Origin of the sequence: Hyalangium sp., assembly GCF_045802625.1 — a bacterium.
GTDB lineage: Bacteria > Myxococcota > Myxococcia > Myxococcales > Myxococcaceae > Hyalangium.
Genome location: NZ_JBJMQP010000057.1, coordinates 1 through 56,797, shown reverse-complemented (window position 1 = coordinate 56,797; position 56,797 = coordinate 1). Strand labels below are relative to the sequence as shown.

Here is a 56,797-nt window from a genome sequence, read left to right as displayed (position 1 = left end):
GCCTGCTGCGCTCGGATCTGCTGCTGCGAGACGGCATTGGCGTGAAGCTGGGGCTGAAGGCCTTCGGGCGCCCCCACGGCCTGAACATGAACGGCACGGACTTCATCCCCAAGATTGCCCGCGCCTACAAGGGCCGGCGCGCCGCGCTGTTCGGCACGCGCTCTCCCTGGCTCGACACAGCGCGGCAGAAGCTGGAGGCCGAGGGGCTGGTGGTGGTGGCCTGCCACGACGGCTTCTCTCCGCCCGAGGTGTATCTGGACCTGGCCGCCGAGACGAAGCCGGAGCTCATCATCCTCGCCATGGGCATGCCCAAGCAGGAGGACATCGCCGTCCGGCTGCGAGAGCGGCTCTCCCACCCCGTGCTCATCGTCAACGGGGGCGCCATCCTCGACTTTTTGGGAGGCAAAGTAACCCGGGCCCCCGAGCTGCTGCGCAACACCGGACTGGAGTGGGTGTACCGGCTCTATCTGGAGCCCAAGCGCCTGGCCCGGCGTTATCTCCTGGGCATTCCGGTGTTCTTCTCCCACGTGGCCATGACTCGCCTGGCCGGCCCCCGTGCATCCGAGGGGACTGGCCGGGCCCCGTGACATGTCCGTGTGGCGCGTGGGAAAGTGCGCGCTCCTGGTCCCTGGATGGATACCGCTCGCGCCCATGAGGAGTTCCTGCGCACCCGCATCTTCCCGGGGCTGGACGGATTGCGCTGTCTGAGCATCGTCCTGGTGGTGGCCTACCACGTCTCGGGGCTGCACTCGGGCTTCGTGGGCCGCGGCTACCTGGGCGTCTCGCTCTTCTTCGGCATCAGCGGCTTCCTCATCACCTCGCTGCTGCTGCGCGAGCATGACTCGCACGGGCAGATCTCCCTGGGGCGCTTCTACGGCCGGAGAGCGCTGCGCATCTTCCCGCTCTACTACGCGGTGCTCAGCGCGTACGTGGTGCTGACGCTCCTGTTCGAGCGGAGCACGATGGAGCGGGCCGACTTCTTCGCCAACCTCCCGGCCTTCCTCACGTACACCTCCAACTGGTTCGTCCCGCTGGAGCCGGACAAGCGCATCATCTTCTACTTCGCCTGGTCGCTGGCCACCGAGGAGCAGTTCTATCTGATGTGGCCCGGCGTGATGCGCGCGGCCCACCGGTGGGGCGCGGTGTTCTTCATGACGGGGCTGCTCGCCATCTCGCTGTGGGCGCCCTGGGCCGTGCAGACGGAGCGGCTGGATGACTCGCTGCTCTCGGTGCGCATCCTCGCCAGCTTCTCGCCCACCATCTGCATGGGGTGCCTGGCGGCCTATGCGCTGCACTCGCCTCGGGGCTTCGCGTGGGTGTACCGCGCGCTCGGCCAGCGCTGGGTCCCGGTGCTGATGATGGCGCTCGTCCTGCTCGCGGTGGGGACCAACGGCACGCCCTACTGGCTCACCTCGATGCTGATGGCGGCGCTGGTGGTCTCCAGCTGCATCCGCACGGACCACTTCCTGCTGCCCGTGCTCACGCTGCGGCCCATCCGGTACGTGGGGATGATCAGCTACGGCGTCTACCTGATGCACATGATCGCCTTGAACCTGGTGCGCCGCGCGGCGCCCGGCCAGGGCTTCGCCGTGAACTTCCCGCTGACCCTGGCCCTGAGCGTGCTGATGGCGGGCCTGAGCTACCGCTACTTCGAGAGCCGCTTCCTGCGCCTCAAGGAGAAGCTGGCCGCTGGCCCTTCTCAGCCGAAGGCTTCCCCGGCGCCTTCGCCGGCTCCAGCGTCAAGTCCAACACCGTGATGGAGTAGGGAGGCAGCTGCGCCTCCATCATCCCCGCGCTCATGCCGGGAGCCTGCTGCTCGGCGAAGCCGCTCGGCTCTCCCGCGTACGTCATCACCCGCGAGCCCTTGAGCACGCCGCAGCCCTTGAGCTCCACCCGGGCGCTGCGCGCGGTGTCCGGATCCACGTTGAGGGCAATGGCCACCAGGTGCCGGCCATCCACGCTGCGCGAGGCGAAGAGCGAGGTGCCCTCCTCCGCGCTCGAGGGCACATAGGCGTCCTGGAAGCGGCCGCCGTGCCCGTCGAAGTTGCGGTAGGCCCGGAACGCCCACCACGCGGGGCTGCGCGGCGGCGGGGTGGCGAAGTAGAAGGCCGCGGTGAGGCCCCCTTCCGCGAAGCGGCCCAGCGCCTCGGCCTGGGCGAGCCCGCCGCTCATGTGCCTCGCGGCGCCGAAGTTGTACTCGCCGATGGCGATGCCCCGGCCCGGGTAGTTGTCCTCCACCATCTTCTTCAGCCGGGGGATGAGCCGCACCGGCTCGGCGATCCAGGACTCGTCCTTGTAGCTTGGATCCCACAGCGCGCGTGTGGAGCGGATGCGCAGCGCGGCCGACTCCGGGTCGGTCTTCTCGCCCTTGTCCGGGGAGACCCCGTCCGCCTGCGGGTAGTAGTGCACGTCCACCACGTCGAGGATGCGCGTGCCCGTCTTCTTCTCCTCCTCGCGCAGCTTGCGCAGGTACCAGGGCAGCAGCGGCAGGTTGCCGTGGGCCTTGCGGTCCGCATCCGGCGTGGCGCCCTTGGCCACGTCCGCCGCCGAGCGGAAGTAGGCCGTCCAGCCCCACTCGGCCGGCCCGGCGATGACGGCGTCCGGATCCGCCTCGCGCACGGCCGTGCCGTAGGAGAGGGTGCGCTCCAGCAGCTCGTCATACGTGGCGGGCTCGGGGTGCACGTCCCGGTGCGTCGAGTTCCACAGCATCGGCTCGTTGTCGAGGAAGTACATGTGCACGCTGCGGCCGCGCTTCATGTCCTTCTGGCGCAGAGCGCGAACCCACTCGGCGATGAACTCGGGCGGAGCCGCCACGCTTGTTTGCGAGGGCGCCAGCGGCGTCAGCTCGCGGCCCGAGGAGGACCGGCCGTTGCCCGCCTCCTTCACCTCGGGGTCCATCCTCTCCTGGGGGCCGAACTTCGACAGCGGGAAGCTCACCGAGCTCGTGTCCCTGGCCACCCAGCCGAGCATCGGCAGCGTGAGCGCGGACTGCATCCCGTGCGTGCGGTTGGCCATGAGGAAGTCGTCATAGGTGAACTGCGGCCTGTCCCCGGGCGCGGTGTTGCGGAAGAACCAGTCGTTGGCCGTGTTCCAGGCGTTCAGCTTCCAGTTGTAGCGGCTGGTGGGGTTGCCGCCCCAGCGGCGCACCGTGGCGCCCAGCTCCCACTGATCCGTGCCGCTGGACTCCTTCAGCGCGTCGAACGCGATGCCGTAGATTTGCGAACTGATGTAGTGGCTGGGCGCCGTGCAGTCCACGGACAGGCTCGCGGGCCGGGGAGGCCCCACCGCCTTGCGCGCCTGGCTCATGCCCATGCCCATTCCCATTTCCATGGCCGGCGCCGCCATCCCCATCGCGGCCTCGGCGCTGGTGAAGCCGAGCGAATCCAGCTGCACCCACTCCGAGCCCACGCGCTTGTGCGCCCGCATGATCACCCGGTCGAAGGGCTGCATCTTCGGGTTCAGCTCCGGCCACGGCACCAGCACCTGAATCCAGTCATCCTGGTGGTTCACCACGTGCTGGGGCCCCACGCGCACCCGCGGGAACACCGTCTTGTCCGCGGCGTCCAGGCGGACCTCCAGGAAGTCGCCATATGCGGAGGGCGCCTTGTACCGGAACGCCAGCCCCGAGAAGCCGCTCTGCAGCGGCTGCATCCGGCGCAGCGACCAGCCGCCCAGCTCCGCCATCATCACCTTCGCCGGCCCGGGGCCCTGCACCTCGCGCTCGCTCCAGCCGCTGGCCTCCCAGCCGGGCTTCACGCCGTCCTGATAGGCCACCTCCACCAGCGCCAGCGAGGCCACGCCCTTGGGCATCTCGGACATCTGCGCCCCGGGGTGCGTGAACCCGAGCCCCTCCACCTCCACCCAGTCCGAGCCCACGCTCGTGCGCGCCCGGAGGACGAGCCGATCAAAGGCCTTCATGTCCGGGTTCAGCTCGGCCATGGGGATGAGCAGCTGCACCCAGTCCCCGTCCTGCCCGAGCACGTGCCGCGAAGTCACGCTCACGCGCGGAAACACCGTCTTGCCCTCGGAGTCCAGGCGGATCTCCAGGAACTCGCCGAAGCCGGAGGGCGCCTTGTAGCGCAGCGCCAGCCCGCCGAAGGTGCCGTGCACGGGGCTGGAGTGCTTCAGCATCCACCCGCCCCGGTCGGCCATCATCACCTTCGCGGGGCCCGGGCCCTGCACCTCGCGCTCGCTCCAGCCGGCGTCCTGCCAGCCGGGCTTCACGCCGCCCTGGTAGATGGGCTCCGCCAGCTCCACCGACATGCCCGGCTTGGGCGTGAGGGAGGACCTCTTCGAAGCGCCGGGAGTGGCGGCTTGGGCTCCACCGCTCTCACAGGCGGACAGCAGGACGGCACACGTCGCCAGCAAGGCCACCCAGGGCCCCGGACCCACCCTGCTGCTTCCGGTCAGGCGCCGTGCGCGGCTCCCTCCGGTCCCGTGTCTCATGGCGCTCCGCTCGAGTCCTTCCCCGCGTCCCGCGGGAACCCTTCTGCTCCCTGCGCGGACGCCTGCCGGTAACGCGCGATGCGCCGGGCCACTTCCCGCCACGAGCCCGCCTCCGCCCTCGCCCCGCGCAGGTACTCCATGGTGTAGGCCACCGAGGTGCTCTTGAAGGCCACCTGCTTGAGCCCCAGGCGATCCGCCAGCTTCGCCGCGCCCATGAGCGCGTTCGTCACCGGCTTGGTCGGCCCGGGCAGCGCCACCGCCGTGGCCAGCAGCGGCCGCGCCAGCGCGTTCATCTCGAAGAGCATCCGCCACGGATCCACCTGGGGCACGTCCGAGTGCCGCTCGGACAGCCGCGAGTCCATGATGCCGTAGCGGTGCGCCCGCGCCAGCCACTTCTCGAAGCTGGTGTGGTCCGAGCCGTGGAGCACGTACGAGTCGTTGCAGAAGCGCACCTGGCAGCCGGCCTTCTCCAGGCGGATGCCCAGCTCGATGTCCTCCGACTGCTTCAGGCTCGGATCAAACCCGCCCACCGCCACGTAGTCCTCGCGGCGGAACGAGACGTTGCCCGTGTAGAGGTTCCACCCGTGGGCGCCCTCCTCGTGCAGCCGGCGGGCGAGCCTGTCATGCAGGTACGCGTACCAGCGCTCGAAGAGCGGCATGTCCGAGATGGCCGGATCCGGATCAATGCGCCCCAGCACCACGTGGCGCGAGCCCTCCGGGTGCTGCTCCAGGTGCCGCTGAACGAAGTCCTCGGGCACCTGCATGTCGTCGTCGGTGATGATGACGACGTCACCACGCGCGGCCAGCACGCCCCGGTGCCGCGCCGCCGCCGCGCCCGCGTTCTTCTGCGTCTCCACGCGCAGCGTGTACGGCAGCTCCTGGGCCAGCGCCTCCAGCGGGCCCTGCGCGGGCTCCTTGGAGCCGTCATCCACCACCACGACTTCGTAATCGCTGGGAGGCAGCGTCTGACGGGCGAGCTGTTGAAGGAGCCGCGGGAGCAGGGCCAGCCGGTTGTACGTGGCCATCACCACGCTCACCCGAGGCCGCTGTGCTTCGTTCCGCGGCGGAGCATCCGAGCTCGCCGAGGGCGAGTCGCTCACTTCTTGCTCCCCACCCGTTGCTGCAGCGTCACGCTGCCCAGGAAGCGCGCCTTGCCGATCAGCTCCAGCGTCTGCCGCGCCGAGGAGAACTGCGTGGAGCCCAGCGGCACGCACAACAGCGCGCGCTCGGTGTTCAGCGCCACCTCGAGGCCCACCGGGTTGGTGAGCACCGAGTCCAGGCAGACGACGACCATGCCGCCCTGCTCCACGTGCGCCCGCATCTCCCGCACCAGCCGCGAGGCCGCCCCAGGAGGCAGCCCCTCCGCGTCGATGAAGCGGATGGGTTTGTCGCGGTACTGGCTGCCCACCTCGACGATGGCGCGCGCGGCCATGAGCCCCGAGGCCCCAGGCTGCGCCGGCACCACCGCCAGCGAGTTCCACTTCTCGCGCTGGGTGAGCAGCGTCCACAGGTGCAGCAGCTCGGTGGGAATCGGCTCCGAGGGGCTGGGGACGACTTCGTTGTGGACGGGCTCTTCGGGAGCAATGGGCACCGGCGTTGGCGTGCCCCGCACGACAGACCAGGGACGGGGACGCGCCGGTCCCGGCTTGGCGCCGTTCCCGTCGCCGCCCCGAGGAGGCCCGTTGCCCCCTGAATTGTCGTTCGGCTCGTACATAGACGGATCCAGTCTACTCATTTTCCAGCGGCTGCCCAGTGGGGCCTCATGGGCAGGATCATGCGAGTCAACAGACAGACTGCGCCGTTCTGTTCGGGCTGAACGCGCCCCTTTCCGGCTCATGTGCGCCCACCTCCCTCCTGGACCGACGATCCCAGCAAGGGTGCGCTCTCAACAGGCGTAGGAGATCTCACGGGTTGCCACGCGCCGGTGAGGATCGCCAGCTTGCCGGTGATGGTGACGGACAGGGCCATGAGGATCATCCCGTACCAGCTGGTGATGCCCATGTCTCCGAAGCACTGGTTTGTATAGGCGATGACAATCGCGATGCAGACCAGCGCTGCGGCGCGCCAGTGAGGCGGGTGGGCGCGGTGATAGGAGCGCGTGGCGAAGAACATGGTGACCGCGACGAACATCCACACCCCTGAGAAGCCCAGCGCTCCGCCGAAGGCCAGCAGGCCCAGCACCGAGTTGTGCGGGTGGTAGCGCCAGTCCTCGAAGAGGTGGGAGATGTCATCGAGCTTCATCACCACGTCGAAGCCGTGGCCATACCCCGTGCCCAGCAGCGGGTTTCGCTGCCAGGTGGAAATGAGGTTGAAGTTCTCCACGTCGCGGTAGTCCATCTCGCCGGTGTCGTTGTGCTCGCCGACGATCATCGACTTGATCGTGTTCACGGGCGAGAAAAAGCCCGTCGGATTGCTCCAGCCGATGACGATATAGGCGAGGATCAGCGGCAGCAGCGCGACGCCCACGCGCGTGGCGTAGACCTTCACGCGCGTCCACGGGCTGAGCAGGAACATGGTGACCAGCGCCTGATCAAAGCTGGCGTACGCGAGGCGGCGATCGTTGTAGTTCATGCCCATGAGGATGACGCCGCACACCAGCGCCATCCGCCGGAAGTTCTTCCAGGTGGGCTCCTCCGTCCACGAGCTGAGGGCGATGGCCAGCCCCGTCACGTACAGCACCGTGTCCGAGTGGGTGGTGGCGTACTCGCTATAGAGCCCCTGGGGCCGGACGATGAAGACGATGAAGAAGGCGCCCAGGAACGCCTTGACGAAGCAGGCCCAGACGATGATCCGCCCCAGGAGCCGGAAGTCCTCCGGCCCCTTGATGGAGATGGTGAACAGCAGCACGAACATCGGCATCAGCAGCAGCTTCTGGAGCTGCCACTTCGCCGGACGCCCGTCTCCTCCCCGCGCCACGCCCCAGACGTACATCCAGGCGATGGTCACCAGGATGAGCAGGAGCGCGTTGATCAGCGGCTTGGGTAGCGGCGTCATCGGCTTGTCGATCTTCAGCCCCACCGCCCGCCGGTAGATGTAGAGGAGGATCAACCCGAACACCGACACGTCGATCAGCGTGAAGCCGAGGCCGGGGATGTGGGTGATATTGTTGAGGGGGACGTAGAACAGCCGGCCGAGGAAGGAGACCGGCGACTGCCACAGCCCCGAGTAGGGCACCTCCACGGCGCAGTCCACCGTGAGCAGGATGGTGAGCAGGACGAGGACGGGGGAGCGCAGCGGCACCTTGGCCAGCACCCACAGCAGGATGGCCACCGCCATGGGCAGCATCGCCACGGCCGGGAAGAGGATGACCAGGACCAGCGTGGACAGCACCAGGCCGCCCACCAGCGCGAGGAAGACAGGGGTACGGGAGAGGAAAGCTTCCATCGTCGTCCTCAGGGTGCTCCGCCCGGGCGCGTGCTCAGGGCTTGCGCGCCTCGCGGGTGGTCCGCACCCACTCCCCCTTCTTGTCTCGAGGGCCCGCCACCATCAGCCACACCTTCCACACCACGTAGAAGGGCGCTCGCATCAAGTCCAACAGCCCGCGCGCCCCCATGCCCGACACCCACCAGCCGCGCAGCACGTACAGGGCCAGGCTGGCCACGCAGAACGCCGCGGCCCAGGCGGTGAGCGCCACGTGCCCCTGCCACGCAGAGAGCGCGCCCCCGGCCACCGCCACCGCCACCGCGCCCAGCACCACGTAGGTCAGCGGCGGCACCAGCAGGTCCATGGCCAGGTCCAGCAGCACGTCGTCGCGCTTGTCCAGCGCCTCGCCCAGCAGCGGCACGCCGAACTGCTTCGTCATCGCCCAGCGCCCACCCTCCCAGCGGCGGCGCTGCGAGCGGGCGGCCTTCTCCGAGGACACCATCTCGCCCAGCACCTCGGCCTCCCACGCGTAGTGCACGCGGTGGCCGGCCCGGCCCAGGCGGATGCCGTACTCCAGATCCTCCACGATGGAGAAAGCGTCATGCGGCACCTCGCCGATGACGCGGTGGCTGAAGCACATGCCGTTGCCACGCAGCCCGCACGAGACGCCCAGCCGCTCGCGGCCCAGCGAGCGCACCTTGTGGAACAGCGCCAGGGCAATCGCCATCAGCCGCGTGCGCCACGAGGCCTCCGGGTTGAGCACGCCGTAGTGCGCCTGGATGGCATGGGCGCCCGCCTCCAGCCTCAGGCCGAACGAGTGCAGCAGGTGCGGCGACACCACCGTGTCCGCGTCCACCACCACCACCGCGTCGGCGAAGCCGTCCCTCAGGCTGTGCTCGAAGGCGTGCGCCAGCGCGAAGCCCTTGCCTCGCTTCTCCGTGTCCACGCGCACCAGCACCGTGGCGCCGGCCTCGCGCGCCCGCTCCGCCGTGGCGTCCGAGCAGTTGTCCGCCACCACCAGGATGCGCCGCAGCGCCGCCGGGTAGTCCAGCGCGGACAGGTTGGCCACCGTGCGGGCGATGCCGGCCTCTTCGTTGTGCGCGGGGACGATGATGTCGAACTTCAGGCGCGGAGGCACCCGAGCCGGCGCCTCCATGTCCGCTGACAGCAGCGTCAGCAGCAGCAGATAGCCGCACGCCAGCACCACCGGCAGCGACAGCACCAGCAGCAGAACGTCCGCCCACATCACGGCTTCACCCCGACCCAGGACTCCATGGCTGTCACCCGGAATTCCGGTCCAGCTCCGCCAGCACGGGCACGCCCAGCCCCCGCTCCACCTGCCAGCTCTCCAGCACCCGGCCGCTGAGCACATCCCTGGCCAGCGCCGCGAACACGCCCAGCACCAGCCCGGCGATAATCCCGCCCAGGGCGATGATCAGCGCGTTGGGCTTCTCCGGCTTGCGCGGGAACTCGGCCGGCGAGAGCACCGTGAAGCGGTACTTGAAGGACTTCGAGGCGATGGCCAGCTCCAGCTTCGCCGAGTCGATGCGCTTGAGGATCTGCTGCTGCGCGCTCAGCCGGCTGCGCAGCTTGTCCAGCGCCACCGCCGCGCTCGGGTTCTCCGACACCGCCGGCAACAGCCCCATCAACACCCGCTCCAGGCCGTAAGGATCCGGCACCGGCTCGTCCGGGAACGGCAGCGACTTGCCGCCCAGCTCCCCGTACTCGGCCAGCATCTGCCGCTCCTCTTCCTGCAGCGCCTTCACCTGGGGCGAGCCCTGCCGCAGCGACGCCACCTTCGTCTCCAGCTCCACCACGGACGGGTGGTCCGGCGCGTACATCTCCCGCTTCTGCGCCAGCTCGTCCTGCATCTCCGTCATCCGCTGGTTGTGCTGCACCTGCGCGTCCGAGATGGCGCGGCGCTTGGCGCGGATGAGGAAGCGCAGCTGCGCCAGCTCCTGGTCCTTGTCGCTGAACTTCGGCATCAGCCGCGGGTCACCCACCACGCGCCGGCGCTCGACCATGATGGCGGAGAACGTCTTCTCGAAGTCGTCGTAGGACTCCTTCACCGCGTCGGCCGCCTCCTGCTCGTGCTCCTCGAGGATGGTGATGGCGTCCTTGATGCTGCTCAGCTCCTCATCCTTGCTCTTGTCCAGGAAGCTCTGCTGCGCCGCCTCCACCAGCTCGTAGGCCAGCTGCGGATCTCCCCACTCCACGCCGATCGCCACCTTGCCGTCATTGGTGTTCACGCTCAGGCGCTTCTCGAGCGTGCCCACCATGCCGTCCATCATCGCGTCCTCGTCCGCCGGACCGGAGATCATCCGCATCACCGAGTCCTTGGCGCGCAGCAGCGGCGGGCGCGTGGCCTCCCAGCGGTCCAAGAGGTTCAGGTCCTTGATGAGCTTGACCAGGTTGTCCTGGCGCAGCACCGCCTCGGCGGCGGCCTTCGTCGGGCCGTCCACGTCGTTGACGGGGCGCATGGGGTTGGGCGGATCCGGGTTGAGGATGTTGGCGCGCTCGGGGTTCACCAGCCCGGGGATGATGGTGTTGGCCGTGCGCCGGGGCAGCAGCCGGGCCTCCGAGTACCAGGTGCGCGGCAGCAGCTTGGCCGCCGCCAGCCCCAGCGCCGCCGTCACCAGGAAGGTGCCCAGCACCAGGAACTTGTGGCGCCGCACCGCGCTGCGCACGTAGCCCAGGTAGTCGCTGAGCTGCTCCCAGTCGAAGATGCGCGCATCATCGCGCTCGGCCCCGGGCAGCTCATGAGGTGCGGACATCGCTCTTGCCTCCCGCCGTGGCCTCGGCCGCCCTTGCCAGCAGCCGCAGCACCTGTTGCACGAACTCTTCCTGAGTGAATGGCTTGGTCAAGTACCCGTCCGCCCCGACTTCTTCCGCCTGTGCGCGGTCCAACAACGTGCCGCGCGCGCTGATCATCAACACCGGCAGCCCCGCCAGCTCCGGCTGGCCGCGGATGTACTCACACACGTCGTACCCGGACACATCCGGCAGCGTCAGATCCAGGCACACCAGATCCGGCCGGCCGTGCGCCAGCTGCTCCAGCGCGGCCCGCCCGTTGGACGCCTCCTGGACGCGCGTGACGCCCAGGGCATGCAGGAACTCGCCCACCATCTTCCGGAACAGGGGCGAGTCCTCCACGACCAGGACCGTGCGTTGCGAGACGTCCATGGGGGCGTTTCCGGGTGCTCTCAATCGTCCATCCGCGTCCAGATGACCAGTACGGCGAACGCGTAACAAAGGTTGAAGATGACCATCATCAGCATGGTCTTCTTGACGCCGCGGGCCGGATGACGCTCCCGCGCCGCCAAGCTCGGCAGCAGGTACATCGCGTACAGCACGGACAGCAGGATGAACTTCTTCATGACCTGGTGGGATTAAAGCCTACCATTCTCCTGACGGATCACCAATCCGACGCCCATGAACCACTTATAGATGGGCTCGTTCTCGATCAGAAATTCTCTCAACCTCAAGAGTCGGCCGGACGCCACCACGGCTGTGGAACGGGTAAGCGGCCACTGGAATTTCGCCGAGAGGCGCTCCTCGCCATCGCGCTGGTGAGGGCCCTGCGTCATGGCCTGGGCGGCGGTGAGCTCCAGGTTGAGCTGGGCCTTGCGCCGGCCCACCCACTCGAGGCCAAGGCTCTCCTCGAAGCGGGGGTAGACGAGGGTGCTGTAGACGTCGACGTAGGGGACGTAGCGCGCCGCCAGCTTGGCCTTGACGGGCCAGTGGTAGCCCACCGGAACCGGCGTCTCGAGCGAGGCCTCGCCGATGGGGTGGAGGATGGAGCTCGTCTCCGGGGGTTGCTCGGTGATTTGCGGGCGCCGCTCGCCCGCCGCCAGGCCGAGCTGCAGCTTGCCTTGGATGAGTGGGCTGAACTGGTACTGCACCAGGGGTGAAGTCTGGGCCAGCAGCAGGTGCGCGTCGGTGGAGAAGAACACGTCCCGCCCGTAGAAATCCAAGCCGAGGGTGAGGCGGCGGGTGAGCGAGTGGAAGCCCTGCGCGCGCACCTCCGGCCCCACCTGCGCGGGCGTTGTCCGCTGATCCAAAGGAAGCGGCCCATCCGCGGGAGTACGGGGCACGTGGGGCACGGTGGGCGCGGTGGGTGGATCCAACAGGCCGTTGATGACCACGCCGCCCTGGACGCCGATATACGTGCGCCGGATCCCGACGATGTCGATGCCCACCACGTTCTCGGAGTAGATGTACTTGCTGGCGTCCAACAGGCGCCGGCCCCCGCTGTCGGTGGGCGCGGGCACCCGGAAGTCCTCGAAGGGGAAGGTGCCGTAGGTCGTCGCCTCCATGGCCCAGACCTTGAGGCCCCGCGCCGCCTGGTACTCGCCGCGCAGGAAGGCGAAGGTGAGCACCTCCAGCGTGGGCTGGGTGAAGGCGCGGCGCAGCAGGAGCTGCGGCTCGAGGATGGCCTTTATCTCCACCCTCGGCGTGAAGAGGATGACCTGCCCCCGGGGCGTGAGGAGCACGTCCGAGATCAACAAGGCGTTCGCGGTCTCCGTGAGGTTCGGCGTACGGACCATCGACTCCAGGCGCAGCTGGGACGAGTAGTGGATGGCCGGCGAGCTCGCCAGCACCACGCTCGTCAGCAGCGCGGGCAGCAGGCTCACCATCCGCTCACTCCACCACCACGATGTCGCCGGTGCGCAGCACGAAGGCGGCGCCCTTGCCCTGGGTGCGGCTGACGGCCTCGTAGTCGAAGCGGATGCGCAGCGGCGTGGGGTTGTCCTGCTGGCGCCGCAGCACGTAGATGCCGTCCAGCTGGGCGTAGTCCGTGAAGCCGCCCGCCTGCGCCAGCGCCTGCAGCACGCCGGAGCCGGGCTCCAGGTCCTTCATGCCCGGGCCCTTCACCTCTCCCAGCACCGCGACCTGGATCATCTTGGGGATGGTCACCTTCACCGAGACGCTCGGGTTGCTCACTATCGGCTTGAGCAGCTCTTCAATGCGCCGGGAGAGCACGGGCGGAGTGAGCCCCGCCGCGTCCACGTCGTTGATCAGCGGGATGGTGATGCGGCCGTCATCGCGCACCAGCGTGTTGTCGGAGGTCAGATCGTTCTGGTTCCAGACCTTGATGAAGAGGTGGTCTCCCTTGCGGATGACGTAGCCCTCGTCCTGCATCGAGGGAGGCTCGCGGTAGTCATCGACCCAGATGAAGCGGCCCGGGGTGTAGCAGGCGGCCAGCGCCAGCAGCGCGGCCGGGAGGGCTCGGCGAAGGACACGGAAGGCAGTGGGGGTTGGACGGCACATAGGAAGTCAGCTCCAGCTCACGTGGCGGACGCCTGGACCGGCGCGCCCCGCCGGCGAATCACGCGCAGCAGGCCTTGCAGCTCATCCAGGCGCACCGCGCCAGTCACCAACACGAGGACGATGTAGAGGCCGGCGCCCACCACCAGCCGCGTGGGGCCCAGGCCCGCCAGCGCGAGGTGCACGCCCGTCACCACGCCGCAGATGATCAGCGTCTTGATCAGCCGGATGACGCTCTGCCTGTCATAGGCGCGGCGGCCCACGGCCCACACCAGCAGGGCCACGGCCACCACCTCGCAGACGAACAGCCCCAGCGCGGAGGCGCACGCGCCGCCCACCGGGCCGAACCACGCCAGGAAGGGGCGCGAGAGCGTCAGGTTGATGGTCGAGTTGAGCACCATGGACACCACCGAGGTGCGCGTCACCCACCAGCCCTTCCCCATCGCCGTGAGCACGGCGGCGCAGACGATGGCCACGTACGTGAGCGCGAGGATGGGGGCCTGCAGCCGCAGCACCGTCGCGGCCGGAGCGAAGCGGTCGCCATACACGAGGTGGACCCAGGTGTCCGCGCCCAGCGCCATGGCCAGCGTCAGCGGAAGGGAGAAGGCGGTCACCGCCTCCAGCGTGCGGCGGGTGAGGCGGAAGAACTCCTCCTGCGAGTGCGCCACGGCGCGTGCGAGCAGCGGCATCAGCACCCAGGTGAGCACCGGGGCCGCCATCAGCGTCATGCCCGCCAGGTTCCACCCGGCGCCGTACCAGCCCACCTCCGTGGTGTTGGTGAGGAAGCCCAGCAGGAAGATGCCCATGGGGCCGTTGGCCGCCAGCGCCGCCTCGTTGAGGAAGAAGGGCAGCGCCCCCATCAGCGCCTCGCGCGTGCCTCGCACGTCCACCCGGAACTGCAGGCCCGCGTGCTGGCGCGACAGCCGGTAGAGCACCGCCGCCCGCACCACCTCCGAGGCGAGGATGGGCACGCCCAGCCACGGCAGCGGCAGCCGGAACAGGAGCACCAACAGCTGGCCGCCGCCCCACACGCACTTGGTGGCGATGTTGGCCACCGAGAGCCCATCCACTTGCTCTCGCGCATGGAGCACCGCCGCCAGCGTCCCGTTGCACCGGTAGAAGAGCTGGTACACGCCCAGCAGCAGCACCAGCAGCCGCAGGTAGCCGGGCTTGCCCTCCAGGTGCATCAGCCCCTGCATCACCCCGAGCAGCACCACCGCCATCAGCCCTTGCAGCAGCAGCGTGCCGCCGAAGAACTCGCTGGCGTGGTCCGGCCGCAGCGCCACCTCCTTGCGGATGTAGACCTCCAGGCCCAGGCCGGCCAGCACGAAGAAGACGGCGGTGAAGCCCTCCGAGGCCCAGTTGAACTGGCCGAACGCCTCGGGGCCGAGCACGCGCGGCAGCAGCAGGCGCACCGCCAGGGCGATGCCGTACGTCACCATCAGCGAGCCGCCCAGCTTCACGGCGTTGCGCATGGACGTCGTCAGGTCCAGCGAGGCAGGCTGAGGAACCACAGGAGACGCCGCGGCGCTCGGATCAGGGATGGGCGTGGACATGGGCGGGCCGACGGGAGGAAACCCTCCCAGTGAACGACAGCCCCGCACTCGCGTCAATTCGCGGGCAGCTTCCCCGCCTCTGGACCAAGCCGCCGGGCTCGCACCGCCCGCGGCCCGCCGGGTGCTCCCGGCGCGCTAGCTGGCGCCGTTGCCGGTGATGACGACGGGCACCGTCTTGAGGATGAGCCCCAGGTCGGTCAGCAGGGTCCAGTTGTCGATGTACTGCATGTCCAGGTACATCCACTCCTCGAACGAGATCTGGTTGCGGCCGGAGACCTGCCAGATGCACGTGAGGCCCGGGCGCACCGACAGCCGGCGGCGCTGCCAGGCGGCGTACTTCTCCACCTCCTTGGGCAGCGGCGGGCGCGGGCCCACCACGCTCATCTCGCCGCGCAGCACGTTGAGCAGCTGCGGCAGCTCGTCGATGGAGTACTTGCGGATGAACCGCCCGATGGAGGTGATGCGCGGATCCTTCTTGATCTTGAACACCGGGCCGGTCTGCTCGTTCATCGCCTCCAGCTTGGAGAGCAGCTCCTCGGCGTTGACCACCATGGAGCGGAACTTGAGCATGTTGAACGGCTTGCCGTGCAGGCCCACCCGCTTCTGCTTGAAGAAGATGGGGCCGCGCGAGGTGAACTTGATGATCAGCGCCACCGCGATCAGCAGCGGCGAGAGCACCACCAGGCCCGCCGCCGACGCGGTGATGTCGAACAGGCGCTTGATGGCCATCTGGTGAGGCCGCGGCGCGTGCGTCACGAAGTGCAGGTAGCCATCGGCCACCGCGTGGCCGTGCTCGGGGCGCGCCCGGTCCATGCGGAACGGGTGCGCCGGCAGCGCGAACGGGATGCCGAAGCGCTCGCACAGCTTGAGGGCCGCCTGCATCTCCTGGCCGTGCTTCTGCACGTTGCCCGAGATGTAGACGACGTCCACCGGCACCCGGCACAGCACCTCCTCGAGCTGCTCCACCTTGCCCAGCAGCGGCTGCGGCGAGTTGGGGTTGGACTGCTCGTTGCCAAAGGCCAGGTACCCGGTGACGCGGCGGCGGCCGTGCTCCGCCAGGTGCTCGCCGGTGAGCCGGCCCATCGCGCCGATGCCCAGGACGAGCGCCTCGTCGATGGGCTCCTCGCGCACCGCCAGCCGGCGGAACACGAAGTGGCGCAGCCCCACCACGCTCAGCCACAGCACCAACGGGAAGAAGGTCAGCGCCACCACGGGCATGCCGCCGGCAATCAGCAGGCGCTCCAGGTAGAGCATGCCGGTGATGGACACCACGGTGATGGACACCAGCGCCAGATCATCCAGCGGCGCCCGGTCCGAGAAGCGCGGATCGTACAGGCACAGCGCGGTGCCCAGCAGCAGCCAGCCCAGCCCCGCCATGCCCAGCAGCAGCCAGAGATCCAGGTTGGTGACCTGGAGCGAGTGCCCCATCAACCGCGTGGAGCCCAGCAGCGCCACCACCACCACCATGAGATCCACCAGCAGGTTCAGCTTCGCGGCGAAGCCCGGCGCGAGCCGTCCGCGCATGGACTTCTGGGGCTGCATTGGCGGCGGTGGGGTGACCAGCCGCGGCGCCTCCGCGGTTGAAGCAGGCCCTACGGGCTCAGCCGCCGGTGAGTTCTCGGAGATGTCTTTCTGGACCGATGCGGATTGCATGCCAAGCTCCCCACGACCCAGGCAACAGCCCTGGGGTGACACCGCCCACCGGCGAAAGTGGGCAAGAAATCACGGCACCACCACGCTTTGGACCGGGCAAGATTGTACGGGTCCTCGAAAAGTGCACGCAAGCAAGCCGAGAAATCCTGGCATACGAGCACCTTCCAGGTGGGGCTGCCTCCCCGCCGCGAGAGAAATCCCTCCTTCTCCCAAGCGCTTGCGCGGGCCGTTACTGACAGTGATCACTACATGTCACTTCGCTCGAAGACGACCTGTAGGGTTGCCTGTCAGAGCCGCTCGCGGCTTTTCCCGGGAGTACCTGATCCCAATTTCACCGGCCGGGTTTGGCGCGACGTGTCGAAGAGGCTCGCTTTTCAGAAGGGCGCGAGGATGCGCTCCACGTAGCGGCCCACGGAGAAGTCCCGCTCGGCCTTCTCCCGGCCCCTCCGTCCCATGGCCTCGGCCTGCTGGGGGTTTTCCAGTAACCAGCGGATCCGCTCGCGCAGCTGGGCGGGGTTGCCAGGCTCCACGTGGAAGCCGGTGACGCCGTCCTCGAGGAAGCCCTCCACGTACGGGTTGCGCGTGAGGATGACGGGCTTGCCCATGGCCATGCCCTCGAGCGCCACGGTGATGCCGCTGATGATGGGCCGGGCCAGCGGCACCACCACCACGCGGGACTCGGCGTAGAGCTGGCGCAGGTTGGCGTAGGTGCCCCACGAGCGCATCTCCACGTTCGGCGGCAGCGCCCGGGCCTGCTCGTGCTCCTTGCCCGCCACCGAGTAGCGCCACACCGTGTCCGCGGCGATCTTCACCTCCGCGTCCAGGTCCATGGCCGCTCGGATCAATGAGTCGTAGTCGCGGTTCACCGCGCCCGCCGCGCACACCTGGCGCTTCGTGGGCTGCTCGGGCTGGGGACGGAAGTAGTCCGTGTCCACCCGCGAGTAGATGACGGAGACGCGCTCGCTGGGAAAGCCGTACTCCTCCACCAGGATGCGCTGGCTGTGCGGGGACAGGCACAGGAAGTGATCCACCCGCCGCGCCAGCCGCAGCTTCGACAGCGCCAGCCACCGCTTCTTGCTGGCCACGTTGTGCAGCAGCATCACGATGCGGCGCTTGCGGCGGCTCAGCAGCGCGTCCACCGCCAGGAACTGGATGCCGGGGAACTCCTCGGCCAGGAGGATGTTGCGCGCCTCGCGCGTCTCGCGCCACGCCTCCAGCGCGAACCGGGCGCAGTCCGCGTTGGAGGCTGGGTTCATCCCCCGCTGCGCCATGGAGACCACCTGCGAGAAGACCCCGAGGTTCATCGCCGCGAACTCGCCCATGGGGCCCTTCTTCGCCAGCGCGTCGTTCACGCGCTTGGCCGGCTCACCCACGCCGATGTATGCGGAGTCTTGCAGCATCGCGTCCCTCTGGCCGTGCGGCCGGTTGGACCCGCCCTCTATCACGTCCCCTCGGCGGAGCGCGCGGGCAGTGACACCGTGAAGACGGTGCCCACCCCCTGCTCGCTCTGCACCGCGATGTCTCCCCCGAGCCGGCGGACGATGTCCCGGCTGATGGCGAGCCCCAGCCCGGTGCCCGTCGTCATCCCCTTCGTCGTGAAGAAGGGCTGGAAGACGCGCGACAGGTGCTCGGGGGCGATGCCCGGCCCCGTGTCCGCCACCTCGATGATGGCCCGGTCTCCCGCCCGGTGCGAGGAGACGCGGATCTCCCGCTTCGAACCCTTCCACTCCGACAGCGCCTGCGCCGCGTTGATCAGCAGGTTGCTGAAGACCTGGGAGACCCGGCCGGGGCTGCCTTGGACCTGGAGCCCCTCGGCCAGCTCCACCACCAGGGTGGCCGCCGGCGTCGTCTCCGCCCGGGTGATGCGCAGCGCCGAGCGGATCGCCTCGTTCAGCTCGAACCAGCCCGTGGCCGCGTCATCCATCCGCGACAGCACCCGCATGTCCCGGACGATCTCGACGATGCGGCGCGTGCCGTCGTAGGCCTCGCTCACCGCCTCCTGGATGGACTCGAACTCCTCCTGCTGGCGAGGCCCCCAGGAGAGCCCCTCCGGCTGTCCGCCGGGCTCCGACTTGTCCAGCTTCAGGCTCCGGCTCAGCGTGGCCAGCCCCTGCTGGATGAAGCGGAGGTTGCTCAGGACGAAGGAGGCCGGGTTGTTGATCTCGTGGCTGATCCCGGCCGCCACCAGCCCCATGGAGGCCATGCGCTCGGAGGCGGAGAGCTGGCCCGCCATGCGCCCGTTCTCCAGCGCCAGCACCGCGTGCGAGGCCAGCAGCGAGGCCCGGTCCAGCTCCCCCCGGCTCAGCGGCCGCGCCTCGGAGCGGCGCAGGATGACCAGCACCCCGAGCAGCCGCTCCCCGGCGATCAAGGGCAGCAGCAGGCTCGACACCTCGGCGGGCAGCGCCAGGAAGCCCTCGAAGCGCCAGTCTCCGCCCAGCGGCCCGAGCACCGCGGGGGTCTGATCCTGCGGGAGCATGCGCGCCATCCGCTCCCCGAGCGCCAGGGCGAGCGCGCTCTCCTGCTCGTTCGCCAGCCCGTGGGAGTGCGCCGCCTGGAGCCGCCCGTCCGTGTCCGGCAGCGCGAGCATCACCGCGTCCGCGACCATGAACGAGCGCACGCTCTCCACGATGGCGCGCGGCAGCTGCTCGAGCGCGTTCTGCTCGAAGAGGGCCTGGCTCAGCCGCACCAGATCCGTGGAGACGTTGAGGCGGCGCCGCTCCAGCGCGCGCGTCACGCAGGAGAACAGCTCCTGGAGCTTGAAGGGCTTGCGCAGCAGATCGAACGCGCCGGCCCGCAGGCACTCGATGGCCGTGTCCAGCTCGGCGTAGGCGGTGGCGACGATGACCTCGGTGGAGGGCGAGGCCTCGCGCACCCGGCGCAGCAGCTCCACGCCGCCCAGGTTCGGCATCCGCACGTCCGTCAGCACCAGATCGAACGAGGCCTTGCGCAGCCGCTCCAGGGCCTCGGCCCCGTTGGCCGCCTCGTTCACCTCGTGTCCTTCGAGCGAGAGCATTTCACGCAGGAGCCGGCGGATGTCCTGCTCGTCGTCCACAATGAGGATCTGTCCACCCATGGCCGTGCGCTTCCTACTCGGCCGCCGGGAGCGCCAGCCGGAAGACACTGCCCCCCGAGGCGCCCGGGAAGACAGTGAGGTCCGCGCCCATGCGGCTCAGCAGCCGCCAGGCCATCGCGAGCCCGAAGTTCAGGCGCATGGTGTGCCCTCTCCGGGCGTCGGCCTGGATGTGCGGATCGAAGATCTCCGCGCGCCGCGCCTCGGACAGCGCGAGCAGCGGATCCTCCAGCAGCATGACGGGGCGGCCCTCATCGTAGCCGGCGCGGATCATCACCGGCACGGGCAGCGCGCCCGGCTTGGGCGGGGTGGCCTCGCACAGATAGGTGAGGATGCGCCCCAGGCTGACCTCGAGATCATCCCGCCCGACCCGGGCGAAGACGGGGACGGGGGCCTCCAGCTGGATGGGCCGGCTCAGCAGGCCCTCGCGCATCCACCGGCCCAGCAGCTGCACCACCTCCACGCGCTCGGTGGGCGAGCGGGGGCCGCCTCCGGACAGCGCGCGCAGCTCCGTGAGCAAGGTCTCCACGCGGCGCACGCCGTCCATGGCGTCATCCGCCGCGTCCTGCGCGTCCTGGAGGGACACCGCCGTGTCCTCCCCCGCGGCGTTGAGCAGCTTCCAAGCCAGCTCGGCCAGGCGCGGATCCTCCCGCTTCACCAGCTCCCCGGCCACCTCGCGAGCCGTCGACCACAGCGACTTCACGTCCCGCGAGTAAGCGGACAGCGACTGGAGGCTCGTCTTGGTGAAGGCCAGCGGGTTGCTCAGCTCGTGGGTGATTCCGGCGGCCAGCTTGCCCACCGAGGCCAGCTTCTCGGCCTTCACCAGCTCCTCGCGCGTGGCCTCCAGGTCCTTCACCCGGGCCTCGAGCTCGCCGTTGAGGCGCGCCGTCTCCAGCGCCAGCGCGAGCTGCGCCGCGAAGAGGCTGCCGCGCTGGAGCTCCGACACCGAGAACACGGGCTGCCCGACACCCCGCAGGAGGATGAGGCTGCCGGCGGGCGCGTCGCCCACTTGCAGCGAGTACGCCAGCGCCGAGCCCAGCCGGTCCACCGGAGAGAAGGGCCAGTCGCGAGACGAGTTCACCACGCACACCGGCTCCTGGCCCTGGATGGCCCGGCGGGCCAGCTCTCGGAGCGAGGCCCCGGGAATCTCCAGCCCATCCGGGGACGAGCAGATGCCCAGCGTGCTCGTGCCGGGCTCCGGCAGCAGCAGCCGGAAGGCCTGGTGCGGCACCAGGTCCAGCGTCAGCTCGCCCAGGTGGGTGAGCACCTCGCCGCGCGTGCGCAGCGAGAGCAGGGCGCAGCTCACCTCGTACAGCGGCACCAGCGAGCGCAGGCGCCGCTTCTCCACCGCCCGCAGGATGAGGTGGCGCAGCTCGTCGATGTCATACGGCTTGCGGATGTAGTCGTACGCCCCGTGCTTCATGCAGGCCAGCGCCGTCTCCAGGCTCGCGTAGCCGGTGGCGACGATGACCTCCATGTCCGGATCCAGCTCCCGCAGCGCGGACACGGTCTCCACGCCGTTCATGCCCGGCATCTTCAAGTCGGTGATGGCCACGTCGAAGCGGCGCGTGCCCAGCACCTCCACCGCCGCCCGGCCTCCGTCCGCCGTCACCACCTCGAACTCGTTGGAGGGCAGCGAGAAGGCCAGCATCTCGCGCATGTCCGGCTCGTCGTCGATGACGAGCACGGAGATGCCCCCTCCGGGCGTGAGCTCGTGCACGCTGCGCCGAGGCAGGGACGCGGACGCGCCCCGTGAGGAGGACGAGCCCCCCGCGGCGCCCGCTTCCTGGGAGGCGACCAGCCCTTCCCCAGGAGCCTCTGGCGGATGGACTCGTGGATTCACTTCCATGTGGTCGCCTCCATGCGGTGCGCCGGCGCGCCGGCCGCTGGGAGCCACAGCTGGACCGTGGTCCCCGCTCCCGGGGCCGTCTTCACGTCGATGGCACCGCCGTGGGCCTCGACGATGCTCCTTGTAATGGACAACCCGAGCCCCGTCCCCTGCCCAACGGGCTTCGTCGTGAAGAACGGATCGAAGGCCCGCTGGAGCACCTCCTCGGACATGCCGCACCCGGTGTCCTTCACGACCAGCTCCACGCCCGCGTCCTGCGCCACCGCCCGGGCGCTCACGCTCACCGAGCCCCCGCTGGGCGTGGCGTCCAGCGCGTTGGTGATGAGGTTGAGCAGCGCGGCTTCAATCTCCTGCACGCTGACCTCCAGCTCGGGCAGCTCCCGGGGCGAAGGGAGGATCTCGAAGTGGATGTCCGCGCGCCGGGCCTGGCCGCTGACCAGCGCCTGCACCCGCTCGAGCAGGGCGGGCACCGCGACGCGCTCCTGCTGGGAGACCTTCTTGCGAGAGAAGTCCAGCAGCGCCCGGACCAGCTGGGCGCAGCGCTGGGTCTGCCGCTCGATGGCGGCCACCGCCGTGCGCGCACGGTCATCCCACGTGGAGCGCTGCGCCAGCCCCTGCGCGAAGCCGAGGATGATGGCCAGCGGGTTGTTGAGCTCGTGAGAGAGCCCCGCCACGAGCGTGCCCACCGCCGCCATCTTCTCCGACTGCACGAGGGACTCGCGCAGGCGCTTCACCTCGCGCTGATCCCGCATGCTGAAAACATACCCCATGGGTTGGCCGGCCGCGTCGGCGATCCGCGTCACCAGGAGCTGCACGGGGATGGAGCCCTCGGTCTGGCTCGAGAGCCCCACCTCGGCCTCGGCGGGCTGGCCGGCGTTGGCCTGGGTGAGGAGCTGGGCGAAGTGGGCCTGCGAGCCCCCCGGCACCAGCCGCTCCAGGAAGGGGCGCTCGGAGATCTGCGCCAGGCTCCACCCGAAGAGGTGCTCGGCGGCGTGGTTCCAGACGCGCACCTGCCCCCGCAAATCGACCATGGCGATGGCCATGGGCGAGGCGGAGGTGATGTGGGCCAGCAGCGTGAGCTCCTCTCTCGCGCGCAGCAGGACTCGAACGCCCCAGGTGACCAGCACCGCCAACAACGCCGCCAGGAGCACCCCTACTCCCATGAGGAAGAAGTTCACGGCAGGCCCTGTGGCGGCGAGGAGACGCACAGCATCCACCTCAGTCGTTTCATGTACGTCCCATGGCACATCCCCCACAAGCCCGACCTGCCTGGGAGTCGTGACGGAGATAACGCTGGTGGACTCGACGCGCAGAGATCGGACGGCGACACGGACGTGGAAGTCCCCCCTGGGACACACTGACGACGGGCCCTCGCCCGCGGTTCGGTGAGACGACCCGCTTGCCGTGCGGCTCTGACCGATGGGTGACAATGTATCAGGCTCAAACCCAGGGCCTGCAAGCGGCCAGACTCCCCGCTATGGTGGCGGATGTGAGCGCACCCCGGTTCATCCCTGGCCATGAGCCCCCTGCCCGCGGCCGTGAGGACGCCTATGTCTTCGCCGCGCAGGGGTTGGAGCTTCTCGTCGAGGAGCGTGAGGGCGTCCTCTCCATTCCCAAGGGCGCGGCGGTGCCGGAGCTGGCCCAGGCGGGGCACTTCATCGGCACCCTGGATGGGGTGGACTGCTACGCCGCTCCGTACCCGAAGGGACAGGAGCCACCCGCGGGCATGCAGTTGATGGCCGCGCGGGGCCTGTTCCAGAAGGTGGACGAGGTGCTGCTCGCGGTCGCGGGCCGCTCACTGGCCATCGCCGAGTGGGACATCACCCACCGCTTCTGTGGCCGGGATGGCACGCCCACGGAGCTGGTCCCCGGCGAGCGCGCGCGCCGCTGTCCCGTGTGCCACACGCCGTTCTATCCGCGCATCTCTCCGGCGGTCATCGTGCTCATCACCCGGGGGGACACCATGCTGCTGGCGCGATCCTCCAACTTCCCCATGCCTTTCTTCAGCACCCTTGCGGGCTTCGTGGAGCCGGGCGAGTCCCTGGAGGAGGCGGTGGTGCGCGAGGTGAAGGAGGAGGTGGGCGTGGACCTTCAGAACGTGCGGTACTTCGGCAGCCAGCCATGGCCGTTCGGGCGCTCGCTCATGGTGGGCTACACCGCCGAGTACGCCAGCGGCGAGGTGAAGGTGGACGGCAAGGAGATCGTCGAGGCCCAGTGGTTCACCGTCGACAACCTCCCGCGCATCCCTCCGCGCCTGAGCATCGCTCGCCACCTCATCGACTCGTTCATCGAGCGGGTGAAGGGGCGCGCAGGTCCTTCCTCGAATTCCTAGCTCCTCGGCCGCTCTGCCAGGGAGAGGCGGAGCGGCCGCCCGGCCCCGGGCTGGAACGTCCCAAGGCGGGCGCGGGGTTGCATCCGTGCGAGGCCCGCGCTTGCGCTGCTCGTCGCTCGCGATTAAAGCGCCCCCGCTCTACGCCCATGCTCTCCGCGCGCCCTCACATCGAGCCTCGACGCTCCCCCGCCGCCGACTCCGTGGTGGTGAAGGAGATCTACCTCTCCGTCCAGGGCGAGTCCTCCCACGCCGGCCTGCTGTGCTCCTTCGTGCGCCTCACCGGCTGCCACCTGCGCTGCACCTACTGCGACAGCGAGTTCGCCTTCAAGGGCGGCAGCCGCATGAAGAACGCGGACGTGGTGGAGCAGGTGAAGGCCCTGCGCGCCCCGCTCGTCGAGGTGACTGGCGGCGAGCCCCTGCTCCAGCCCGGCGTGTACCCGCTCATGGAGGCCCTGCTCGCCGAGGGCCTCACCGTGCTGCTGGAGACCAGCGGCGCCATCGACGTGCGCCTGGTGCCGCCCGCGGTCCATAAGATCGTCGACATGAAGACGCCCTCCTCGGGCGAGAGCGATCGCAACGACTCCCGTAACTTCACCTCGATGAACGCCAACGACGAGCTCAAGCTCGTCATCGGCAGCCGCGCGGACTACGACTGGGCCAAGGCCCTGATCGCCGAGCACCGCCTGCTGGAGAAGCCCTTCGGGCTGCTGTTCTCCACCGTCTTCGGCAAGCTCCACCCGCGCGAGCTGTCCGAGTGGATCATCGAGGACCGGCTCCCCGTGCGCTTCCAGCTCCAGCTCCACAAGTACGTGTGGGATCCGAATGCGCGCGGCGTGTAGCGCTCAGCTCGGCACGCTGACCGCGACGTAGAGGAGGGCCGCGATCCCCAGCAGCGCCAGCACCAGGTTCACCGCGGCCAGCACGCGGGCCACCTGGGCCTGTCGAATCCCCCGCAGCGGCCCCTCGCCCCGGCGGATGCGCCGCAGTTCGCGCGTGGGCACCCACAGCCCGAGCACGCCCACCACGAGGTTGATGAACGGAAAGAGGAGCAGCACCCCCAACGGCAGGCAGAGGATTCCCAGGATGCTCGCGACGATGAGGGCCTGCACCGCGCGGGAGACGGGGCCGTGCTTATGCAGCCAGGCGATGCAGTCGGCGCAGTAGGCCGCCTCTCCCATCACCTCGGTGCAGGCGCCGCACAGGAAGGTGCCGCAGCGCGTGCATGGCGCCACCGCCATCACGTCCGGGTGCTTCGCGCAGCGCGCGCCGGCTGGCTCAGGCGTGACGATTCACCACCTCCTGGTCCAGGGCCCGCGCCCTGGACTCAATAGTCCGGCGGCAGGCCGACCATCAGCCGGGTCAGGCCGTGCGCTCCGAGCCCCAGGAACACGGCCGCCAGCACCGAGCAGCCGAAGAAGCCCGCGAGGATGAGGTTCTTGCGCGGGTGCTCGAACTGGCTGAAGGCGTAGAAGAGGATGTAGCAGGGGATGAGCAGCACCATCATCCCCGTGCCCACGCTGCGGCGGAATGCGTGCAGGAGCAGGAAGATGGCGCAGACGAAGGTGACGAGCCCGAAGAGGGCAGCGAGCGGCAGGAGCGGCACGATAGGCCACAGATAGCACGGTCCAGGCTTTGCGGCGGCTCCGTGCGCATATAAATGATGCTCACCCGCCACCCCTCCGAGGTACCCCGGCCATGGACAAGTTCAAGACGGTGTTCATCTTCACGCTCGCGGGCGCCCTCCTGGGCAACTGGGTGGCCTCGCTGATCGTCCCCAGCTACCTGGCCTGGAACAACTCCGCGCCGCTGGCCAGCCAGCAGATGTGCGACCTGCCCAAGGCCATCCACGACACCAGCTCCGGGCTCATCCACGGCCAGCTCGTCGGCTCGGGCATCGGCGCCGTGGCCTTCCTCGTGCTGGGCATCGTGTTCATCCAGCTCCGAGCCCGGAAGCAGAAGGCCGCTCAGCCGCCGCCCGCGGCGCCCACTCCCACCGCGAGCTGACGGCACTTCGCGCGGGAGGGAATGCGGCGCTCCGCCGGCCGCTCGGCGTCCCGCTGGCCTCTGCCTTGGAGAGCCTCTTGCCCCTACTTGGGGCGGACCAGGACCGAGGTCATGCCCAGCAGCGTGGCGTGCTCGGGATCCATGATGATCACCTTCAGCACGAAGTATTGGTCCGACGACACCGGGGGCGCCACCCAGCTCGGCTCCTTGACGTTGATGTCACTGAACGAGCCAGCGGGATCCGCCGGCTCCTGGACCCACTTGTAGCTCAACGGATCCCCGTCCTCGTCCGTCACCACCAGGTGCATCCGCACCTCGGTCCCGGAGGCGATCTCTTCCTCGGACACCGCGGGGCCCTCGGTGACCACGGGTGACTTGTTGAACCCTACCCCACAGCCCGTCCCGAGCAGCAGCAGCGACACGACACCCCAGCGAGAGCAGAACGACACCATGGACCGGCCTCCACGTTCAGACATTCAGAATGGGCCGCACGTTAGCCGCTCCCCCCCACACTCGCATCGGCCGGGCGTCGGGGGTGTCAGGCCGAGAGCAACTCCACGGTGAAGCGCGCCCCACCCTCCGGGCGGTTCTCCGCGCGCAGCGAGCCGCCGAAGCCCTCCACGTACTCGCGCGAGAGCGCCAGCCCCAGCCCCGTGCCCTTGCCCTGCGCCTTGGTGGTGAAGAAGGGGGTGAACAGCCGCTGGAGGTGCTCGGGCGCGAAGCCGGGCCCGTTGTCCTCCAGCACCAGGTACACCCGCTGCGCCTGCGCCTGGACCTTGAGCGCCACCCACGGGCCTGACACTCGCGACTCCTCCAGCGCGTCCGCCGCGTTGAGCAGCAGGTTGAGCAGCACCTGCCCCAGCCGCCGCGCATCGGCCCTCACCATGGGCGTCTCCGAGGGCACCTCCACCTCCACCGCCAGCTTCTTCAGCCGCACCGAGGCCAGCCGCATGCTCTCCTCGATCACGTTGGGCAGCGGGCAGCTCCCCACCTGGCGCGGCTCGGTGTCCGGAGCGCCACGCGCCAGCCGCGTGAGATCCTGGACGATCTGCTGGATGCGCTCCACGCCCGCTTGCGTCTCCTGGAGGGCCTCCAGACAGTCGCTCACGGAGTGGCCCTCGCGCGGCAGCTCCTCCAGCAGGAAGCGCAGGTTGGCCTGGATGAAGGCCAGCGGGTTGTTCACCTCGTGCGCCACGCCCGCCGCCAGCCGCCCCACCTGCGCCAGCCGATCCGACTCCTGGGCCCGCGTCTGCGTGGCGGCCAGCGCCTCCTGCGCCTTGCGGTGGTGGGTCTCCGCCTCCACTCGCGCCTTCTTCATCCGCGCGTAGAAGGCCGAGGCCTGCACCGCCACCATCCCCGACGCGGCGATCAGCAGCCCCCACTCCGCGACGATGGAGGCCGGGCGCTCCTCCAGCAGCAGCAGCGTGAGCCCCGTCACGAGGCTGGCCGCCGCGCTCAGCACCGAACGGTGCATCACCCCCATGGACAGGGACATGCCCATCAACGGCAGCGCGCACAGCCACGCGAACACCGGGCTCTGACTGCCGCCCAGCCGCCAGATGATGAGCGCCAGGGCGAGGTTGGGCAGCAGCACCCCGGTGACGAACCAGCCCACCGTGCCCCGGCGGCCCGGCACGAAGCGCTGCAGCAGCCCGAAGCAGGCGATCGTCAGCACCATCCAGCCGGCGCGGATGGCCAGCGTGTCCCAGGGCAGGCGCGGGTGCGCGGCCAGCACGTCAATCACCCAGAACGGCAGGCTCAAGGCGGCCATCCACAGCACCGCCTGCTGCTTCTGCCGGAGGGCTGGATCCAAGAGAAAGCTCACTTCCCGCTGATTTCAGCAATACGGTCAAAATCCAATCTCATGGATTACCGAAGACCGTCAAGTACCCGGAATCACAGTTGTATGGACGCCAAGCGGCCAACCCAGCGCAGGCCCCCAGGCTCCCAGGCAGCGGCTCACGCCCGGGGAGCGCCGCGGGCCCTTCCGCGTCCGCGCGGGGGAGGAGCGATCAGCTGCAGCTTCTCGCCGCGGGACAGGCGCTTGAGGGCGGCCTCCCGGCGCAGGGCCGCGCTTCGGTCCTCGGCGGGCTCGCTCCACACCAGCGTCACCGGCAGCCGAGCCCGGGTGTACGCGGCGCCCTTGCCTCGCCCGTGCGTGGCCAGCCGGCGCTCCAAGTCGTTGGTGGCGCCCGTATAGAGCGTCCCATCCCGGCAGCGCAGCATGTAGACGGTCCAACCGCGAGAGGCGTCCGGCACGCGCGCGACTCTAGCGCAACGCCCCAGGGCTCCAGCGCCACCGCCGCTCAGTTGCCGTAAGCCTGCTCGCCGCACTCATACGCCACCATCAGGGGCAAGCGCATTCCCTCCTCGGGCTCGTCGTCTTCCGCGGGCGGGCCGCACTCGGCCATCACCTCGCAGACGAGCCGCAGCGGATCCTCCTCCCAAGCTTCGAGAATGTGAGCCTCGCTGATCAGCCCCAGGAGCGTTCCCGTCTCTTCCACGACAGGAAGAAGCCGTACCTGGTGCTCGTTCATGACCCTGAGGACACACAAGAGCGTGTCTGTGGGCAAAACGGTGACACCCTTCGACGCTGCCGTTTCCTCGTTCATCCCCTGCTGCTGCATCTCAAAGCCTCCAAAGCCTTAGCCGAGGGGGAGTACTGCAACCGGCCTGCCGACCAAATAAGTTGCTCACTTTTCGACACGGCATCCGACGTGCCAGGCCATAAGCTCCCGGTGTGAGGCGAATCCAAGCGCCGAGGCTGGTCCGCATGGCGGACCTCTTCTCCCGGGCGGTCAACCGAGGCGGCGAAGGGCTGCTGACCCTGCCGTTCCGGCCGGACGAGCTGTACCGGGTGCCCACGGATGACGGGGCGGGCATTGCCCTGGGGCGCTACCACGCACGCGGCGAGCGCCGGTACGCCGAGCCCGTCATCCTCTGTCATGGGCTGGGCGCCAACCGCTTCCACATGGACTTCGACGAGCGCTACAGCCTGGCCCGGTACCTGGCGCGCGCCGGCTTCGAGACGTGGGTGATGGAGCTGCGCGGGCGGGGGTTGGCGGGGCCGGCCTCGGACTTCACCTTTGATGATCAGGCCGAGCACGACGTGCGCGCGGCGCTGCGCACCGTGGTGGCCTCGGGCTCCAAGGAGGTGCTCTGGGTGGGACACTCCAAGGGCGGGCTCCTGCTCTATGGCCACCTGGCCCGCAACCCGGACGCGCCGGTGCGCGCGGCGGTGACGCTGGGCAGCCCGTTCACCTTCGCGGTGCAGCCGGGCCTGCGCGTGTTCATGCGCCGGATTGAGCCGCTGCTGCGGCTCAAGAGCATCCCCACGCGGCGCATCACCAGCATCGCCCTGCTCGGCGCGCCGCCGGGGCCGATGACGCGCTACATGATGCTGGCCGACAACATGGATCCCGACGTGGTGCGAAGGGCCCTGGCCAACGTGCCGGCGGACCTGGCCGGGGGCGTGGTGCGGCAGTTCGCCCGGTGGATCGACACCCACGCCTTCACCTCCTATGACGGGAGCTTCGACTACCGGGTGCCGCTCTCGGAGATCCGCCGGCCCTTCCTGCTGATGGCGGGCAGCCGGGACTTGCTGGCCCCGCCGCTGGCGGTGGCTCGGGCCAAGGAGCACCTTGGGGGGCCGGTGAAGCTGGTCATCGCGGGCAAGGCCCACGGGTTCGCGGCGGACTACGGGCATGCGGACCTGGTGCTCGGCCGCCGCGCGCCGGACGAAATCTTCCCGCTGGTGGAGACGTTCCTCTCCGCGCACGCGAGCCGTGTCTGAGCCAGCGGCTGCCGGTTGTTCAGGCCCGCTCGCCGTGCTAGCCCGAGCGCCCGTCTCCATGTCCGCCCCCTCCCGTTCCCTGCTACTGCTCTCGCTGATGCTCGCGGCGTGCGAGCGCGCTCCGGCGCCCGGGCGCGCCGTGGTGGACGTGCGCAACACGCGGCGGGAGGGCGGCACGTGGGTGGCGCGCTGGCAGGGGGACGGGCTCACCGCCGAGGCCCTGGAGCAGCGCCTCCTGGAGATGAGCCCCGCCCTGCGCGAGCGCTACCAGACGCCCGAGGCGAAGCGCGAGTACGTGGAGAGCGTGGCCCGCTTCGAGCTGCTGGCGCGCGAGGCCATTGCCCGCGGCCTGCAGGATGACCCCGAGGTGCAGGCCAGCTTCAAGCGCGCGCTGGTGAACCGGCTGATGCGCCAGCAGCTGGAGCAGAACCCCGTCACCGTCACGGACGCCGAGGTGGCCGAGGCCTACGCCCGCCAGAAGGCGGACTTCTCACGGCCAGCCCAGGTCCGCCTCTCGCACATCTTCCTGGCGGCTCCGCGAGCAGATGCCGTGAAGGTGGCCACCGCTCGCGCCAAGGCCGAGGCGCTGATGAAGCAGCTGCGCGCCCTGCCCCCGGCGGACTTCGACACCTTCCGGAAGCTGGCGCGCGAGCAGAGCGAGGAGCCTCGGACCCAGCCGCTGGAGGGGGACATGCGCTTCCTCTCAGAGGAGGCGCTCGCCCGGACGTACGGCCCCGAGGTGCTCGAGGCCACACGCGGGCTGACGGAGCCCGGCGCCCTCGCCGGCCCCGTGCAGACGGAGCAGGGCTTCCACCTCCTCAAGCTCCAGGGGCGGCTGCCCGCGGTGAACCTCTCCCTGGACGAAGTGCGCGATTCACTCGCCGAGCGGCTGCGCAGCGAGAAGCAGACCCGGGCCTGGGCGGACTTCCTCGACACGCTGGCCCAGCGGCAACAACTTTCCATGGATGACGCGGCGATCTCCCGAGTCACCGTGGAGGTGGCGGCCCCCATGCGCGCGCCCTCAGGCCCTCTGCCCGGCACGGTGCCGGCTCCCTTTGCCTCCGGGGGAACGGTTCCATGAAGGCCACCTTGCCAGGCGCTGGGGCAGGCGGCACGGTTGCCCTTCTCTCGAGTCCTTCGTAGAGGAAAGTCTGCATGCGCCTCTTTCCCACCCGCACCGCTTCCCTCCTCCTCGCTCTGGCGCTCGGCGCCCTGGGCGCGGCGGGCTGCCACAAGCCTGATCTCCAGGAGCCCGACCCGAACGTGGTGGCCACGGTGAACGGCGAGGTGCTCAGCCGCGCCGAGTTCGAGCAGGAGCTGTCTCGCGAGCTGGCCTCCGCCGAGGCTCCAGAGCGCACGCCGGAGGAGATTGAACCCTTCAAGCGCGCCCTGGTGGACACGCTGGTGAAGCGGATGATGCTGCTCCAGGAGGCCAAGGTGCAGAACATCACCGTCACGCCGGAGGAGGTGGACCGGCAGATGCTGCGGCTGACGGGCGACTACCCCACGGACGGCTTCAGCAACGCGCTGGCGGAGGGGCAGCTCTCGCTGTCGGAGCTGCGCGCGCGCGAGTCCCAGCGCCTCATCATCGAGAAGCTCTTCTCGCAGACGGTCTACACGCGCGTGGGCGTGACGGAGGAGGACCTGCGCGCGTACTACGCGGCGCACGAGGCGGAGTTCCAGGAGCCCGAGCAGGTCCACGCCGCGCAGCTCGTCGTCAAGGGGCTGGACGAGGCCAAGCGGGTGCAGGCGCAGCTGAAGGCCGGGAAGAAGTTCGCGGACCTGGCGCGCCGCTACTCGTTGAGCGCGGACGCCAAGGTGGGCGGAGACCTGGGCTTCTTCCCGCGAGGGCAGATGCCGCCGGCGTTCGACGAGGTGGTCTTCAACATGAAGCCCGGGCAGGTGTCGGACGTGGTGTCCACGGAGTATGGCTACCACCTGTTCAAGGTCATCGAGTTCAAGCCGGCGAAGAAGCGGGACTTCGCCGAGGTGCGCGGGCAGGTGGAGGCGCGGATGGTGAAGCTCAAGCAGGCCGAGGCGCAGGAGGCCTTCGAGAAGGAGCTTCAGGGCAAGGCGAAGATCTGGGTGAACGAGTCGGCGCTGCAGGCGATCCGCGGGCGCCCCGCGCCGCCGCAGACGACGGTAGCGAAGTAGAACGGTTTCGCGCTCCGAGCCGGGCTCGGGGCCAGCGTGAGGGACGAGATGAAGACGTGGCTGGGAATCATCGCGGCGGTGGCGCTCCTGGTGGGCGGGCTGGCGCGTGCGGAGCTGGTGGACAAGGTGGCCGCGGTGGTGAACCGCGACGTCATCGCGCTGTCCGAGGTGCAGCAGCGGGCGGCGCCCGAGCTGGCGCGGCTGGCGGGCGAGCGGGATCCGCGCAAGCGCAGTGAGCAGCGCAACCAGATCCTCAAGGAGGCGCTGGACACGCTCATCGCCGAGAAGCTGGTGGAGGCGGAGGTCAAGGAGCTGGGGCTGACCGTCACGCCCGCCGAGGTGGACGAGGCGATGGCGGACGTGCAGAAGCAGAACAACATCACGGACCCCGCGCAGTTCGAGCAGCTGCTGGCGCGCGAGGGTTACACGATGAAGACCTACAAGGAGTTCCTCGGCAAGCAGATCGTCCGGGGCCGGCTGATGCAGATGAAGGTGGCGGCCAAGGTGAAGATCTCCGAGGAGGACCTGAAGGCGGCCTACGCGCAATACGCGAAGCTGGAGGGCGACGAGGCGGAGGTCCACGCGCGCCACATCCTGGTAGCGGTGGATCCAAAGGCGACGCCGGAGCAGGTGGAGGCGGCGCGCAAGAAGGCGGAGGCCATCGCCCAGGAGGCGCGCCGGCCGGGGATGGACTTCGCGTCGCTGGCGAAGGCGCGCAGCGAGGGCCCGAGCAAGGAGGATGGGGGAGACCTGGGCTTCTTCCGCCGCGGGGTGATGGTGCCGGCGTTCGAGAAGGCGGCGTTCTCTCTGAAGGTGGGCGAGGTGAGCGATCCCATCCGCACCAACTTCGGCTGGCACGTGCTGAAGGTGGAGGAGAAGCGCGCGGTGGGCGTCACGCCGTACGAGGAGATGAGGCCGAAGCTCGAGGCGCAGCTGCGGCAGCAGAAGACGGAGAAGTTCGTCGAGCAGTACGTGCAGGAGCTGAAGAAGAAGGCCTCCATCGAGGTGAAGCTCTAGGTATGCGCGCGCCCATCGTGGGCATCTCCCTGGGGGACGTGTCCGGCATCGGGCCGGAGGTGACGGCGGCGGCGCTGGCGTTGCCTCGGGTGCGCAAGGCCCTGGTGCCGGTGGTGTTCGGGGATGGGCCCACGCTGGCGCGCTTCCCGGTGTTCAAGCGGTACGCGCAAGCCACGCCGGAGACACTCGGCCGGGCCGCGGGCCCCACGGTGTGCGCGGTGACGACGCTGGCGGAGAGGGATCGCCAGCCCGGCAAGCCGACGCGTGCGGGAGGCAAGGCGCAGTACTCCTACGTGACGGCGGCCATCGAGGCGGCGCGAGCGGGGCTCGTGGACGCGCTGTGCACGGCGCCGGTGTCCAAGGAGCAGATCTCCCGCGCGGGCATTCCGTTCATGGGCCACACGGAGGTGCTGGCGGAGGCCTTCGGCGTGGAGGTGATGATGTTGATGGACGGGCCGCGGGTGCGCGTGGCGCTGGCCACCAACCACGTGCCCGTGTCCGCGCTGCCGAAGCTGCTCACGGTGGAGAAGCTCGTCGAGCAGCTCGCGCTGCTGTCCCGGGAGCTGAAGGCCGTGCTGGGGCGCCGGCCGCGCATCGCGGTGCTGAGCCTCAATCCCCACGCGGGCGAGGGCGGGCTGCTGGGCAGCGAAGAGGTGGAGATCATCTCCCCGGCCATCAAACGGGCGCGGGCGGCGCGGGTGGATGCGCACGGGCCGCTGGCGGCGGATGGGCTCTTCTCCAAGCCGGATGACATCCCCTACGACGCGGTGCTGGCGATGTACCACGACCAGGGGCTCATCCCGGCCAAGGCGCTGGACTTCGAGCGCACGGTGAACGTGACGCTGGGGCTGCCGGTGCCGCGCACCTCTCCGGATCACGGCACCGCGTACTCGCTGGCGGGCACCGGCCAGGCCAGCCCCGGGCCCATGGCCGAGGCGCTGCTCAAGGCCGCGCAGCTGGCGCGGGCCCGCGCTGCTCGCCGGTAGGGCGCCCCGTATCAGAAGATGAACGGGAAGCGGATGGGCCCCATCTGGTTCTGGTGCTTCGGGAACTTCCAGTCCTTCACCAGCCCCTCGATGCAAGTGGCCAACGCCGTGCCGCGCAGCGCCTGGGTCTCCATGGCGACTCCATACGTGGAGCCGTCCGGGGAGACGAACCACCGCATCATGAACTTGCCGCCGCTCAAGCCTGGGATGGCGTCCTTGTTCCGCCGGATGCACGAGGTGATGGCCGGCTGATTGGTGACCACCACCTTCTGGATGTCCTCCGGCGTGAGGCTCTCCTGAATGGTCTCGCCGGGAGCCGGGGGGATCCACACCGACTTCACTCCCTTCGACTCGGGCGCCTTCTGGACAGGCTTGCCCGTGAAGCCCAGCTTCCGAGCGAACTCCTTGTCGAACTCGTCGTACTCGCTCGTCTCGGGCGGAGCGGCCGGCGGCGGCTCGGCCTTCGCCACTGGCGCGGGAGCTACCGGTGGCGGCTGCATGAACGGTGTCTCTTCCTGCGTGTCCTCAAGAGGCGGATCCTCGAGATCACGACGCGCCTGACGCTCCTGGGTGGCAGGGGCTCGACGGGCCTGGGCCGTCTCGCGTGGCTTGACGGTCTCCGCCTTCGTGCTCGCCACCAGGGGCTCCGAGCTGCGAGTCACCGCAGGCGCCTTGCCGCCCGTGGCCTCCACTGGCCGCGACGGCTGCTGCGCGGCGCGAGCGATGGCCACAGGCTCTGCCACGGCCTTGGGCTCCGCACTCGCCGCGGCCTGAACGATGGTTCCAGGTGTCGGCGCTGCCTGGGGCTCCGGGTTCGCTGTGGGCGCGGCGGGAGCAGGCGGCGGCTCGCGCGAAGCGCTCAGGCGCCCGGGCACCACGGGTCCTGGCAGCGCACTCGTGGCCCCTTCCGTCGTTGCATGCCAGTCCGCCACGAGCGGCTCCGGCGGCCGCGAGCGCGGCGAGTCCTTCACGGAGAGCACAGGCTCGGGAGCTGGTGCCGACGGTGGAGGCTGCACGGCGGTGACGCTACCCGCGGGCATGTACGCAGCCGCCACCTGCGTCCGATCAGGCAGGCTGTTGCGCACCATCCAGAGCATCCCAACCACGAGGAGGCTCGCGGTGCTCACGCCCACCAGGACGCCGCTCACGACCCACAGCGTGCGATTGGGAGCGGCGGGAGCCGGAACAAGAGCCACGGGAAGGAGCTGCCCAGGCTGCGACAGGTACGGCACCGCGGCCAACCCCGGCAACGGAGCAGGCGGCGCAACCCACGAGGTCTCCGGGCGGAGCGCCTCGGCGGGCGGGGCGAGCTCCACCTCCGGAGCCGGCTTCGGCTTCAGGTGCGCGGGGATTGGACACTCCCCTGCTTCGAGCTCGATCGCGCTCTCCGCGGGAGCCTCCGGAGGCGGCAGCGTGCGTAGCCACTGCTCCTCCTCGGCGGCCATCGAGAGCACGCTCTGTAGACGCTCCGCGGACTTCTCCGCCGCTGGCGAAGGCTTCAGCGCTGGATCGGGCTGAACGGACAGCTCGCGATCCAGGTAGGCATCCAGCTCGGTGTCGAGTGCTTCTTCCATCTCCCGTTGGACGCCGCTGCCCGGCTGGGCCTTCCACTTCGCGCCCTGAACGGAGGACAAAGCTCCAGATTCCGTCTGATTCTCGACCACACCCCACCCCCACGACCTGTACTGGCCCCGACCCTGGAAAAGCCGGGCAAAAGTAAGAACGCGCGAGTGAGGCGCCACTGGAGCTTTTGGATCAGTCCTCCTGGAGCGTCCAGTGCCGCGCAGTACCGCTGGGACTACCGTTCGGCACGGACACTGCTTGCCCGGGCGCGAGCCGGCGCATGGAGGTCTTCCCCAGCACCACGTCCACCATCTTCCGCACCCGCGTCCAGACGCTCTCCTGGACGTAGGGCACTCCGTACTTCTCACACAGCGCCCGCACCTTCGGCTGGACCTCGCGGTACTTCAGCATCGGCAGGTCCGGCCACAGGTGGTGTTCGATCTGGTAGTTCAGCCACAGGTGCGCGAAGTCGTTCAGGTCTCCGCCCGTGCGGTAGTTCGCGCTCCCCACCACCTGCTGCACGTAGCGCGCACCCCGGCTCTCGGGCGGCCCGTCGAAGCGATACAGATCCTCGCCCGTGTGGTTGGGCCCCACCACGAGGAAGGTGTGCAGGCTCGTGAGCACATCCGCCAGCACCGAGTTGCACAGCACGCTGAACGCCGCCCACAGGCCCAGCGGCAGGAACACCGCCGGCAAGAGCAGGAAGTGGAACGCGGCGTAGGGCACATAGCACTTCGTCACCAACTCCCACCGCTCGGCCCGCGTGAGTGATGAGCCCTCCCGGCGGCCCTTGCGGCGCAGCGCGCTCAGCGTCTCCGGCGCGTAGTAGCTGGCCCGCCACGTCAGCGCGAGCAGCCCCAGGAGCACATAGCGCAGCGCCAGCGGACGGCGCGTGTCTCGCAGCGTGCCCTCGGCGTTGCGCTCGAGCAGATCCGGATCCGCCTCCTCGCCCGTGTGCGAGTGGTGCAGCACGTTGTGCTCGAAGATCCACGCGTCCGGCAGCATCCAGTCCAGCCAGTCCAGGAAGCGGCGCCCGCCTCGCGCGAAGCCCTTGCCCGTGCGCGACACGGGCATGCCCGGCACCCGGTCATACCCCCGGTGCCCCACGTGGTGCATGAGCAGCCACCGCGTCGAGCGCCCCAGGCTTAGCGCCGCGGCGCTCAGCGGGTTGGGAGCCAGCCAGCACGTGGCCACTCCCAGCAGCGTGGCCAGCCGCCCCCAGCGCTCGATCTTGCGCAGGTGCGCCGCGTCTGCTTCCCCGAGCGAGGCATCCATCTCCTCGCGCAGCGCCTTCAGCTCACGCTGGAAGGACTCGACATCCACGGTGGACGGCTCAAAGACGCGGTGCGCAAGAGACATGCTGGGGTGCTCGGGCCGAGGGTGCGCCGTGAAGCCTACCAGCGTTCTTCGCCTTCACGTCTGGGTGCTGTTGAAACTTCCCTACCAGCGATCCTTGTCGGACTTGGGCGCCAGCGGGGAGGGCGGGGCGGCGACACCGTTGACGGTCATGCCGCCGTGCATGAACACCGGCGCGCTCTGCATGAAAGCGGCGGGGAAGCCGAGCACCGGCTTGGAGGGCTCGTCCAGGGCCGCCACTTGCTGCGGCGTCAGCTTCACTTCCAGCGCGCCCAGGTTGTTGTCGAGCTGCTCCAGGGTGCGCGCGCCGATGATGGTGGACGTCACGCCCGGCCGGTTCTGCACCCACGCCAGCGCCACGCGGGCCACGGTGGTGTTCTGCTCCTTCGCCACCTTCTGCAGCACGTCGATGATGGAGTAGGCCTTCTCGCCCAGCACGCCCTCCACCCTGACGCCGCGGTCCGCCTTCACCTTGCCCGCGTTCTCGCGCGTGTACTTGCCGCTGAGCACTCCGCTCTTGAGCGGCGACCACGGGGTGATGCCCAGCCCCAGCTCGCGCGCCATGGGGACCAGCTCCCCCTCTACCGTGCGCTCCATCAGCGAGTATTCGATCTGCAGCGCCACCAGCGGTGACCAGCCCTTGAAGCCCGCCAGCAGCTGGGCCTGCGCCACCTTCCACGCCGGCGTGTCCGAGAAGCCGAGGTAGCGGACCTTGCCCGCCCGCACCAGATCATCCAGCGCACGCATCGTCTCCTCGATGGGCGTGTGCATGTCCATCGCATGCATCCAGTACAGATCGATGTAGTCCGTCTGCAGCCGGCGCAGGGACTCCTCGCACGCGGCCATCAGGGACTTGCGCCCCGCGCCGCCACCGTTGGGATCACCCGGGAAGAGGTTGGTGTAGAACTTGGTGGCGATGACCACGCGGTGGCGCTTGCTCGGCGTCTTGCCCAGGTGGTCGCCGATGATCTTCTCCGAGTGCCCCAGCGTGTAAGCGTTCGCGGTGTCGATGAAGTTGCCCCCGCGCTCGATGAAGCGATCCATGATGGCGTTGGAGGCCTCGACACTGCTGCCCCAACCGAGCTCCTCGCCGAACGTCATCGCCCCGAGGCAGAAGGGGCTGACACGCAGGCCGGAGCGGCCGAGGGTGACATAACTATTGAGAGACATGGGAACTCCCTGGGATGGGGTTGAGGGGCGCAGATCGCTAGCGTGCTCCAGAAGCGCCCGCCACCTTACCGAAGCCAGAAGTTGAATCGAGCGCTCCGCTTGCGTCAGATAGGTGCACAACTCATGAGGAGCCGGGATGAGGCTTGCGCTGGGAGCAGTTCTGGTCGTGTTGGGAGCGGGGTGTGCCCACTCCCCTGAGAAGGCCGAGCCGGGGCCGCGGCAGGCCGCGCGCGCGCAGGAGCTGTCGGCCCAGGCCGAGAAGTCCTATCGCGCGCTGGACTTCCCCACTTGCGCCGAACAGTTCCGCCAGGCAGCCGAGGCCAGCGCCGATGCGGACTCCCGCGCCGAGTCCTTCTATGACGCCGCGAGGTGCACCGCGCTGCGAGGCGAGGCGCCTCAGGCCATCGAGCTGCTGAAGCGCTCGGTCCAGAGCGGCTACTACGATCCGGACACCTTCCAGTTCGATCCAGATTTGTCCTCGCTCCACACGGTGACGGGCTGGGACGAGGTGCTCGCGGGCGCCAAGGCCAACCTGGCGAAGGCGCCGAACCCGCCGATGCCCGTGGGAGTGCTCTCGGGGATTGACGTGTACGGCTCACGCCGCGCCGACCCCGAGGCCGTCCGCCGCCAGCTCGGGCTCGAGCTGGGAAAGCCCCTGGTGCACAGCTTCGCCCTCTTCCACCAGAAGGAGGCGGCGCTGAAGAAGCAGTACAACCTGGCCTTCGCGCAGCTCTCGTTCATCTACTTCTTCGCGAGCGAGAATGCCGGCAAGGCCTTCCTCACCGTCGATCTCGTGGACGCCGAGGACACGCAGCGGCTGAGGTTCCTGCCCGCGCCCTCGGGGCACCCGGCGGATCCCGAGGGCCTCGTCGCCCAGTGGCGGGACTACGAAAGCCACGCCGAGCAGCTCATGCGCAAGGGGCAGATCGACATGGAGACACAGGCCACCTGCCGCGTCGCCAACTGCTTCTTCGGCTTCGGCCACCCCGCGCTGGCGCACTACGAGCCGGTGTTCGTGGAGAAGGTCCCCAAGGAGCAGGATGCGCTGGTCCAGGTGCTGCGTGAGGAGGAGGATGGCGAGAAGCGCGCCGCCGCCGCGTTCCTGCTGGCCTACGCCGCCACTCCTGAGAAGGGCGTGCAGCTGCTCGTGCCGTTCATCCGGGACCCCGACGGCGGGGTGCGCAACAACGTGCTGCGCGTGATGATCGCCACCCAGGAGAAGGCGGACCACCCGCTCGTGGACATCGCCACGGTGGTGGATGCGCTCTCGATGCCGCAGACCTCGGATCGCAACAAGGCCTGCTACCTGCTCAGCTACCTGTTGGACGACCTGAAGCCCGAGGAGCTCCAGGCCCAGAAGGCACCTCTCATCCGGCAGCTCGGCGAGCAATTGGTGACCATGGCCGGCATGCAGCAGCCCATCAACCGCGAGCCGGCAGTCGAAGTGCTCCAGAAACTGTCGGGGGAGAGCTACGAGAACCCCGAGCAGTGGAAGGCCTGGCTCGCGCGCCAGCCGAAGTGAGCCAGCGCTGGGCTCTCCCCGGAAACGGTCGTAGTCTCCAGGCTCCCAGAGCAACACGGAGCCCGTATGTCCGCGACCCCCGAGGTGGCTGATCCCCATGGCCTGATGACGCGCCAGTTCCAGGTGGACCCCTACCCCACCTATGAGCGGCTGCGGAACGAGGCGCCCGCCTACTTCAGCGAGGGTTGGGGAGGCTGGCTCCTCACGCGCTACCAGGATGTGCAGTCGGGCTTCAAGGATCCGCGGCTCTCCTCCGACCGCGCGAGCGCCTTCGGGGCCATGCTCCCCGCGGTGCTCAAGGAGCGGCTGGCGCCCGTCGTCCAGAGCCTCAGCTCCTGGGCGCTGCTCATTGATCCGCCGAGCCACACGCGCATCCGCTCGCTCGTGAACAAGGCCTTCACTCCACGGCTGGTGGAGTACCTGCGGCCTCGCATCCAGGAGCAGGTGGAGCTGCTGCTCGACCAGGCCGAGGCGGCGGGGAAGATGGACATGGTGCATGACGTGGCCAACCTGCTGCCCGTGGCGGTGATCGGCGACATGCTCGGCATCCCCCGAGAGGACGGCCTGAAGCTGCGGCCCTGGGCCAACGCGTTCGCCACCTTCTTCGGCGTCACCAAGTACACGCCGGAGGTGCTGGACCTGCTGCGCACCGGCATCGTCGAGCTGGAGGACTACTTCCGCGGCCTCATCGCCCAGCGCCGCAAGAGCAGCACCCTGGGCAGCGATCTGCTCAGCACCATGATGGCCGCCGAGGATCAGGGCCGGTTCCTCTCCGAGCAGGAGGTGCTGGCCACGTGCTCGCTGGTGCTGTTCGCCGGCCATGAGACCACCACGCACCTGCTCACCAATGGCCTGTACCTGCTGCTGAAGAACCCGGAGCAGCGCGAGGCCATGCTCAGCTCCGAGGAGCAGCTCGCCACCTCGGTGGAGGAGATCCTCCGCTACGAGAGCCCCATCCAGCGCCTCAGCCGCGTCATCACCGAGGACTTCGAGCTGCACGGGCAGCCGCTGCGCAAGGGCCAGAAGGTGTTCCTGATGATCGGCGGAGCCAACCGGGATCCTCGCCAGTTCCCCAACGCGGATCAGCTGGATCTGCGGCGCCAGGAGAACCGCCACATCGCCTTTGGCTTCGGCATCCACTACTGCCTGGGCGCGGCGCTGGGCCGGCTCGAGGGGCAGATCGCCCTGCGCACCGTGCTGCGCCGCTTCCCGAAGATGAAGCTGCTGCAGGAGCCCGAGCGGCTGGCCAACGTGGCCTTCCGCGGGTTCCAGTCCCTGCCCGTGGCCCTGGGGTGAACCCGGGCAGGGACGCTGGTGGGGCCCGCGGATGGCTCAGGACACGATGAAGGAGGCGTTGCCGCTCAGCTGCACCACGTCGTACGTCTGGAGCTGGGCGCTGACGTTCAGGCGCGGGGGCAGCCGGCTGCGCGTGAAGATGCCCACGGTGGCCAGGGCCTGCTCGACCCTCGGCGCCGCGAGGACGGCTCGCGGGATGACGAGGGTGAACAGGAGCGCGCCCGCGTCCGCATCCGGCTCGAGCGTGATGGTCACCAGCGTGCCGATCTCCGTCTTCTCCACGCGGATCTCATCCCCGCGAGCGTGCACCTCGTGGTTGCGGTCCTTGTAGTCCATCAGCGGCTGGCCCGTGATGCTGGTGGCCGAGAAGCTGACGGAGATGCGCCGGTTGTGAAGCTCGAACAGGTTGGGGGCGATGCCCTGGGGGGCAACGGCGGAAGCGGACTGTGCAATCGCTGAATCCATGGAGTTTCCTCGTCTCTGCTGGGTTTGTGCCGCGCCGGGTCAGCGCGCGGTCGGACAGAACGAGTGCGTCCCAGGAGGGTGTGATGCGCGGGGCTTGGCCCAGGGCCTGCGGCGTCAGGCCGCCTGGTCCGCGAGTGGCGAGCGAGCCCGCTGCACTCCCTCGTGGACCTGGATGCGCAGCTTCTCCATGTCGAAGGGCTTCTCGACCCGAGGGTTGCTCACCCGCTCCAGGAAGGAGCGAGCGGACGGCGTGTAGGCCCCGCCGGTGATGAAGACCATCCGCCGGGCTCGCTCGGGCGCCGCCTTCTCCAGGCGCTCGTGCAGCTCCATGCCCGTCATCTCCGGCATCATCAGATCGCAGAGGATGACGTCGAAGTCCCCCCCGGGCGAGGTGAGCAACTCCAGCGCCTGCCGCGAGTTCGCCATCACCTCCACGTGGTGCTCGCGCACCAGCATGCGGCGCAGCGCCGCCCCCACCAGCGAATCATCGTCCACCACGAGCACCCGCCCTCGCGCCGAGCCGCTGGCCTGGGCCGGATGGACCTGCGGCACCCGCTCCGTCTGGCCCCTGGCCGCGGGCAGCAGCACCCGGAATACGGTGCCCCGCCCCACCTGGCTCTCCACCTCGATGTGCCCGGTCATCGAGGAGACGAACGCATGGCACAGCGCCAGCCCCAGCCCGGTGCCCACGCCCACGGGCTTGGTGGTGAAGAACGGATCGAAGATGCGCCCGAGCACCTCGGGCGGCATGCCACAGCCCGTGTCTCGCACCTCCGCCACCACCTGCCCCTCGCCGCTGCGCCTCAAGATGAGCCGGACCTCGTTCTGCTCCGGCTTGCCCTCGGGCAGGGCCTGGGCCGCGTTGATGATCAGGTTGAGGAACACCTGCGCCAGCCGCGCCTCGTTGCCCTCCACGGGGGGCACCTCCGCGGAGTAGTCCCGAATCAACTGGGCCCGCGGGCGCAGCTCTCCGGCCGCCATCTTCGCCGCCGAGTCCATCACCGCCCTCAAGTCCACCGGCCCGCGCGTGTCCTCGTCCTGGCGCGAGAACGTCCTCAAGTCCCGGACGATCCGCCGCACCCGGTCCGCTCCCATCAGCGCCTCGCGCAGCACCTGCTGCATCTCGCGCAGCCGCTCGCGCAGCGGCTCCGGGCCCCCCGCCATTTCCGACAGCGTCTCCGACTCCTCGCAGGCATGCTCCAGGTTGGAGACGATGTACGCGAGCGGGTTGTTGATCTCATGCCCCACACCCGCGGCGAGCGTCCCCACCGCCGCCATCTTCCCCGCCTGGACGAGCTGGGCCTGGGTGGTGCGCAGCGTGCGCAGGTGGGCATCCAGCTCCTCATTGGCTCGGGCCAGCTCCCGGGTGCGCTCCTCCACGCGGTCCTGCAGCCAGCGCTCGCGCTGCTTGAGCCGGCCCACGCGCCAGACGTAGACGCCCGCCGCCACGCCGGCCACCCCCAGCGCGCACAGCACGTAGAACCAGGCCGCCTGGTAGAACCAGGGCCGCAGCGTCACCTGCAGCACGGCCCCGGGCTCTCCCCAGTTCCCCTCGCGATCCAGCGCCTCCACCTGGAACGAGTAGGTGCCCGGCGGCAGCCGCGTGTACGTGGCCACGCGCCGTCCCTCGGCATCCACCCAGCCGCTGTCATGCCCCTCCAGCCGATAGCGGAACGGCACTCGTGGGGCGCCCTCCGGCACGAAGGCGGTGAAGCGGATGTCCAGGTCTCTCTGCCCGGGCTCCAGCTCCAGCTGCTCGGCCAACGGCACCGGTTGGCCCTGGACGCGGAGCTCTTCGATGCGCGGCTGAGGCGCGCGGCGGAGCAACCTCACATCCCTCGGGTCCACCATGACGGCCCCGCGCAGGTTGGCGAACCACATCCGCCCGTCCCGCGTCTTCCACCCGGCGGGCTGAGAGCCGCCATTGCACTCGCCCACCCGCATGCCGTCTCGATCATCGAAGAAGGTGCCGTTCACCCGCTCGCGCTGGCCGTCCGCCACCTCCTCCAGCTCGCGCAGGCTCACGCGCGAGACGCCCTTGTTGCTGCTCATCCAGAAGAAGCCGTCCGCGTCCAGCAGCAGGGTGAAGACGGTCTCATCCGGCAGCCCCTGCGCGGAGGTGATGGAGGAGAAGCGCCCGTTCTTCAGGCGTGACAGGCCGGTGTTGGTGCCCACCCAGAGCGTGCCGTGCGGATCCGCGTACAGGCTCGTCACCGAGTCCCCCACCAGCCCGTCCTTGCTGGTGAAGCGGGTGACGGTGTCGTGAGCAAAGCGCAGCAGCCCCAAGTACGTGCCGAGCCAGATCGTCCCCGAGTCTTCCCGCACCATGGGCATGACGAAATTCGGGGGGACGCCGTGCTCGGGACCGTAGAGGGTGACATGGCCCCCGCTCAGCCAGGCCAGGCCCGCCGAGCTGGCGAACCACATGCCGCCGCCCGGCTCGGAGGCCATGGCCCAGACCTCGGCGCCCGCCGGCATTCCCTGCGCGGGCCCCAGGCGGGTGAAGCGCTCGCCGTCTTGATGGAAGGCGCCTGAAGCCGTGCCCACCCAGAGCGTGCCATCCGCCGCCTCCGCCAGCGTGTAGATGCGCTTGTCCTCCAGCCCTTGCGCCGGCCCCATCCGGGTGACGACGCCCTCCTTCACCCGCTCCAGTCCAACCCCTGTCGAGGCCAGCCACAGCGTGCCATCGTGGGCCTCCAGCACCAACCGGGCGGATTCCAGGGTGGAGCCCTCCGGCTCGCCGAAGGGGACGAAGGGGCCATTGCTCAGGCGATGAACGCCGTCTCGGCTGGTGCCGACCCACACGTGCCTGTCCCGATCCTCGAACAGGGTGCACACCCGCTTGCCCTCCAGCTTCTTGAAGTCCTCGAGGCGGCTGAAGCCCGCCGCGTTGCGCCGAAGCAGCCCCTGCTCGGTGCCCAGCCACAGGTTGCCATCCCGGTCCTCGAGCATCACCCGCACCGTCGCGGCGGGCATTCCCTCCTGCGTGCCGTACCGGGTGAACTGGTCCCCGCGCAGGGAGAGCAGCCCGCCGATCGTGCCAATCCACAGCGTGCCATCCCGCGTCAGCATCAGGCTGGTGACCTCGGGAGAACCACCGGGTGGCAGCGAGACTCGCGACACCGTGTCCCCAGACACCCGAGTCAGCCCCACGGCCGTGCCCACCCAGGCCCCGCCTTCACCGTCCGAGACGACGGGCCCCACGCCGTCCCTCGGCAGCCCGTCCTGGGACGTGTAGTGCCGCCAGGGAAGCTCGGGGGACAGGGGCGCTCGCACCACTCCCTGCGCCGAGCTGATCCACACGGCCTTGCTGTCCGCGGCCATGCCTTGAATGCGCAGGTCCGCCAGGGCTCCCGCCTCCGGAGGGCGGTGCAGCTGCCCTGCCTCGTAGCGCAACACGCCCTGGCTCGTGCCGACCCAGAGCACCCCCGAGGCATCCTCCACCAGCGCGTGGATCTCGCTCTCCCGCAGCTCGGGTGAGGTCCGCCGATCGAAGACGGCGAAGCGCGTGCCATCGAAGCGCGCGAGCCCCTCATAGGTGCCCAGCCACAGGTAGCCGTCGGGCGTCTGCGCGCTGGCGAGGACCGAGTTCTGTGGCAGCCCGTTCTCGCTGCGCCAGCTCTCATGGTTGTACTGGGAGATGCGCCGGTGAGGCTCGAGCGCCACCCCCGGAGTGCCCAGCCCCAGCACCGCGACGAACCAGAGCCCGAGCAGCCCCCTCGCGCTCCACCGCCCAAGTCGCCGCGATCCCATGGAGTACAGAGTGCCCGGCACGGAGGGCCTCCCTCGGCCACACGACTTCATGACAGACCCCTCTGTCACGGTATTCACGGAAGATTATGAATACATTTAATTCCAGTTTATACTCGGAGTTGGGCACGCGGGGCTAGCCTGGCTGCCGAGGAGGAGTGCCACATGAGCGAAGCCGTTCCCATCGCCAAGGGGCGAAGCACCCTCATCGGGTTCTCGACGCCGCGTCACTTCAACCCCGTCTCCTGGCTGGTGCGCCGCGTCACGGGCAGCGAGTGCAGCCACAGCTTCTTCGTGTACTGGGATCAGGACTTCCAGTGCGACATGGTGATCGAGGCGCACGAGCTGGGCTTCCGGCTGATCAGCTGGCCGCGCTTCGTGAAGAAGAACCGGATCGTCGCGCTCGTGGAGCCCACCTATTCGCTGAGCCCCGGGTTCCTCAAGCTGGGCTCGTGGGTGGGCAGTGTCTACGACTTCGGCGGGCTCATTGGCCAGTCGGTGGTCCAGCTCGGACGCTTCTTGCAGCGCAAGTGGCGCAACCCGTTCCGCTCCTCTCGCGCCATGTTCTGCAGCGAGTCCATCGCCCGCTGCATGCAGTGGGCGGGGGATCCGGACGCCAAGCACTTCTCGCCCAAGGAGACGACGCCGCAGGATCTGCTCGTCTTCTTCCGAGGGGCAGGGCGGGCGACGATCCTCGACACCCACCGCTGGAAGTGAGCCGCGGCGGGGGTTCAGCGCACGGCGAGGGTGCGGCTGCGCCAGTCGGCGGAGCTCCACCGCTTGAAGGTGCCCGAGTCGTCGGGCCGCTCGGCGGTCTTCTCGGGCAGCAGCGTCTGCCGCTTGAGCACCTGGAAGGAGGACTTGATCTTCCCCTCCATGAGGACCTCGCGTGCCACCAGCACCCGTGAGCCATCCGGAGTGAAGCCCGCGAGCTCCACGTAGCCCAAACTCGGCTCGGTGGTGGTCGGGGCGAGCATGTCCAGCAGCCACCCCTCTGCCTCCTGGTGGAAGACCCAGAGCTCCGTCCAGCCCTCCAGGAGCTGCACGGCCACGGTGACGGCCGTGCCCTGCGCGGACCTGCGGATGGAGCTGGGCCACACCAGCCCATAGGTGCAGCGCTCGGCGAGCGGTGTCCCCGGAGTCTTCTCATCCGCCAGACGCAGGCAGGTCTCCCCCGGCTTGCCTGGCGTGAGCGCGAGGCTCGGCCCGGCTCCCGGCTTCTCCGGGGCAGGCACGGAGGCCCAGCGAGAGGCCGCCACCCGGACCGCCGCCATCGCGTAGGCGGAGCGGTCCTCCTCGGCCAGCTCCGCTTTCAGCACCCGCGCCAGCTCATCCACGGAGCGCTCGCTCGCCTTCGCGCCCTTCTCGGTCTCGCCGCGGCGGGCCCACTGGAACGCCAGCGCCGCGTCCACCTCGGCCCGGCGCAGGTGGAGACGGTTGGCCTCCCACGCCGGGAGCTGCGCCGCGTCCACCTGCTCCAGCACCGAGCTGCGCCACTCGTCGACGGCCTGGCGCTCCACCGGGCTCAGCGCGGGATTGGTGCACTCGGGCCGCGTCAGCGCGAGCGCCGCCCGGAGCCGCGCCTCCGGAGTTCCTCCCAGCCCGAGCACCCGGCGGAAGGCCTCGCCGTCGTAGCAGAGGCGGGTGCGGCCCTCCTGCTCGATGCTCACCAGCTTCACGCCATAGCTGGCCGCCACGTCGAGGTGGGCCGCCAGGGTCTCGTCATTGGATCTGCGAGAGGAGGCCCGCTTCGCCAGCCGGTCCGCCAAGGTGCCCATGGCATCGAAGAGCTCCGGACCGACCTGTGAGGGGTTCGCCGCGCGCAGCAGCGCCGCCGTGTAGCCGATTCCCAACGCCTCCGAGCCCGGCGTGTCCCGGAGGAACTCCACGATGGCCTGGAGCTGGGGCGCGCTCGTCTCGTCCAGGCGGTAGACCCGGACCTGCTGCTCGCGCACGTAGCCGGGGCGCTCGCGGCGGTGGTCATAGACCTGGAGGAAGCCCTGGCGTTCCCCTCGGACCTCGAGCCACTCGCCCTGCCACAAGGTGGCCTGGCGGGGGGCGGCATCCTGCGGCGCGGCGCGCAGGGGAGCCTGGTCCTGCACCACGAGCGCGATGGTGAGAATCGTGGCGAGCATGGTCCTTACTCCTCCCGCGCCTGGGAGCTGTTGGTGTGCTCGGCTTCAGCCTCGGAGCCGTACTCGGAGGAGGTGTCCCCCGAGCCGGAGCGGTGCGAAGCGGGAGCGCTCGCGGCCTGGGGCTGGCCCAGCAGGTTGCCAGCGAAGAAGCCACCGGCCTGGGGCGGGGCGATGATGACCTGGATCTTGTCGGACAGCTTGTCCGCGAGGGTCTTCTGGATGAGCAGTGGGTTCTTGCTGATGAGGCTGGCGTCCCGAGCCAGCTGCTCGGAGGCGGCCTTGCCCGTCACCTCCACCCGGTAGGCATCGGACTCGGCGAGCTTGCGCCGGGCATTGGCCTCGCCCTCGGCTTCGATCTGGCGAGCCTCGGACTCGGCGCTGGCCTGGGTGAGGCGGCTCACCTTGGCGGCCTCGGCCTCCAGGCGGCGCTGTTCGATCTCCTTCTCCTTGAAGGGGAGGATGTGGCGCATGGCCTCGGCCTTGGCCCTGGCGGCGATGATCTCCTCGCTGGCGGAGGCCTCGGCGGCCTTCTCGCGCCGGACCTTATCGGCTTCGGCGCTCAGCTCGGTCTCCTTGATCTGCTTCTCCTTGAGCTCCAGCGTGTAGCGCATCTTCTCGGCGTGCAGCTCCTCGGCGAGCAGGGCCTCGACGCCGGTGCGGTACTGCTGGGGCAGGTCCACGTTGCCCAGGGTCACCGAGCGGAGAATCACCCCATCCTTCGCCAGCAGGGGGGCGATCTCCTCGGAGATGGCCTTCTGGATCTCCGCGCGCTGGGTGGCGAAGATCTCGCGGACGGTGTGCTGGGCGAAGTGGCGGCGCAGCACGCCATCGATGACGGGCTCGACGAGCTCCTGGCCCACGTCATCCGGCATCGCGGTGGCCAGGGCGGAGACGCGCGCCGGATCGAGCGCGTAGCGGATGCTGACCTCGACGCCGATGGACAGACCCTCGGCGGACTGGAAGGGCGCCTCGCTGTTGGCCTTGGAGCTGCGGACGGACCGGTAGGTCTGGTCCCTGAGACTATAAAGGTGGAGCCGGTGGATGGAGGGCACGAGCAGGGCCCAGCCCTCACGCAGCTCGGTGGCGTTGCCGGTGACGAGGTTCATCCGGATGCCGAGTTGCCCCGGCTCAATCAAGGCGACGGGGCGCGAGGTGGCGGCCAGGGTGACGGCGCCCGTCACCGCCAGCCCGGCCGCGAGGCGGCGACCCTTCTGGGTGAAGATGAACCACCGGATCCTGCTGACCACCGCGCCCACGGCCGCTCGGGCCAGGAAGACGCTCTGCTGCGAGACTTCACTCAACTTCTCTTTGATGTTCATGGTTGTGCTCTCTCCCGTGCGAGGAGGGCAATGCATGAGTGATACCCACCGCGTGGGCGCAGGGCCTCGAAAGTGAGGCGCTCGGTGCGCAGGTGAAACGAGCCGGCACACGCTCGAGCGCGTGGCCGCGCGGACTCACCGCGGTGTGGCCCCAGCGGCTCAGCGGCGTGAGCGGGTGCGTCCGGCGGCACACAGGCGGAGCGAGCGGTTCTGTTAGCCTGCGCCTGTGACCGAAGGGGGGTTCTCGTGCTCTGGATGACCGCAGGGCTCTGTGTGCTGTCACTCGTCGGGACGCTGGGGTGTCCTCACGCCTTCGGCCGGAGAGGCCTGCGAACCGGGCTTCACGTGTCTGCGCCGAAGCGACACGCAGCCGTGGCTGTGCCGACCCGACATGTGAGGCGCCCAACCCGGGTCAGCCCTTGTTGTCCCCGCTCGGAGCCGGGGGGGCGGCGGCGCGCACTACCGTCTCCGCGTTGAAGTCCTCCTGGCTCACCGGGCGGGCGCTCGAGGAGGAGGACAACCGAGAGGTGGCCTTCCGCCAGTACTGCCGGGGCGGGAGCGCCTCCACCTGCGGGCTCGGCAGCACCCGCGGCCAGAACTCGCACTCGTTGAGCCCCAGCTTCTTCACCAGCACCTGCCGCTCCTCATAGAGCCGGGCGGCGCCCGCCACATCTCCCAGCTCCTCCAGCGCCTCCGCGTACCGCTGGAGCGTGGGGATCTGGTTGCTCACGTTGCCCACCGCCCGCAGCCGTGCCAGCGCCTCGTCCGCCCCCGCCCGCACCTGCTCCACCGGCCCCCCCGAGAGCCCGCGCAGGTGCGCCAGCCCAATCAGGCACAGCGGCGCGGCCTGCTCGTCCTTCGTCCCGGAGTTGGCCAGCTCCAGCCCCTTCTCGTAGGCAGCCTTCGCATCAGCCTGGCGCCCAGCCACGAACTCCACATCCCCCAGATACGCATACGCCAGGGAGATGCCGTACAAGGTGCCCTGCTGCCGCGCCAGCCCCAGCGCATGCGTCAGCAGGTGCCGCGCCCTGTCCAGCCGGCCGATGTGGAACTGGTGCCGGCCCGCATAGAAGGTGCCCATGCACAGGTACAGCCCCGTAATTCCATGGGCCTCGGTGAAGGCCAGCAGCTCGGCGCTGCGCTGCACACCCTCGTCCCAGCGGAACTCCGCCTCGGCAATGACGGAGTAATAGAAGGTGGAGGCCGCCATCCGCACCGGGTTGCCCAGCCGCAGGGCGATGCGCGCCGCCGAGGACGCATACTCCCGGGCCTTCTTGAAGTCGCCGCAGTACGCCAGGGACAGCGCGAGGATGCCCTCCGAGTGCGTCTGCTCCACGTGCTCGCCCGCCTCGGCCGCCTGAGCCGCCGCCTCGGTGAGCATGGGCACCGAGGGCCTGAACCGCCCCGAGCCCGACAGCGCCCGCCCCATGATGCTCAGCGGCGCGAACAGGTAGGAGCGCAGGTGCGCCTCCGTCGCCGCGCCCAGGCACTGCTCGCTGTACTCCAGCGCCTTGGGGAAGTTGCCCTGGGCGTAGTACGCCCGCGCCCAGGAGCTGTTGAGCGCCAGCCGCTGCTCCAGCGTGGGGCGCTCGAGCATCGCCTGCCCCAGCTCCAGGTACCGGATCATCTCGGCCGCGCTGCCCAGCAGACAGCCAATGCGCACCAGCCCATGCAGCGCGCGCACCAGCAGCTCATCCCGCTTCGCCAAGGCCCCCTGGGAGCTGGCCACCGTGAACGCCTTGCGCAGGTGCTGGCCGGCGCCGATGGGATCCAACAGCCGGTCCGCCTCGAGCCCCGCCTCCAGGTACGCGTTGGCGGCCCGCAGCGGCTGGCCCGCCTTCTCCCAGTGGTAGCCCAGCGTGCCCGGCGGAGCCCCCCGCTGCTCCAGCCGCTCGCCGATGCGCCGGTGGATGTCCGCCACGTCCTCGCGCTGCTCCTCCGCCGCCAGCCGCTCACGCAGCGTGTCATGCGCGAAGGTGCACCGGTCCCCCGAGACGACACACAGCCGCTGCTGCTCCGCCGCGGCGATGGCGGCCCGCACCTCCTGCGAGGTGAACAGGCCCAGCGCCTCCAGATCGGAGATCCGGAACCGCCTGTCGAACAGCGCGGCCACCGCGAGCACGCACCGGACCTGCTTGTCCAGCCGCTCCAGCGCGCGCCCCACCACCGTGGAGACGGAGTCCGGAGGCCGGTACTCCCCGCGCAGGCGATCCGACAGGCGGATGCGTCCGTCCTGCTCGCGGGACAGATACCCGCCGACCTGCAGGTCTCGAATGATCTGCGCCGTCACCAGCGGGTTGCCGCTGGCCAGGAACGGCACCTGCTGCACCAGCGCCTTCACCACGGCCTGGCTCGCCCCACCGGCCAGCGCCGCCAGCAGCTGGTCGTTCTCCTTGGGGCCGAGCGCGTCCAGGGTGAGCATCTCCAGCTCGCCGGTGCGGGGCAGCCGGGGTGGAGGCCGGGTGGTGCACAGCAGCAGCACGCCCGGCGGCGGTGCCAGGGTGAGCCGCGAGAGCACGGCCAGCGTGCCCTCGTCCGCCCAGTGCACATCCTCCAGCACCAGCACCAGCGGCCGCGCCGCGCCCAGGGTGGTGAGCAGGTGCATCAGCGCCTTGCCCACGCGCTCGGCGCCCAGGCCCTGGACGATGACGCCCTCGTTGCCGCGCTCGGCGCCCTCGGGCAGCAGCCGGTTCAGCTCCGGCACCAGCCGCCGCAGCTCCTGGGCCTCTCCCGCCAGCGCCTGCCCCGCCAGGTAGCGCACGCGGTGCCCGGGCTCGCTGCGGATGCCCATCAGCAGCTCCACCATCTGCCCCAGCGCCTCGCGCAGCGGGGAGTACGGCACCAGCTCGCCGAGCTGCCGGCAGCGGCCGTAGCCCACCATCACCCGCGCGCTCACCTCCTGCGAGAGCAACACCTCGGAGATGAGGCGGCTCTTGCCCATGCCCGCCTCACCCACCAGCATGAGCGCGCGGCCCTGGCGATCGGCCACCGCGTCCACCGCCTCGCGCAGCAAGGCCACCTCGCGCGCGCGCCCCACGAACGGCGCGTCGTCGGTGACCATGTCCGGGGGCAGGGACACCACCCCGTCGCCCGCGTTGCCGTGCAGCAGATCGAAGTAGAGCCCCTTGAGCCGGGCGGCCAGCCGGCTGGCCCCACCGAAGCGGTGGGCCACATCCGGATCCAGCATCGAGTGCACCAGCGCCGCCACCACCGGGGGCACCAGGGGCGCCGCCTGCTCCAGCGGCGTCATCTTCCCCGCGCGCTTGAGCGAGCCCAGCGCCGCGTATGAGGCGTTGTTGGGGAACGGGAGGATGCAGGAGAGCATCTCGTAGAGCAGCGTCCCCAGCGCGTACAGGTCCGCCTTCTCGGTGAAGCGATCCACCGCCCCGAAGAAGCCCTCGGGCGCCATGTACGCCAGCGTCCCGGCGACGGGGCCTCCCTCGTGCGTACGGAAGCCGCTGGACAGCCGCGCCAGCCCGAAGTCCAGCACCTTCACCTTCGGCTCCACCGGATCCGTGATGATGATGTTGGCGGGCTTGAGATCCAGGTGGAGGACCTTGGACTCGTGGCAGTAGGCGAGCGCCTCGGCGATGCGGCGGGTGAGCTGCAGCGCCTCGAGCACCTCCAGCGGCCCCTTCTCCTGCAGGTACTGGCCCAGCACCGCGCCCTGCACCATCTCCATCACCAGGTACAGGCGCCCATCCTCCATGAAGCCGTAGCCGAGCACCTCCACCAGCGAGGGGTGCCGCAGCCGCGTGAGCGCCTCAATCTCGTTCTGCTGCCAGACGAGCTGCTGCGCGGTGATGGACTTCGCCGAGTGCTTGCTGACCTTGATGGCGACCTGCCGCTGCTCCGAGTCCCTGGCGCGATACACCACGCCGAAACCGCCGGAGCTCAGCATGTCCTCGATGACGTAGGCACCCACCAGCGTCCCCGGAGTGAGCGCTCCGGAGACACCCTTCGCGTCACTCTGTTCCGGTGGAGAGGGTGGCATCGTCCTGGAAGGGCCCAAGCATGCCAGCTTGGGGCGGGTGAAAGCGAATGCGAAGCACGGGCCCCAACACACGCGGGGTGCGAGCGACCCAGCCAATTCACTTGATGCCAGACAAACACGGCGCTCGATCTTTCATTGCCAGCCTGGAGCAAGCGGCCTAACGTCCGTTTCACCACTGGTGCGGCCCCTTCGAGACAGGCAGGAGCACGAAGCGAGGCCTGCTCGGTGGCAGCCCGCACCCCAACCCAGGAGAGCCCCGTGGCAGACACCCCCCCGCTCGAGGAGATCGGCCGGGAAGTGCGCAACATCATCGCCAGCGCGCTGAAGCGCCCCGTGGAGCAGGTCCCCCTCACCGCCAGTCTGGAGAGCGGCTTGGGCATCGACTCGCTGGCGATGATCGAGATCAACATCGCCCTGGAAGAGCGCTTCCGCTTCGCCATGCCGGACATGGCCTCGCCAGCGGACGCGAACCTGAAGACGGTGGAAGACCTGGCGCGGTTCGTCGCGGCCCAGCTCACCCGCCAGAAGGGGAGGGTCGCATGAGCTCGCTCAATCTGGAGCTGCGGCACCCGGACGAGCGCGCCGCCGCCCAGCGCACCTCCGAGCAGCAGCGCGCCCACGAGGCCCGCGAGGTGGCTCAGCACTACGAGCACAACCCGGAGATCTTCAGCCTGGTGCTGGACAAGCGCCTGGCGTACTCGACGGGCGTGTTCCTGTCGCCGGAGGAGGATCTGGAGACGGGGCAGGAGCGGAAGTTCGCGCGGGTGGCGGCCAAGCTGAACATCCAGCCCGGCGAGAAGGTGCTGGACGTGGGCTGTGGCTGGGGGAGCCTGCTGCTGTACCTGGCGCAGCACACGCAGGGCCAGTTCCAGGGCATCACCCTGAGCAGCAAGCAGCGCGAGGTGGCGCTGCAGCGCGCGAAGGACTGGGGCGTGGCGGACCGCGTGAAGGTGGACCTCAAGCACGTGGAGGAGCTGAACCCCGCCCCGGAGAGCTACGACGTGGTGCTCTTCTCCGGCAGCATCGTCCACATGCACAACCGGGAGACGATCCACCCATTGGTGGGGCGGACGCTGAAGCCGGGCGGCCGGCTGTTCATCTCGGACTGCTACTTCCCGGTGGAGTCGCGCGGAGACCGGGACAGCAACGCCACGCGCTACATCTTCGTCACCGCGCTGGGCTACTGCCGGCTGCTGAGCCTCTCCGAGGAGCTGAACCTCATCGAGCACGCGGGGCTGGATCTGCTGCACGTGGAGGACCTGACGAGCTCGTACGTGCAGACGCTGGGGTACTGGATCGACAACGTGCGCAAGAACCGCGAGCGGATTGAGGCCATGGCGCCGGGCTTCTCCAAGGTGCTGCAGGGCTACATGACGGTGGCGAAGCTGTCGTTCGCCAAGCGCACGGCCCTGGAGTACATGATCCTGGCCACCAAGGGCGCGCCCAAGGTGCACGTGGCGGGCTGGCCCATCCCGGGGAACGCGAAGTGACGGCGCCGAGGACGCTGGCAGGCCTGCTCCGAGCCCGGGCGCAGGCCCAAGGGGACACGCTCGCCATCCGCTACAAGGAGGGAGATGAGTGGCTCTCCCGCTCCTGGAGCGAGACATGGGAGGAGGCGCGAGCGGTGGCCGCGGCGCTCCACGCCCGGGGAGTACGCCCGGGGGATGGAGTGCTGCTGCTCGTCCCCGAGGTGCGCCCCTCCGTCAGCACGCTGTTGGGCGTGTGGGCGTTGGGCGCGGTGCCCAGCATCCTCGGAGTGCCGTACCGGCTGGCGGACCTGGACGCGTACCTGGAGCAGCTCCGGAGCACGGCGAAGAAGCTGGACGCGAAGGCGCTGGTGCTCTCGGGGGTGCTGGCGGGCATGGCTGGCGAGGGCGGTGGTGAGGGGCCCTCGCTGATCATCGCCGACACGCTGGTGGAGGAAGGCCGGGCGGCCTCGTTCCAGCCCGAGCCGGACGCGGCTCCAGGCCCATGCCTCGTGCAGCTCACCAGCGGCAGCACCAGCAACCCGCGGGGGGTGGTGCTCTCGCATGAGAAGGTGCTGCTGCACATGGAGAGCATGAGCCGCGCCCTGCCCTCTCCCTCGCATGCGGTGGCCGTCTCCTGGCTGCCGCTGCACCACGACATGGGGCTGCTGGGCGGGCTGCTGTTCCCGTTCTTCAACAACTTCCCGGCGCACATGATCTCGCCGCTGGACTTCCGGCAGCGGCCGTTCTGCTGGCTGGAGGCGATGAGCCAGTTCCGAGCCACCATCTGCGCCGCGCCGCCTTCCGCGTACGCCATCTGCATGGCGCTGGCGAACCGGGCTCGGGAGGCGGGGCTCGACTTGAGCGCGTGGGAGGTGGCGATGATCGGCGCCGAGCCCATCTCACCGGAGCTGCTGCGGCGCTTCTCAGCCAGGTTCGCGCCGTGCGGCTTCCGGGCCGAGGCCTTCTTCCCGGTGTACGGGCTGGCCGAGGCCACGGTGGCGGTGACGTTCCCGGAGAAGCTGGCGCCCACGGTGGTGGACCGGGTGGACCGCGCCACGCTGGAGCGCGAGGGCCGCGCGGTGCCTTGCGAAGAAGGCCCGGGCGCGCTGGAGCTGACGGGAGTGGGCCGTCCCATCCCTCACACCGAGCTCCGGCTGGTGGACGAGCGGGACCAGCCGGTGGCGGAGCGCACACAGGGGGAGATCCTCGTGCGCTCGGCGACGCTGATGGATGGCTACTACCGCGAGCCGGAGCTGACCGCGTCCTGCCTCGAGGAGAGCTGGCTGCGGACGGGGGATCTCGGCTACCAGGCGAACGGTGCGCTCTTCATCACGGGCCGGAAGAAGGAGCTCATCATCAAGGGCGGCCACAACCTCATTCCGTCCATCCTCGAGGAGCTCGCCTCCGAGGTGGAGGGAGTCCGGGCCGGGTGCGTGGCGGCGGTGGGCGTGCGCTCCGAGCAGCGGCAGACGGAGCTGGCGTACGTGCTGGCGGAGACGAAGCTGGAGACCGAGTCCCAGGGCGCGCTGGCCGAGCGCATCCGCGAGCGGCTGCGAGCCCACGGCATCACGATTGATCACGTGCTGCTGGTGGCGCCGGGCACGCTGCCGAAGACGACGAGCGGGAAGCTCAAGCGCAAGGCCATCTCCGACGCCATCGCCGCGGGCCAGCTCACCGGCACGCTGGCGTAGAGTCCACTTCCTGCCTTCGGAGGTACCATGCGTCACACGCTGATGTTGCTGCTGCTGGCTTTCTCGGCAGCCTGTGGTTCCACTCCTCCTTCGCCCCCGGACACCACCCCCGACGCGGGGACACCCGATGCGGGCCCACCGGGCGGTGGGAGCACGGATCCCATCTCCGTGCCCGAGAACAAGTGGACGTGGGTGCCCTTCTCCGAGACACATTGCGGCAACGGCACACCCGCGGGCATCGGCCTCAACCCGGCCCCCGGTGGCAGCAAGCGGATCTTCGTCTACATGGCGGGCGGCGGCGCCTGCTGGGACTTCCTCACCTGCTACTCCCTGAAGACCGCTGCCCACGTGGAGGACACCTATACCCAGGCCACGCTCGACTCCGAAGTGCCGGGGCTCACGTCGGCGGGGGTATTGGATCGGCAGGACACCACCAACCCCTTCCATGATGCGCACTTCGTTTACGTCCCCTACTGCACGGGAGACCTGTACACGGGCGACGCGGTCCGCAGCTATGACACCAACAATCCGCAGCGGCAGATGTATCACCGAGGCGCGCCCAACATGGACGCCTTCCTGGCCCACCTCAAGGCCACCTTCCCGGACGCCGAGCAGATCTGGCTGACGGGCAGCAGCGCCGGTGGCTACGGGGCCGAGCTCAACTTCGAGCGGGCCTCCCTGGCCTTCCCCGCCGCGCATGTGGACCTGCTCGCCGACAGCGCCCAGGTCGTGATGCCCGATAGCGCGCGCTGGGCGCAGATCATCAACTCGTGGAACCCCCGCTTCCCCGAGAGCTGTCCCGACTGCGCCCAGAGCTTCCCGGCGCTGATCGATGCCCTGGCAACCCGCTGGCCCGATCGGCGGCTGGGGCTGCTGGCCTACGACAACGACGCGGTCCTCAGCAACTACTTCAACTACTCCTCGGGCCAGATGACCACCGCCCTCAACGCGCTGCTGGCCAACCAGTACACGCACGCCAATACCCACTACTTCGTCCTCTCCGGCAGCAGCCACACCATGCTCGGGAGCTACAAGACGCTGGTGGGCGCGGGCGGCGTGTCCCTCAAGACCTGGGTCAATCAGTGGGCCGTGGGGGATCCAGGCTGGACCAACGTGCGCTGAACGTGAGAGAGCCGCTCCATCCAGAGATCGTGACGTACTTTGATCCGCAGCCGGCTCCGAGCGAGGTGCCGGCACGGCTCGCCAGCCCGTTCGCTCCCGGCCCGCCCCATTCCCTGGCGCGCCGGGCCGCGGAGGAGCTGCAACAGCGCTTGCGCCGCGGCGAGCTCGCGGATGGGCTCGACCTCGGAGATCTCGACAAGCCGGGCCGTGGAAAGATGTTCGGTGTGCTGGTGGTCGCGGGCCCGGATGGCCGCGTGGGCTATCTCCGTGGGTTCTCGGGGATGATCGAGGGCCGCTGGCGCGTCGGTGGATTCGCGCCACCGCTCTTCGATCTGGAGGCTCGCGACGCTTTCTGGCCCGCTGTGGAGGCGGAGCTCCACGCGCTCGATGACCGCCATGCCGAGCTGCTCCAGGGTGCCGAGCCCGTCGCGCTGCGTGCGCGCCTCTCCGAGCT

Annotated in this window: 47 protein-coding genes and 1 pseudogene (1 of these 48 cut by a window edge); 18 read left to right on the top strand and 30 right to left on the bottom strand. The window is 69.6% G+C overall.

Going from position 1 to position 56,797, the window contains the following annotated elements:
• Together ACJ8AT_RS12055 and ACJ8AT_RS12050 are read left to right on the top strand one after the other, a co-directional pair.
• Positions 1-587, top strand: partial view of a WecB/TagA/CpsF family glycosyltransferase gene (locus ACJ8AT_RS12055; protein ID WP_407737837.1) — the 3' portion only. The gene continues 226 nt to the left of window position 1, outside the view; only the last 587 of its 813 coding nucleotides appear in the window; its start codon lies off the left edge, out of view; the stop codon is at positions 585-587.
• A gap of 45 nt (positions 588-632) precedes the next feature.
• Positions 633-1,757, top strand: coding sequence for an acyltransferase family protein (locus ACJ8AT_RS12050; protein WP_407737836.1), 1,125 nt, complete (start codon positions 633-635; stop codon positions 1,755-1,757).
• On the opposite strand, the gene ACJ8AT_RS12045 is transcribed toward ACJ8AT_RS12050, so the two are convergent.
• From ACJ8AT_RS12045 to ACJ8AT_RS11970, 16 genes are all read right to left on the bottom strand, one after another.
• Positions 1,672-4,263 carry a glycoside hydrolase family 44 protein gene (locus ACJ8AT_RS12045; RefSeq protein WP_407737835.1) on the bottom strand — a complete coding sequence of 864 codons (2,592 nt, stop codon included), beginning with the start codon at positions 4,261-4,263 and terminating at the stop codon, positions 1,672-1,674. The genes ACJ8AT_RS12050 and ACJ8AT_RS12045 overlap by 86 nt on opposite strands.
• A gap of 179 nt (positions 4,264-4,442) precedes the next feature.
• On the bottom strand, positions 4,443-5,546 hold the full coding sequence (gene epsD / locus ACJ8AT_RS12040; RefSeq protein WP_407737834.1) for an exopolysaccharide biosynthesis glycosyltransferase EpsD: 1,104 nt from the start codon (positions 5,544-5,546) through the stop codon (positions 4,443-4,445).
• Positions 5,543-6,160 (bottom strand): hypothetical protein, encoded by a 618-nt coding sequence (locus ACJ8AT_RS12035; protein WP_407737833.1) that lies wholly within the window; start codon positions 6,158-6,160, stop codon positions 5,543-5,545. Before ACJ8AT_RS12035 ends, epsD begins: the two co-directional genes overlap by 4 nt.
• A 119-nt stretch (positions 6,161-6,279) precedes the next feature.
• Positions 6,280-7,830: an exopolysaccharide repeat unit polymerase gene (gene wzy, locus ACJ8AT_RS12030; RefSeq protein WP_407737832.1), complete on the bottom strand. Its 1,551-nt coding sequence runs from the start codon at positions 7,828-7,830 to the stop codon at positions 6,280-6,282.
• Positions 7,831-7,864: 34 nt separating this feature from the next.
• Positions 7,865-9,055: an exopolysaccharide biosynthesis GT2 family glycosyltransferase EpsU gene (gene epsU, locus ACJ8AT_RS12025; protein ID WP_407737831.1), complete on the bottom strand. Its 1,191-nt coding sequence runs from the start codon at positions 9,053-9,055 to the stop codon at positions 7,865-7,867.
• Positions 9,056-9,089: 34 nt separating this feature from the next.
• Complete coding sequence (locus tag ACJ8AT_RS12020; RefSeq protein ID WP_407737830.1) at positions 9,090-10,583, bottom strand: GumC family protein; 1,494 nt, start codon at positions 10,581-10,583, stop codon at positions 9,090-9,092.
• On the bottom strand, positions 10,567-10,992 hold the full coding sequence (locus ACJ8AT_RS12015; protein ID WP_407737829.1) for a response regulator: 426 nt from the start codon (positions 10,990-10,992) through the stop codon (positions 10,567-10,569). Before ACJ8AT_RS12015 ends, ACJ8AT_RS12020 begins: the two co-directional genes overlap by 17 nt.
• Positions 10,993-11,012: 20 nt before the next feature.
• Complete coding sequence (locus ACJ8AT_RS12010; protein ID WP_407737828.1) at positions 11,013-11,186, bottom strand: hypothetical protein; 174 nt, start codon at positions 11,184-11,186, stop codon at positions 11,013-11,015.
• A gap of 12 nt (positions 11,187-11,198) precedes the next feature.
• The gene (locus ACJ8AT_RS12005) at positions 11,199-12,446 is read right to left on the bottom strand and encodes a hypothetical protein (protein ID WP_407737827.1); all 1,248 of its coding nucleotides are present in this window, start codon (positions 12,444-12,446) and stop codon (positions 11,199-11,201) included.
• A 4-nt stretch (positions 12,447-12,450) separates the two neighbouring features.
• Complete coding sequence (locus ACJ8AT_RS12000) at positions 12,451-13,080, bottom strand: polysaccharide biosynthesis/export family protein (protein ID WP_407737826.1); 630 nt, start codon at positions 13,078-13,080, stop codon at positions 12,451-12,453.
• A 17-nt stretch (positions 13,081-13,097) separates the two neighbouring features.
• Positions 13,098-14,633, bottom strand: a complete 1,536-nt coding sequence (locus ACJ8AT_RS11995) for an oligosaccharide flippase family protein (protein ID WP_407737825.1) — start codon at positions 14,631-14,633, stop codon at positions 13,098-13,100.
• Between the two features lie 135 nt (positions 14,634-14,768).
• A complete protein-coding gene (gene epsZ, locus ACJ8AT_RS11990) occupies positions 14,769-16,286 on the bottom strand; it encodes an exopolysaccharide biosynthesis polyisoprenyl-phosphate hexose-1-phosphate transferase EpsZ (protein WP_407737824.1) in 1,518 nt (505 codons plus the stop codon).
• A 374-nt stretch (positions 16,287-16,660) separates the two neighbouring features.
• Positions 16,661-17,686 carry a glycosyltransferase family 4 protein gene (locus ACJ8AT_RS11985; protein WP_407737823.1) on the bottom strand — a complete coding sequence of 342 codons (1,026 nt, stop codon included), beginning with the start codon at positions 17,684-17,686 and terminating at the stop codon, positions 16,661-16,663.
• Positions 17,687-17,727: 41 nt separating this feature from the next.
• On the bottom strand, positions 17,728-19,359 hold the full coding sequence (locus ACJ8AT_RS11980) for a response regulator (RefSeq protein ID WP_407737822.1): 1,632 nt from the start codon (positions 19,357-19,359) through the stop codon (positions 17,728-17,730).
• 13 nt (positions 19,360-19,372) lie between these two features.
• Positions 19,373-21,205: a response regulator gene (locus ACJ8AT_RS11975; RefSeq protein ID WP_407737821.1), complete on the bottom strand. Its 1,833-nt coding sequence runs from the start codon at positions 21,203-21,205 to the stop codon at positions 19,373-19,375.
• Positions 21,196-22,383 carry a two-component system sensor histidine kinase NtrB gene (locus ACJ8AT_RS11970; RefSeq protein ID WP_407737820.1) on the bottom strand — a complete coding sequence of 396 codons (1,188 nt, stop codon included), beginning with the start codon at positions 22,381-22,383 and terminating at the stop codon, positions 21,196-21,198. Before ACJ8AT_RS11970 ends, ACJ8AT_RS11975 begins: the two co-directional genes overlap by 10 nt.
• Positions 22,384-22,694: 311 nt before the next feature.
• On the opposite strand from ACJ8AT_RS11970, the gene nudC reads away from it, so the two are divergent.
• Both nudC and ACJ8AT_RS11960 read left to right on the top strand, forming a co-directional pair.
• Positions 22,695-23,537, top strand: coding sequence for an NAD(+) diphosphatase (nudC, locus tag ACJ8AT_RS11965; protein WP_407737819.1), 843 nt, complete (start codon positions 22,695-22,697; stop codon positions 23,535-23,537).
• A 146-nt stretch (positions 23,538-23,683) separates the two neighbouring features.
• Positions 23,684-24,376 (top strand): radical SAM protein, encoded by a 693-nt coding sequence (locus tag ACJ8AT_RS11960; RefSeq protein WP_407737818.1) that lies wholly within the window; start codon positions 23,684-23,686, stop codon positions 24,374-24,376.
• Between the two features lie 3 nt (positions 24,377-24,379).
• Here ACJ8AT_RS11960 and ACJ8AT_RS11955 read toward each other — a convergent pair whose 3' ends face one another.
• Both ACJ8AT_RS11955 and ACJ8AT_RS11950 read right to left on the bottom strand, forming a co-directional pair.
• Positions 24,380-24,775: a hypothetical protein gene (locus ACJ8AT_RS11955; RefSeq protein WP_407737817.1), complete on the bottom strand. Its 396-nt coding sequence runs from the start codon at positions 24,773-24,775 to the stop codon at positions 24,380-24,382.
• Between the two features lie 86 nt (positions 24,776-24,861).
• On the bottom strand, positions 24,862-25,140 hold the full coding sequence (locus tag ACJ8AT_RS11950; RefSeq protein ID WP_407737816.1) for a hypothetical protein: 279 nt from the start codon (positions 25,138-25,140) through the stop codon (positions 24,862-24,864).
• A gap of 92 nt (positions 25,141-25,232) precedes the next feature.
• Between ACJ8AT_RS11950 and ACJ8AT_RS11945 the strand changes: the two genes are divergently transcribed.
• Positions 25,233-25,541, top strand: coding sequence for a hypothetical protein (locus tag ACJ8AT_RS11945; protein WP_407737815.1), 309 nt, complete (start codon positions 25,233-25,235; stop codon positions 25,539-25,541).
• A gap of 83 nt (positions 25,542-25,624) precedes the next feature.
• On the opposite strand, the gene ACJ8AT_RS11940 is transcribed toward ACJ8AT_RS11945, so the two are convergent.
• The 4 genes from ACJ8AT_RS11940 to ACJ8AT_RS11925 form a co-directional block, all read right to left on the bottom strand.
• Positions 25,625-25,993, bottom strand: a complete 369-nt coding sequence (locus tag ACJ8AT_RS11940; protein ID WP_407737814.1) for a hypothetical protein — start codon at positions 25,991-25,993, stop codon at positions 25,625-25,627.
• Between the two features lie 86 nt (positions 25,994-26,079).
• Complete coding sequence (locus tag ACJ8AT_RS11935; protein ID WP_407737813.1) at positions 26,080-27,354, bottom strand: sensor histidine kinase; 1,275 nt, start codon at positions 27,352-27,354, stop codon at positions 26,080-26,082.
• Between the two features lie 146 nt (positions 27,355-27,500).
• Entirely contained in the window at positions 27,501-27,767 is a 267-nt protein-coding gene (locus ACJ8AT_RS11930; protein ID WP_407737847.1) for a GIY-YIG nuclease family protein, read from the bottom strand.
• Between the two features lie 80 nt (positions 27,768-27,847).
• Complete coding sequence (locus ACJ8AT_RS11925; RefSeq protein ID WP_407737812.1) at positions 27,848-28,168, bottom strand: HPP family protein; 321 nt, start codon at positions 28,166-28,168, stop codon at positions 27,848-27,850.
• 146 nt (positions 28,169-28,314) lie between these two features.
• Between ACJ8AT_RS11925 and ACJ8AT_RS11920 the strand changes: the two genes are divergently transcribed.
• From ACJ8AT_RS11920 to pdxA, 5 genes are all read left to right on the top strand, one after another.
• Positions 28,315-29,334: an alpha/beta hydrolase gene (locus ACJ8AT_RS11920; protein WP_407737811.1), complete on the top strand. Its 1,020-nt coding sequence runs from the start codon at positions 28,315-28,317 to the stop codon at positions 29,332-29,334.
• 58 nt (positions 29,335-29,392) lie between these two features.
• Positions 29,393-30,415, top strand: a complete 1,023-nt coding sequence (locus ACJ8AT_RS11915) for a peptidylprolyl isomerase (RefSeq protein ID WP_407737810.1) — start codon at positions 29,393-29,395, stop codon at positions 30,413-30,415.
• Positions 30,416-30,489: 74 nt separating this feature from the next.
• Positions 30,490-31,488, top strand: a complete 999-nt coding sequence (locus tag ACJ8AT_RS11910; RefSeq protein WP_407737809.1) for a peptidyl-prolyl cis-trans isomerase — start codon at positions 30,490-30,492, stop codon at positions 31,486-31,488.
• A 48-nt stretch (positions 31,489-31,536) separates the two neighbouring features.
• On the top strand, positions 31,537-32,505 hold the full coding sequence (locus tag ACJ8AT_RS11905) for a peptidylprolyl isomerase (protein WP_407737808.1): 969 nt from the start codon (positions 31,537-31,539) through the stop codon (positions 32,503-32,505).
• A 2-nt stretch (positions 32,506-32,507) separates the two neighbouring features.
• A complete protein-coding gene (gene pdxA, locus ACJ8AT_RS11900) occupies positions 32,508-33,491 on the top strand; it encodes a 4-hydroxythreonine-4-phosphate dehydrogenase PdxA (protein WP_407737807.1) in 984 nt (327 codons plus the stop codon).
• An 11-nt stretch (positions 33,492-33,502) separates the two neighbouring features.
• Here pdxA and ACJ8AT_RS11895 read toward each other — a convergent pair whose 3' ends face one another.
• The 3 genes from ACJ8AT_RS11895 to ACJ8AT_RS11885 form a co-directional block, all read right to left on the bottom strand.
• On the bottom strand, positions 33,503-35,125 hold the full coding sequence (locus ACJ8AT_RS11895; RefSeq protein ID WP_407737806.1) for an AgmX/PglI C-terminal domain-containing protein: 1,623 nt from the start codon (positions 35,123-35,125) through the stop codon (positions 33,503-33,505).
• 121 nt (positions 35,126-35,246) lie between these two features.
• Positions 35,247-36,413, bottom strand: a complete 1,167-nt coding sequence (locus tag ACJ8AT_RS11890; protein WP_407737805.1) for a fatty acid desaturase family protein — start codon at positions 36,411-36,413, stop codon at positions 35,247-35,249.
• 81 nt (positions 36,414-36,494) lie between these two features.
• Positions 36,495-37,580: an aldo/keto reductase gene (locus ACJ8AT_RS11885; protein ID WP_407737804.1), complete on the bottom strand. Its 1,086-nt coding sequence runs from the start codon at positions 37,578-37,580 to the stop codon at positions 36,495-36,497.
• 136 nt (positions 37,581-37,716) lie between these two features.
• Between ACJ8AT_RS11885 and ACJ8AT_RS11880 the strand changes: the two genes are divergently transcribed.
• Both ACJ8AT_RS11880 and ACJ8AT_RS11875 read left to right on the top strand, forming a co-directional pair.
• A complete protein-coding gene (locus ACJ8AT_RS11880; protein ID WP_407737803.1) occupies positions 37,717-39,102 on the top strand; it encodes a HEAT repeat domain-containing protein in 1,386 nt (461 codons plus the stop codon).
• 66 nt (positions 39,103-39,168) lie between these two features.
• Positions 39,169-40,398 (top strand): cytochrome P450, encoded by a 1,230-nt coding sequence (locus ACJ8AT_RS11875; RefSeq protein WP_407737802.1) that lies wholly within the window; start codon positions 39,169-39,171, stop codon positions 40,396-40,398.
• 36 nt (positions 40,399-40,434) lie between these two features.
• On the opposite strand, the gene ACJ8AT_RS11870 is transcribed toward ACJ8AT_RS11875, so the two are convergent.
• Both ACJ8AT_RS11870 and ACJ8AT_RS11865 read right to left on the bottom strand, forming a co-directional pair.
• A complete protein-coding gene (locus ACJ8AT_RS11870) occupies positions 40,435-40,863 on the bottom strand; it encodes a hypothetical protein (protein WP_407737801.1) in 429 nt (142 codons plus the stop codon).
• A 114-nt stretch (positions 40,864-40,977) separates the two neighbouring features.
• On the bottom strand, positions 40,978-44,616 hold the full coding sequence (locus tag ACJ8AT_RS11865; RefSeq protein ID WP_407737800.1) for a two-component regulator propeller domain-containing protein: 3,639 nt from the start codon (positions 44,614-44,616) through the stop codon (positions 40,978-40,980).
• Positions 44,617-44,778: 162 nt separating this feature from the next.
• On the opposite strand from ACJ8AT_RS11865, the gene ACJ8AT_RS11860 reads away from it, so the two are divergent.
• Complete coding sequence (locus tag ACJ8AT_RS11860) at positions 44,779-45,330, top strand: hypothetical protein (protein ID WP_407737799.1); 552 nt, start codon at positions 44,779-44,781, stop codon at positions 45,328-45,330.
• Between the two features lie 14 nt (positions 45,331-45,344).
• Here ACJ8AT_RS11860 and ACJ8AT_RS11855 read toward each other — a convergent pair whose 3' ends face one another.
• From ACJ8AT_RS11855 to ACJ8AT_RS11845, 3 genes are all read right to left on the bottom strand, one after another.
• Entirely contained in the window at positions 45,345-46,748 is a 1,404-nt protein-coding gene (locus tag ACJ8AT_RS11855) for a hypothetical protein (RefSeq protein WP_407737798.1), read from the bottom strand.
• Between the two features lie 5 nt (positions 46,749-46,753).
• Positions 46,754-48,067 (bottom strand): SPFH domain-containing protein, encoded by a 1,314-nt coding sequence (locus ACJ8AT_RS11850; RefSeq protein WP_407737797.1) that lies wholly within the window; start codon positions 48,065-48,067, stop codon positions 46,754-46,756.
• Positions 48,068-48,479: 412 nt separating this feature from the next.
• Positions 48,480-52,061, bottom strand: a complete 3,582-nt coding sequence (locus ACJ8AT_RS11845) for a serine/threonine-protein kinase PknK (protein WP_407737796.1) — start codon at positions 52,059-52,061, stop codon at positions 48,480-48,482.
• A 258-nt stretch (positions 52,062-52,319) separates the two neighbouring features.
• Between ACJ8AT_RS11845 and ACJ8AT_RS11840 the strand changes: the two genes are divergently transcribed.
• The 5 genes and pseudogenes from ACJ8AT_RS11840 to ACJ8AT_RS11820 all read left to right on the top strand — a co-directional run.
• Entirely contained in the window at positions 52,320-52,604 is a 285-nt protein-coding gene (locus tag ACJ8AT_RS11840; protein ID WP_407737795.1) for an acyl carrier protein, read from the top strand.
• Positions 52,601-53,551 carry an SAM-dependent methyltransferase gene (locus ACJ8AT_RS11835; protein ID WP_407737794.1) on the top strand — a complete coding sequence of 317 codons (951 nt, stop codon included), beginning with the start codon at positions 52,601-52,603 and terminating at the stop codon, positions 53,549-53,551. Before ACJ8AT_RS11840 ends, ACJ8AT_RS11835 begins: the two co-directional genes overlap by 4 nt.
• A complete protein-coding gene (locus ACJ8AT_RS11830; RefSeq protein ID WP_407737793.1) occupies positions 53,548-55,221 on the top strand; it encodes an AMP-binding protein in 1,674 nt (557 codons plus the stop codon). The genes ACJ8AT_RS11835 and ACJ8AT_RS11830 overlap by 4 nt, the downstream gene beginning before the upstream one ends.
• A 27-nt stretch (positions 55,222-55,248) precedes the next feature.
• Positions 55,249-56,343 carry a pectin acetylesterase-family hydrolase gene (locus ACJ8AT_RS11825; RefSeq protein WP_407737792.1) on the top strand — a complete coding sequence of 365 codons (1,095 nt, stop codon included), beginning with the start codon at positions 55,249-55,251 and terminating at the stop codon, positions 56,341-56,343.
• Positions 56,344-56,345: 2 nt separating this feature from the next.
• A pseudogene (locus tag ACJ8AT_RS11820) lies at positions 56,346-56,797 on the top strand (RluA family pseudouridine synthase); the annotation flags it as partial.

Coding starts and splice junctions, on each gene's coding strand:
- ACJ8AT_RS12050 (WP_407737836.1), top strand. CDS start 633: ATGGATACCGCTCGCGCCCATGAGGAGTTCCTGCGCACCCGCATCTTC.
- ACJ8AT_RS12045 (WP_407737835.1), bottom strand. CDS start 4,263: ATGTCGGTGGAGCTGGCGGAGCCCATCTACCAGGGCGGCGTGAAGCCC.
- ACJ8AT_RS12035 (WP_407737833.1), bottom strand. CDS start 6,160: ATGTACGAGCCGAACGACAATTCAGGGGGCAACGGGCCTCCTCGGGGC.
- wzy (WP_407737832.1), bottom strand. CDS start 7,830: ATGGAAGCTTTCCTCTCCCGTACCCCTGTCTTCCTCGCGCTGGTGGGC.
- epsU (WP_407737831.1), bottom strand. CDS start 9,055: ATGTGGGCGGACGTTCTGCTGCTGGTGCTGTCGCTGCCGGTGGTGCTG.
- ACJ8AT_RS12020 (WP_407737830.1), bottom strand. CDS start 10,583: ATGTCCGCACCTCATGAGCTGCCCGGGGCCGAGCGCGATGATGCGCGC.
- ACJ8AT_RS12015 (WP_407737829.1), bottom strand. CDS start 10,992: ATGGACGTCTCGCAACGCACGGTCCTGGTCGTGGAGGACTCGCCCCTG.
- ACJ8AT_RS12010 (WP_407737828.1), bottom strand. CDS start 11,186: ATGAAGAAGTTCATCCTGCTGTCCGTGCTGTACGCGATGTACCTGCTG.
- ACJ8AT_RS12005 (WP_407737827.1), bottom strand. CDS start 12,446: ATGGTGAGCCTGCTGCCCGCGCTGCTGACGAGCGTGGTGCTGGCGAGC.
- ACJ8AT_RS12000 (WP_407737826.1), bottom strand. CDS start 13,080: ATGTGCCGTCCAACCCCCACTGCCTTCCGTGTCCTTCGCCGAGCCCTC.
- ACJ8AT_RS11995 (WP_407737825.1), bottom strand. CDS start 14,633: ATGTCCACGCCCATCCCTGATCCGAGCGCCGCGGCGTCTCCTGTGGTT.
- epsZ (WP_407737824.1), bottom strand. CDS start 16,286: ATGCAATCCGCATCGGTCCAGAAAGACATCTCCGAGAACTCACCGGCG.
- ACJ8AT_RS11985 (WP_407737823.1), bottom strand. CDS start 17,686: ATGCTGCAAGACTCCGCATACATCGGCGTGGGTGAGCCGGCCAAGCGC.
- ACJ8AT_RS11980 (WP_407737822.1), bottom strand. CDS start 19,359: ATGGGTGGACAGATCCTCATTGTGGACGACGAGCAGGACATCCGCCGG.
- ACJ8AT_RS11975 (WP_407737821.1), bottom strand. CDS start 21,205: ATGGAAGTGAATCCACGAGTCCATCCGCCAGAGGCTCCTGGGGAAGGG.
- ACJ8AT_RS11960 (WP_407737818.1), top strand. CDS start 23,684: ATGCTCTCCGCGCGCCCTCACATCGAGCCTCGACGCTCCCCCGCCGCC.
- ACJ8AT_RS11955 (WP_407737817.1), bottom strand. CDS start 24,775: ATGGCGGTGGCGCCATGCACGCGCTGCGGCACCTTCCTGTGCGGCGCC.
- ACJ8AT_RS11945 (WP_407737815.1), top strand. CDS start 25,233: ATGGACAAGTTCAAGACGGTGTTCATCTTCACGCTCGCGGGCGCCCTC.
- ACJ8AT_RS11940 (WP_407737814.1), bottom strand. CDS start 25,993: ATGGTGTCGTTCTGCTCTCGCTGGGGTGTCGTGTCGCTGCTGCTGCTC.
- ACJ8AT_RS11930 (WP_407737847.1), bottom strand. CDS start 27,767: ATGCTGCGCTGCCGGGATGGGACGCTCTATACGGGCGCCACCAACGAC.
- ACJ8AT_RS11925 (WP_407737812.1), bottom strand. CDS start 28,168: ATGCAGCAGCAGGGGATGAACGAGGAAACGGCAGCGTCGAAGGGTGTC.
- ACJ8AT_RS11920 (WP_407737811.1), top strand. CDS start 28,315: ATGGCGGACCTCTTCTCCCGGGCGGTCAACCGAGGCGGCGAAGGGCTG.
- ACJ8AT_RS11915 (WP_407737810.1), top strand. CDS start 29,393: ATGTCCGCCCCCTCCCGTTCCCTGCTACTGCTCTCGCTGATGCTCGCG.
- ACJ8AT_RS11910 (WP_407737809.1), top strand. CDS start 30,490: ATGCGCCTCTTTCCCACCCGCACCGCTTCCCTCCTCCTCGCTCTGGCG.
- ACJ8AT_RS11905 (WP_407737808.1), top strand. CDS start 31,537: ATGAAGACGTGGCTGGGAATCATCGCGGCGGTGGCGCTCCTGGTGGGC.
- pdxA (WP_407737807.1), top strand. CDS start 32,508: ATGCGCGCGCCCATCGTGGGCATCTCCCTGGGGGACGTGTCCGGCATC.
- ACJ8AT_RS11890 (WP_407737805.1), bottom strand. CDS start 36,413: ATGTCTCTTGCGCACCGCGTCTTTGAGCCGTCCACCGTGGATGTCGAG.
- ACJ8AT_RS11885 (WP_407737804.1), bottom strand. CDS start 37,580: ATGTCTCTCAATAGTTATGTCACCCTCGGCCGCTCCGGCCTGCGTGTC.
- ACJ8AT_RS11880 (WP_407737803.1), top strand. CDS start 37,717: ATGAGGCTTGCGCTGGGAGCAGTTCTGGTCGTGTTGGGAGCGGGGTGT.
- ACJ8AT_RS11875 (WP_407737802.1), top strand. CDS start 39,169: ATGTCCGCGACCCCCGAGGTGGCTGATCCCCATGGCCTGATGACGCGC.
- ACJ8AT_RS11870 (WP_407737801.1), bottom strand. CDS start 40,863: ATGGATTCAGCGATTGCACAGTCCGCTTCCGCCGTTGCCCCCCAGGGC.
- ACJ8AT_RS11865 (WP_407737800.1), bottom strand. CDS start 44,616: ATGGGATCGCGGCGACTTGGGCGGTGGAGCGCGAGGGGGCTGCTCGGG.
- ACJ8AT_RS11860 (WP_407737799.1), top strand. CDS start 44,779: ATGAGCGAAGCCGTTCCCATCGCCAAGGGGCGAAGCACCCTCATCGGG.
- ACJ8AT_RS11855 (WP_407737798.1), bottom strand. CDS start 46,748: ATGCTCGCCACGATTCTCACCATCGCGCTCGTGGTGCAGGACCAGGCT.
- ACJ8AT_RS11850 (WP_407737797.1), bottom strand. CDS start 48,067: ATGAACATCAAAGAGAAGTTGAGTGAAGTCTCGCAGCAGAGCGTCTTC.
- ACJ8AT_RS11845 (WP_407737796.1), bottom strand. CDS start 52,061: ATGCCACCCTCTCCACCGGAACAGAGTGACGCGAAGGGTGTCTCCGGA.
- ACJ8AT_RS11835 (WP_407737794.1), top strand. CDS start 52,601: ATGAGCTCGCTCAATCTGGAGCTGCGGCACCCGGACGAGCGCGCCGCC.
- ACJ8AT_RS11825 (WP_407737792.1), top strand. CDS start 55,249: ATGCGTCACACGCTGATGTTGCTGCTGCTGGCTTTCTCGGCAGCCTGT.